A 54,955-nucleotide genomic window follows, 5' to 3' on the forward strand; every position below is an offset into this window, starting at 1 on the left:
GTGGGGGCGGCGTGTGGACGGTCGGCGGGACGAACTCAACCTCGATGGGGGTGTCCGGGTTGGCGGCGACCTCGGGGGCGCCGAGGGGCGCCGTCGGCATGGTAAACGCGGCGATCACAAGGACGAGCGCGAGGATCATCCCGACCTCGGCGTAGAGCGGGCGCCGCCGGCGGAGGTCGGCCTCGGGCGTTTTGTGGACGGGCATGGCGGTAGGGAACGTGTCCTCCAGAGACACGGAGCCCCGTCAGCCGTTGCTCTCGCCGCGCCGGGCGATCCACGCGCCGAGCGGGATCCCGACCATCAGGCCGACCACGTCGGCCGCGGCGTCGAGCGCGTCCGGCATCCGGTCGATGGGGAGCAGCCCCTGCCAGATCTCGATGCCGACGCCGAACGCCACGCCCGCGGCGAATACGGCCCACGCCCGGTGCGGGGCCGCCTGCATCCACAGCACCCCGAACACGAGGAACATCCCCGCGTGGACCCACTTGTCGAACGCGAACGGGAGGTACTCCGGTGGCGTGAGCTCGGCGGCGGGGATCGAACAGGCCGCGAGGACGGCGATCGTCCAGATGATCGCGATGCGGGAGGAGGTCACGAGCGGAGGGCGTGGGCAGCGGCGGGGAGCCGGTCAATGAGGTCGGACGCGACGAGGCCGGTGGCCCCGTGGTCGGCCGTCCAGAGCCGGGCGGCTTCGGCGCCGAGCCAGAGCGCGCAGAGGGCGGCGACGTCGGGATCGAGGCCCTGCGCGAGGAGGCCGACGAGTGTGCCGGCGAGCGTGTCGCCGGTCCCGGCCGTCGCGAGCGCGGGTTCGCCGGGCGGACCGATCAGCACGCGCCCGTCCGGCGTCCCGACGACGGTCGGCACCCCCTTGAACACGAGCGTGGCGTGCCATCGTTGGGCGAGCCCGCGGACGGCCTCGATGCGGTCGATGGGATCGAACGAGTCGTCGTTCAGAAGGCGGCGGAGCTCGCCGAGATGGGGGGTGAGGACGAGCGGACCGGAGCGCTGGCGGAGCACATCGGCGTCGTCGGCGTAGGCGGCGAGCCCGTCGGCGTCGAGGACGAGTGGGGCCTCGACGGCCTCGACGAGGTCGCGGACGAGCGCGAGCGTGTCGTCGTCGCGCCCGAGGCCGCAGCCGACGAGCACGGCGTCGGCCGCCTCGGCACGGTCGAGGACGGCCTCGCGGGCGATCCGGGCGAGCGTCCCGGCCCCGGTCGCCGGTTGGGCGTCGACCATCACCTCGGCGTTCCGCGCGTCCACGATGGGCGCGGCCGGCTCAGGGACGGCGGCCACGACGGCGCCGGCGCCGGACCGGTACGCGGCGGCCGTCGACAGGACCGCCGCGCCGGTGAACGTGCGACTCCCGACGACGGCGAAGACGCGGCCGGCGGAGTACTTGTGGGCGTCGGCCGCGCGCTCGGGGAGGTGTGCGCCGGCCCACGCGCGCGGCGCCTGCCAGGCGGTGGCGTGCGCTCGGAGCTCGGCGTCCGGGATCCCGATCTCGACCGTGACGACCTCGCCCGCGAGGGTCGGGCCGTCTCCCAGGAGGAGGCCGGTCTTGATCCCGCCGAACGCGACCGTCAGGTCGGCGCGGACGCTGTCCTCGGCGGCTCGGCCCGTCGTCGCGTCGAGGCCGGAGGGGACGTCGAGGGCGACGACGGGGGCGCCGGCCCGGTTCAGCCAGGCGCAGAGCGCGCGCGCGGGCTCCCTAAGCTCGCCCGTCACGCCGATGCCGAGAAGCGCGTCGACGACGAGGTCGGCGGGGGCGTTCGCGACCTGGCGGACGTCCTCGAACGGGACGACCTCGACGCCCGTGTCGTGCTCAGCCATCCGGCTCAAGATGTGGAGGTTGGCGGTCCGGTCGGGGGTGCCCTCGCCGGGGAGGACGAGCGCGCGAACCCGGGCGCCGTGTGCCGCCAGCACGCGCACCACCACGAGCCCGTCGCCGCCGTTGTTGCCGGTGCCGACGAGGACGGTCACGTCTCGGCCCGCGACCTCGAATCGGGCGACGATCTCCCGTGCCGCGGCGCGCCCGGCCGACTCCATCAGCACCCGTCCCGGCACGCCCCACGTCTCGATGGTGGCCTGGTCGGCCGCGCGCATGGCTTCGGCGCTGAGGACGGGGTCGAGCGGGGTCATAGCGTGATGGGGTCGATCTCGGTCTCCCAGCGTGCGCGGACCTGCACGGGCTGGGCGAGGAACACGAGCGGTTCGGGCGGCTCGTACGGCCAGAGCCGGCCGCCGCTCCATCTGCCGTCGCCGTCGCGGTCGACCCAGATGCGGAGCGTGTACGGGCCCGGCAGAAGACCATCGGCCACGAACGCCCCGGTCGAGTCGGCCGCGACGACGACGGGGGCGCCCGCCTCGGGGCGGACCTCGACCCGGACCGGCCCGTCGGCCTCGACCCGCCCGACGAGGGCGCCGAGGTCGCGGGCGTCGGGGACGACGAAGCGCTGCGACGCGGTCGAGTCGCCGACCGGCGCTACGACGGTGAAGCGGGCCGGGAGGGTGGCCGACGAGTCGGGGACGAACGTGACGCCGTCGGTGGTGACGAAGGGGACGTCGAGCGTCTCTCCAACTGCGCGGACCTCGACAGCGTCCAGCAACGCGCCGGGGGGCGACGTAAATCGGATGCCAGGACGGACGTCTCGGCCGAGGACGACGGAGTCCGGCGCGCTCGGGACGAAGGCGTCGAATCGGGCCGAGGCGGTGTCGGCACGAACGGGCGGAGTGGCGCTGAGTCGGAACGGTGGGGCGCCGAGGCCGGCCGAGTCGGCGAGGGCGTCGGTGCCCTCGGACGTGACGAGCAGTGGAGTCGAAGGGAAGGGCGGGGCTGCCTCCCCGTAGACCTCGAAGGCCGAAGCCGCCGGCTGGTACCACGACACCGCCCGACGATCTCCCGAGGCGGAGTCGGTCACGGCGACGGCCTCGCCGAACGCGGCGGTGTCGAGGAGGCGGACGGGCTCGTCGAAGCGGAGCGCGACCCGTCGGTCGGAGAGCGGCCGGAGGCGCTGGGCGACGGGCGGGACCGTGTCGAGCGTCGTGACGAAGAACGCAGCGGGCTCGGGCGCGGTCGAGTCGTCCCGGGCGAGGAGGGCGGGGGCCGGCGGGGCGGCGAAGCGCTCGCCGGCGTCGGCGCGGGCGTTCCGGTTCCGGTCCTCGATGGCGAGGACGAAGTAGGGGCCGGGGCGGAGGTACTCCAGCGTGAACGGCCCGTCGGCGCCCGTCTCCGTGCGGTAGTCGGGCGCGGCGACGCCGGGGTCGACGGTGCCGAGCGTGTCGTCGAGGGCGTAGGCCCAGACGGCGACGCCGCCCACGCCGGCGCCCGTCTCGGGGCGCCGGACGGTCCCGGCGATCCGGCCGCGGTCGATGGCGTCGCCCGTCGCGAAGGCGAGCGTGATCGGCGCCCGGAGCGCCACGTTCCGCTGGTCGGCCAGCGCCGTGCCGACGGTCACGACGTACGTCGTCGAGTCGCGGAGCTCGTGGAGCGTGATGCGCAGCTCGCGCGCGCTCACAGAGACGTCCGGTGGCGTCTCCGTCGGGGGCGTCACCGTCACGGCGGTGGCCGCATTCGTCGCCAGTCGCTCGGAGAACGTCAGCCGGAGCGTGCGGTCCGAGACGTTCGTGGAGCCGTCGGCCGGGCTCGACGCGACGAGCGTCGGCGGCGTCGTGTCGGCCGGGCCGCCAGTGGGGGCGACGGGCGTCGCGCAGCCGGCGAGCACCAGGAGGAGCAGGGCGGCGGACGGTCGCATGGGAGCCCGCCTCGGGGAGCGCGTGAGGCGGCCGGCCACTCAGCCGGCGTGCTCCGGGAACAGCTCGCGGAACCGCTCGATCATGGTCCGGGCCTCGTCCGCAAGCCGCTTCGTCTCGTCGGCGTCCTGGGCGTGCTCGGCGGCGAAGGCGGCGGGGTCGCCGCCGTTGCGGGCGAGGTCCCAGTAGTCGTCGGCACGGGCGAGGGCGTCCTCGAAGGCGTCGGGGTCGGTCATGATCTCCGGCGACTCGAGGAGCGGCTGGGCAAAGCGGGCGCGGGCCTCGGTCTCCGAGAGCCCGTCGCTCCCGAACCCGGCGTGCGTCGCGTCGCCCTCCTCCGGGCCGACCCGGAACGCCGGGTGGTGGAGCAGGTCGTCGAACCCGACCACGGCGTGCCCGGTGCTCTGCGCCATCTCGATCTCTTCGGGGAGCATGGCCTGCCAGTGGATCTCGACCGTCTCCAAGAGCCCGTCGAGGCCGACCCAGTCGTCCTCGCTCGGGTCCTCTCCGACGAGTTGGGACGCCAGGGCCTGCCGCTTGTGGGCGCGCTCGGACGGCGGGAGGGAGAAGAAAGCCCACAGCACGCGGGCCGTCTCGAGGAGCGCGACCGTGTCGTCAGCGACGGAGTCGGGCTCGTCGCGGAGGCGGAAGGCGTCGGCCGCGTCGAGCTCGTAGAGCGAGAAGAGCGGCTCCGCGAACAGGGCCAGCGACTCGTACTGGACGCCGGTCTCGCCCTCGACGAGCGTGCGCGTCAGCCGCGCCTTCCGCTTGGCGAAGGCCTCGGCCGCGGCGCCGTCGAAGGCGGCCACGACCTCGGGGTCGAGGTCGCCGATGGAGTCGTCGAAGTCGTCGTCGAACACAGGGGGTGCGGTAGAAGGGAAGGCCTGGAGGGGCTAGACGCGCGACGCGGGCGGGGATGTTCCGAGGCCCGACGCTTCTTCCGCGCGGGTTCCTAAGACCGAGTGTGCGATCCGGTCGAGCGCGGCGGCCGGGTCGTCGGTCACCCCCGTCCGAACGGCCGTCGTTTGGAGCGCCGTGGAGCGGACGGCCGTGAGGAAGTGGAACCGCTCGGACGGCGGCAGCCGCCCCACCGGTCCCGCCTCGGCACCGCCCTGGACGATCTGGCGGACCGATCCGAGCGACCGCCCCAAGAGCGCCGCGTCGAGCCCGAGGCGGGCGGCCGCGTCGGCGCCATCGGCCAGCCGGACATCGAGAAACCGGGCCTGCCGGCACTGGAGCAACACCCCGACCGTCACGGCGTCGCCGGTCGGGACCCAGACCGCGCGGACGAGGGCGTAGTCGAACGCGGGCATGGCCTAGCGACGGTAGGCGAGGGGCGTGTCGTCGGGCCGCTCGGCCTGGGCCCGAGCGGCTTCTTCTACCCAGAGGCGAGGCGGCTCGAGCCGCTCTCGGAAGAAGTCGGCGTAGGCGTCGCGGGCCGCCTGAGCGGTGTCGAAGGCCGGGTCGCGGCCCTCGGGCGCGTCCATCAGGAGGTCGTCCGGGATCGGGTCGAGGACGCCTCGGATCGCGTCGTCGTCGAGACGTGGGGTGAGGCGGGCGTCGGCGTCCGCGATGGGGCCGGCGACCGGGAGGAGCACGTGGTCCTTGATGGGCGGGAACGGCGCGCGCGCACGCTCAGCGTCGACGTGCGACCAGTCGTGGTGGAAGTAGAGCGCCGCGCCGTGGTCGATGAGCCAGAGCTTGGGCCCGTCATCGGCGCGGGCGATGAGGAGGTTCGGGTTCCGGGCCGTCCGGTCGATGTTGGTCGTGAGCGCGTCGAGCCAGACGACGTCGGCCGCCAGGGCCGGGTCGATGAGATCGGCGTGGGCGGCGGGCTCGTAGGCGAAGGCGCCCGGGACGAACCCGAGGCCGACGTTCAGCCCGCGGCTGCCCTTCAGGATGTCCTGGATCTCGGGGTCCGGCTCGGCCCGGCCGAACTCCGGCGCGAGGTCCACGAGCGCGAGGTCGGGGAGGGGGAGTCCCAGCCGCTCCGCGATGCCGCCCACGATGAGCTCGGCGAGGAGGGCCCGCGCGCCCTGTCCGGCCCCGCGGAACTTGACGACGTACATCCCGCCGTCGGTCTCGACGAGGGCAGGGAGCGAGCCGCCCTCGCGGAGCGGCGTGACGTACCGCTGGGCGGCGTGCGTGTCGATCGGCATGGGGGGCTCACCCGCCGCTGGCCGTCGGGGTTTCCGCGAGCGGCACGCGGAGGAGGGTGACGTACTCGGGGCCGTCGGGCGTCTGCCGGCTCTCCACGAGCGAGAACGAGGTCGCGACTCCCTCCGCCTCGGGAGGGTCGAGGCCGCGGAGGGCCTTCCGAATCGCCGCCGGGTCGGGCTGGCGAACGCGCGCCAGGGTGACGTGAGGCAACAACTCGTGGTCGGCAGCCGGCGCGCCGGCACGGCCCAGCGCCTCGCCGAGGCGCGAGACCAGTGCGCCGAGCGGAGCCGTCTCGTTCACCCGGACCGCCAGCGCTCGGGGGCGCCGCGCAGAGGGCAGGCGGATCAGGTCGCCGGTCGCGATGGGGACGGGGCGGCGTCGGATTCGTTCGAGGTGGCCCGTTATTGCATTCGTCATGCCTTCCGACGTCTCCCCGAGGAACCGGAGCGTGAGGTGGAGCCGCTCCGCCGGTACCCACCGCGCGTCCGGCACGTCGGCTCGCCATGCCGCCAGCGGCTCGCGCACGGCGTCAGGAAGGTCGAGGGCGACGAAGAGACGCATGGGGATGAGGGGTGGGGGATGAGGGATTCGATAGGACGGGCCTGATGGGTTCCTACGCGTAGGGCGGCACTCTCTGCCCGTTCAGTTCCCCATTCGCGGCTCGCGGAACGAGCCCCCTACGCCAAGCCCGAGCCGAAGCGGCGGAGGATGGCGAGGAAGAAAGGCACGCCGCAGATCGCCGTGAGCACGCCGACGGGCACCTCCTGGCCGGGAAGGACCGTCCGCGCGGCGAGGTCGGCGAGGAGGAGGAAGAGGGCGCCGCCGGCGAAGGCGAACGGCACCAGCCGGCCGTGCGTCGCGCCGGCCACGAGGCGGACCGCGTGGGGCACGATCAGCCCGACGAACCCGATCACGCCCGCCGACGCGACGAGCACGCCGGTCGCGACGGCGGCGATGGCGATGAGCGTTCGCTTCAGCGCCTCGACCGGGACGCCAAGCCCGGCGGCCGGCTCCTCGCCCGTCGTCAGCAGGTCGAGCGGACGCGCCAGCGCCCACAGCCCACCGAGCGAAAGGAGCGACACGACGAGCGGGGCGAGCACGGTCTCCCACCGCGCCCGCGACAGCGACCCGAGCAACCAGAACAGGACCGCGCGCAGCTTGTCGGGCTCGGGCGAGGCGTAGGTCACGAACGCCGTCACCGACCCGAGCAGGGCCGACATCGCGACGCCCGCGAGGAGGAGGCGCGTCGTCGAGAGCGTCGGGCCGCGGCGCGCGGCGGCGAAGACCGTCGCGACGGCCAGCCACGCACCCGCCGTCGCGGCGACCGGCATCGACACGGTGCGCGACACGATGGCCGGCAGGAAACCGAGGTAGAACAGCGCCGCGCCCGCGCTCGCGCCCGACGACGCGCCGAGGATGTACGGCTCCGCGAGCGGGTTCCGCACGAGCGCCTGCATCGCCACGCCCACGACCGCGAGCCCGCCACCGACGGCGAGCGCCAGGACCACGCGCGGCACGCGGAGCTGCCACACGATGAGCCGGTCCACCTCGGGGCCGCCGCCGAGGAGGGCGGACCACACCCGGCCCGGCCCGAGGTCGGCGCTCCCCCACGTCAGGCTGGCGGCGACGGCGAGCCCGGTGGCGACGGCCAGCCCGATCCCGACGACGACGGGGCGCGCGCCGAGGCGGGACGACTCGCCCCGGGCCATCAGGCGGCCCCCGCTGCGAACGCCTCGGGGTGGAGCAGCCGGGCCAACCGCTCCAGCCCCTCGATCAACCGCGGGCCGGGACGGCTCACGAGGTCCGGGTCGATCCCGTAGACGCGGCTGTTCTGGACGGCCGGGAGCGAGAAGAACGTCGGGTGCTCCTCGAGGAGCTGCGAGGGGTCGTAGTCCTCAATGAGCACGACGATGACCTCGGGCGCCATCTCGAGCACGGCCTCGTCGCTGGGCTGCGACGCCTCGCCTGGGTACACGTCGGTCAGGTTCTGGCCGCCCGCGAGGCGGACGAGCTCGCTGGCGTACGAGTCGCGGCCGAACGCGTACAGCGTCTCGTCGCCGACCAGGAGCAGGACGCGCGGCGCGGTGTACGGCTGGACGGCGTCCTGGACGGCCGAGACCCGGCGTTCGAAGGCGTCGGCAGCGGGGGCGCCGCCGCTCGTGGCGAGGAGCGTGTCGAGCGTCCGCAGCGCGCGCGGCACGTCGGCGACCTCGTCGAAGCGGAAGAGGTACGTCGGGACGCCGAGCGCGGCGAGCCCGTCGGCGGCCTCGGCCGCATTCACGTCCGTCGACCCGATCGCGAGGCCCGGCTGGAGCGAGACGACCGTCTCGGTGTCGAGCGGGAGCGACTGGAACCGCGGGAGGCTCTGGATGCCCGGCGGGAAGCTGTCGCTCATCGAGACCCCCGCCAGCCGGTCGGCCCCGGCCGCCTCGGCGACGAGCTCGGTGATGTTGGGAGCGAGCGGGAGGACGGTCTCGGGTGCGCCGTCGAAGGGCACCGTCCGGCCCAGGTCGTCGCGGACCTCAGAGGGCGCGTCGGGGGCGCAGGCGGCGAGCGCCACGAGACCGGCGAGGAGGGCGAAACGGGAGGTGCGCATGGCGGGGGAGGGGCGACGGCTAAGTTACCCGGCCATGACCGCCCACGTCCTCGTCAACCCCGCCGCTCGCGGTGGCCGGAACCAGGCCCTCCGGCCGGCGCTCGACGGCCACCTCGCGGCGGTCGGGATCGAGGCCGAGGTCTGGGAGACCGCCGCCCCGGGCGACGCCGAGCGGATGGCCCGGTGTCTCGGGGAGGAAGGGGTCCTCGTGATCGTGGCCGGTGGGGACGGGACGGTCCACGAGGTCGTGAACGGGCTCGTCGGGACGGGCGGGACGCTGGCGGTGCTCCCGGTCGGGACGGGCAACGACTACGCCCACGCGCTCGGCATGGCCGACGACCTCGCCGAGGCGGCCCGCCAGGTCGCGACGGCCGGGGTCCGCGCCGCCGACGTGGGCCGCGTGCGGTGGACCGACGCGGACGGCGTGTTCCACGAGCGCCTGTTCGCGAACGGCCTCGGCCTCGGGTTCGACGCACGGGTGGCGGCGCTGGCCTCGGAGACGAAGTGGCTCGGCGGGCAGGCGGCCTACCTCGCCGCCGTGTTCCGCACGCTCTGGGCGTGGCGCCGGCCGACGCTCCGCGCGCGCGTCCGCTCGGTGGTTCCGGCCGGCGGCGCGGACGAGATGCCGGCCCTCGACGTGGACGAGTCCCTGTTCCTGTGCGAGATCGGGAACGGCCACTCGGCCGGCGGCGGGTTCCTGCTCACGCCCGACGCCACGCCGTTCGACGGCCTCCTCGACGTCTGCTACGTCCGCCACGTCGCGACGGCGCGCGCCCTCCGGCTCCTCCCGACGACGTTCTCCGGCGCGCACGTGACCGCGCCCGAGGTCACGATGGCACGCGTCTCCGGGCTGACGCTCGCCGTCGAGCCGTCGGTAGGGGTCCACGCCGATGGGGAGATCTTGACGGCCGGCGCCGTCGCGCTCGACGTGGAGGTGTTGCCGGGCGCGATCGCAGTGGTGGCGCCGGCGCGGACGGCGTAACGTCTGGATTCGAAGGCGAAGCGGCGTTACGATTCGTACCATTCGGCCTCCCCTGGCCCCCTTTATCCCCCCGGACATGAGCCAGAAGCGCATCTACGTCGTCGACGACGATCCCAAGATCGGCGAGCTCTTCGCCAAGGTCCTCGGCCGCGACGGCTACGCCACCCAGGGCTTCACCTCGGCCGAGCCGCTCCTGCAGGCCTGCGACGACGGCCGCCCGCCGGACCTTGTCCTGACCGACCTCATGATGCCCGACGTCTCGGGCATGGAACTCATCGAGGCCCTCCGCGAGCGTGGCCTGACGATCCCCGTCATCGTCATGACGGCCCACTCGTCGGTCCAGACGGCCGTCGAGGCCATGCGGCTCGGGGCGTTCCACTACCTCCAGAAGCCGGTCAACCTGGAGGAGATGCGCGCGCTGCTGGCGAAGGCGCTCGACCTCTACGAGGACAAGAAGGAGCTCCAGGAGATCAAGCAAACGCGCAAGAAGGAGCACTCGGTCGGCAAGATCATCGGGACGAGCGACGAGGTCCAGGAGGTCCGCGACACGATCGAGACCCTGAAGGACATCCCGAACACGACGGTCCTCGTACGGGGCGAGACGGGGACGGGCAAGAACCTCGTGGCGCAGACGCTCCACTACGCGTCGAAGTGGTCGGGCGGCCGGTTCATGGAGATCAACTGCGCCGCGCTCCCCGACAACCTCCTCGAGTCGGAGCTGTTCGGCTACGAGAAGGGGGCCTTCACCGACGCCCGCGCGGCAAAGCCCGGCCTCCTCGAGGTCGCGGATGGAGGCACGCTGTTCCTTGACGAGATCGACTCGATGAGTCTGGGGCTCCAGTCCAAGCTCCTGAGCTTCCTGGAGAGCCGCCAGTTCCGCCGCCTCGGCGGGACCGACGAGATCAAGGTGACCACGCGGATCGTCTGCGCGACGAACGCGAACCTCCAGGAGAAGGTCGCCGAGAAGGAGTTCCGCAAGGATCTCCTGTTTCGGATCAACGTGGTCGCGCTCCAGCTGCCGCCGCTCCGCCGGATGGGCGCGGACGCGCTCCAGATCGCCGAGAAGGTGGCGGCCGGGTTCGCCTCCGAGTTCGGGAAGCCGTTTGACGGGTTCACCGAGGCGGCCCAGGAGAAGCTGTTGTCGCACAACTGGCCCGGCAACGTCCGCGAGCTCCGGAACGTCCTCGAACGGGCCCTCATCTTCGCCAAGACACCGACGCTCGACGCCAGCGACCTCGTCCTCCTCCAGACCGACCTCTTCGACGGGGCGGCCTCGGACGCCGACACGTTCCGGTTCCGCGCGAGCGCGACGCTGGAGGACCTGGAGTACGAGTACATCAAGCACACGCTCGCCAACAACCGGAACTCGTCCTACGCGGACGTCGCCAAGCTCCTCGGCATCTCGAAGAAGACGCTCTGGGAAAAGCGGAAGCGGTACAACCTGGACGAGGAAGTCGAGGAGATGACGGCGTGAACCGGTTCGGGGTTGAGCGGTTCGGAGTTCGGGGTTTCCTTCGGGAGACGCACCCTGACCTCTGAGCCCCGGACTCCGACCCCGTGACCGACGCTGAAAAGACTGCCCTCGCCGACCGGCTCACGGGCCGGGCCACCCTCGCCTCGGCGCTGAGGCCGGGGGACCTGTCGACCGCGCTCGAGCGGATGATCGGGGCCGGGGCCGCCCGCTTCGGCCTCCGCGCGGACAAGACCGGGCCGGCCGACGCCTGCGCCCTCGCCCCGCCGCTGGCCCGGCTCATCGACCACACGGTCCTCAAGCCGGACACCACCGAGGCCCAGATCCGCGAGCTCTGCGCCGAGGCGCGGGAGTACTGCTTCGCGAGTGTCTGCGTCAGCCCCGTCTGGGTGCCCGTGGCCGCCGCCGAACTGGCCGGCCAGACGCCGCTCGTCTGCACGGTCATCGGCTTCCCGCACGGCGCCAACCGGACCGCCGTCAAGGCCTTCGAGACCGAGCAGGCGGTGAGCGACGGGGCCGACGAGATCGACATGGTGATCGCCGTCGCGCTCCTCAAGAGCGAGCGCTACGCCGAGGTCGAGGCCGACATCAAGGCCGTCGTAGACGCCGCGCAGGGGCGGACGGTGAAGGTGATCCTCGAAACCGCGCTGCTGACGGACGAGGAGAAGGTCATCGCGTGCGTCCTCTCCCAGAACGCCGGGGCCGACTTCGTCAAGACGTCGACCGGGTTCGCCTCGGGCGGCGCGAGCCCGCAGGATGTGGCTCTCATGCGCCGCGTCGTGGGCGACTCGATGGGCGTCAAGGCCTCGGGCGGGGTCCGCTCGGCCGAGGACGCCTACGCGATGGTCGAGGCCGGCGCCACGCGGCTCGGCGCGAGTGCCGGCGTCGCTATTTTGAAGGGGCTCACCTCCGACGCTTCGTACTAGAGGGAGCGAGGGATGCGGGAAGGAGGGATCGAACGGTCCCTCACGCCTCATGCCTCTTTCCCCATCCCTCCACCCCATGCGCCTCCCGCTCCTCGTCGCGCTCGCCTCGGTCCTCACGCTGTCGGCATGCTCCGGCCTCGGCCCGGTCACGCCGGACGACGGCCCCCTGGCTCCCGTCGACACGACGGGGCCGAGCTACCCCGCCTACGAGACGTTCGACCCCTCAGGCTACGACGCCGCGCCCGACGTGCCGGACGAAGTCGTCCACGACGTCCCGGCGGGCATCATGGCGGGCCGCGTCGTCGTGCCCGGAGGGGCTGGGGCACCGGCACCGGCGCCGCAGGAGCCGCAGCAACAGCAGGTCGACGGGTACCGCGTCCAGATCTTCTCGAGCGCGAGCCGGGACGCGGCGGAGAGCGTCCGCACGGAGGCCGTGGCGTGGTGGGGACGGGCGCAGTCGACGCCCGGGGCGCCGCGCGAGATGGAGGTCTTGGTGGCGTACCTCCAGCCGTACTACCGCGTCCGGATGGGCGCCTTCGCCACGCGGGCCGAGGCCGAGCAGGCGCTGGCGCTCGTCCGCCAGCAGTACCCGGAGGCGTTCCTCGTGCCCGACCTCGTCACGGTCATGCGGTAGCGCGTTGAGGCCGGCGGGCTGGGCCGGTCGTCGGGTCAGACCTCGATGCGGTCGCCGTCGTGGCCCCAGGCCGTCGCGGCGAACGTCGCGCGGGCCTGCGTGAGGTCGTCGTCGGTGGCCGCGACGGGCGCGTGGACGAGGACGAGCCGCTTGGCGCCCGCGCGGACGGCCACCTCGGCGGCCTCTTCGGGCGAACTGTGGACGCCGGGGAGCGAGCCCGTCCCCTCATGGATCAGCACGTCGGCGCCGGTCGCGAGGTCGACGACGGCGCCCGAGAGGGCCGTGTCGCACGAGTACGCGAGGCACCGGTCTCCGGCCTCGAACCGGAGGCCGATCGTCGGAACGGGATGCTCGACGGGCGACGCGGTGACGACGAGGTCGCCGAGGTCGACGACGGGCGCCTCGGGCCGCATCTCGACCGGGTGGTACATCCGCTCCGGCACGCCCGTCCACTTCAGCGTGTCGAAGATGGCGAACAGGGCGCGGGCTTTTTCCAGCGTCGCGGCCGGCCCGTAGATCGGGAGCGGGTCGCGCCGGCCCATCAGCCACAGCTTCTCGAGGAGCAGCGGGAAGCCCGAGATGTGGTCGGGGTGCTCATGCGTCAGGACGACGGCGTCGAGGGCAAGCGGGTCGAGCCCGCAGGCCTCCATCCGCTGAACCGCATCGCCACCGCAGTCGATGAGGACGAGGTGGCCGCCGTGCTCGACCGCGAGCATCGTGGTGGTCCGGTCCGGGCCGGCATTCGCGGAGCCGGTACCGAGGAGATGAGCCGTCATAACGTGGGGGGATGCCACAACGTAGCGCCCCCCCGGGCACCGGCGCACGATGAATCGGTGCCGGGGCCCGTGAGGGACGCCCTCAGACCCTCCGGTCCACGACGTAGGCGCAGAGGCCGACGAGCGCGTCTCGGGCCTCCGACGGCGGGAACTGGCGGATCGCCTCAGCGGCCTCGTTTGCCAGCGCCTCCATCCGCGTGCGCGCGGCCGCCAGCCCCCCGGAGGCCGTCACGAACTGGACGACCTCCCGGACGTCGTCCCGGCTCTTCTTCCGCTTGCGGACGATCTTGCGGATCCGCTTGCGTGTCCCGTCGTCGGCGCGGTCGAGCGCGAGGATGAGCGGGAGCGTCATCTTGCGGTCCTGGAGGTCCAGCCCGACCGGCTTGCCCGCGGCCGCCTCGGGGTCGTAGTCGAAGAGGTCGTCGCGGATCTGGAACGCCAGCCCGATGGTCTCCCCGATGGACTTCGCCCGGGCGACCGTCTCGTCGTCGGCGCCCGCCGAGGCGGCCCCGGTCGCCATGCACGCGGCGATGAGCGAGCCGGTCTTGTCGCCGATGATCTGGAAGTAGCGATCCTCTGTGATGTCGAGCTTCCGGGCCGTCTCGATCTGCTGGAGCTCGCCCTCCGACATCCGGCGGACCGCGTCGGACGTGATGCGGAGCAGGTCGTAGTCGCCCGCGTCGAGCGAAAGGAGGAGGCCGCGGCTGAGGAGGTAGTCGCCCAGGAGGACACCCACCTTGTTCTTCCAGAGCGCGTTGATCGACGCCACGCCGCGCCGCGTTTCGGCCTCGTCGATCACGTCATCATGGACGAGCGTGGCCGTGTGGAGGAGCTCGACGAGCGCCGCGCCCCGGTAGCTCCGCTCGGTGATCCCGCCGGCCAGGTCGGCCGAGAGGAGGACGAGCGTCGGCCGGATCTGCTTCCCCTTCCGCCGGAGGAGGTACTGGACGACCGTATCGAGGAGACGGACCCGCGACCGCATCGCCTCGCGGAAGTGGCGGCGGAAGGCTTTGAGGTCGCCCGCGACCGGCGCCTGGATGGCCTTCAGCCCCTGGGGCGGGGCGTCGGAGAGCGGAGGGTCGAGCGTGGCGGTCACGGCGAACTTTCAATCGTGGTTGAAAGCTCGTACCGAACGCCTGCCTCAGGGTTGCCGAATCGTCCCGTCCCCGTCGATTTCACACCCAGTCGAGCGCTGGGTAGAGCGCGCGGCCGATGGCACACCGCGCGCAACGGCCCTCCTCGCAGTACGCGCGAACGAGCTGGTGGACGCCCTGGGCCTCGGCGGCCGTGCGAGGCCGGAGGCCGAGCTCCGCGAACCGCCGCGTGATCCGGTCGGGCGAGGCGGGAAGTCGGTCGTAGGCGTCGAGGACGACGGCCTCCCGGGCCGGGTCCTCCCGTTGCTCGGCGTCGAGGAGGAGGACGGGCAGCACGGCGTCGACGAGGACGCGAACCGCCCGGGCGTCCCCCAACCGCGAGGACCCGTCGGGCGTCTCGGCCCGGAGGAGATCGGTGGCCGTCTCGACGCCGTCTGCCAGCGCCTCCGTGAGCGTCTCGACGGGGTCGTGGCGGAGCGGGCCGCCGGGCGCGAGCCACGCCGCGGCCTGCGCGATCCGTCGGCGCGGCGCGTTCGCGGGACGCCCGCCCCGCCGCCACGCCTCCGGCCGCATCGGCGTGAGGTCGGCCACGGCGGTCTCGGTGAACAGCTCGGCTGGCTGGAGCGCCGAGGCGAACAGGAGGGCCGCGTGGAGGCCGGTGGCGGACCGCTGGCGGAGGTCGGCGAGAGGCAGCCGGGTCGCCAGCGTCTCGAAGGCGTCGGCGTTGGCCTCGTAGCCGAGCGCGCGGAACATCCGGCGGACGAGGAGCCGGTCGAGGTCGGGCTGGCGGCCGTACTCCCGGCCGAGGTCGCGGGCGCGTCGGCGGAGCCGCTCCGTCCCGAGGTGGCGGACCCACGACCGCGCGAGGGCGGGGTCGACCTCGTCCCACCGTGCCCCGCACCGCGGCGCAGTCCCGGGCTCGACGTGGAACGCCCGGAGGAGCGCGCGCAGCGACCGGTCGAGGTGGGGGAGGAGGACCAACTCCGGGAGCGCCGAGCCGTCCGCGCGGCGCAGCGTGCCCGTCCGCCGGTCGGCGGCGAGGACGACGTGGAGGACCACCCGGTCGTAGGCCGGATCGCGGTCGTGGCCGTGCGCCTCCCACGCCGCGCTCGTCGTGTGGATCTCGACGTCGCCGGCCCACAGCATCCCGCCGATCACGACGCGGGCGTCTCGGACGTCGGGCCCGGAGTCCCCGTTGAGCGTCCCGAGGTGGACGACCTCGACCCGTTGTCCGTCCGTGGTGCGGAGAGCGCGGGCGTCGAAGAGGCCGCGGACCCAGGCGTCCTGGATCGCGGCCTCGGGCACGCGGGCGATGCGGTCGGGAGGTTCGGCGACGAGAGGCTCCGCCACGAGCGGCTCCGCCACGTGCGGATCGCGGACCTGAGGGGTGGACATGGGGACCGGGGGTGCCAGGCCCCCTTAGACCGCCACGCCCGAGCGATCTAACCGTCAGCCATCGTCTTCGTCGTCCGTGAGCCCCTGCGCCAGCGCGGCGTCGACCAGCCAGATCAGGTCGCCCTCGACGCGGACGTGAGCCACTGGCGGCCCGTCGCCCTCGCCGTCGTAGGCGTCGAGGACGTCTGAGAACGCCTCCCGCTTGTCGGCCCCGGCGGCGGCCACGAGGCACAGGCCGGCCTGCATGAGCGTCGGGAACGTGAGCGTGAGCCGTTCACGGACGTTGGCGGAGGGAGGCGCGAGGCCGGGCGTGACCCGACGATCGGTCACGCCGAGCGCGTCGGTGCCGGGGAAGAGCGAGGCCGTGTGGCCGTCGTCGCCCATGCCGAGGTGGAGGACGTCGAACCAGAGGTCGTCGCCGAAAAACTGCTCGAGGGCTTGTTCGTAGACGGCCGCGCCCTCGTCCTGCGGGCAGACCCCCGGCATCTTGTGGACGTTCGTCTCGGGCACCTCGGCGGGCGCGAGCAGCGTCCGCGCGGCCATCGCGAAGTTGCTCTCCTCGTGGTCGGGTGGGACGCACCGCTCGTCGCCCCAGAACACGTGGACGCGGCCCCAGTCGATGCCCTCGGCTTGGGCCAGTCGCTCGTAGGCGGGGACGGGCGTCGAGCCGCCCGTGAGGCAGAGCGTGACGCGGTTCTTCTGCTCCAGCGCGGCTCGGAGCGCCGTCGCCGTGCGGTCCGCGAGGGCCTCGGCGACCGCCTGTTTGGTGGGGAGGACGACGATCTCGGCGTTCATACCAGTTCGAGGATCAAGGGGGGTGTTCGCGACGGGGGCGTCCGCCTCGGGAGGCCCGTCGGGTGATCGAGGTGGACGAGGTCAGCAGTCCGCGACGGGCTCGCCGGACTCCTCTGGCGGCGGCGCCTCGACGAGCCGGCCGGCCGCATCCGGTCCCCAGCCGCCGGACTCGTAGGGGTGGACCTCGATGTCGGTGTTGTCGAGGACCGCGTGGTAGATCCGCCACGCCTCCTCGGCCTCCTCGGCGTGGACGAACAGGGTCGGGTCGCCCTCGGCGACGTCGCGGAGGAGCGTCTCGTAGGCGTCGGGGAAGGGGCCGAAGGTGTCCTCGTACCGGAACGAGAGCTCGCGCGTCGAGACGCCGAACCCGTCGCCGGGCGTCTTGACGTCGAACGAGAGCGTGAACCCCTCGTTCGGCTGGAGCCGGAGGCGGAGCACGTTCCGCTCGGGGTCGCAGCCGCCCGAGGCCTGGAACAGCGTGATCGGCGGGCGACGGAAGACGACGGCGATCTCGGTGAGCCGCTCGGCCATCCGCTTGCCCGTGCGGAGGACGAAGGGGACGCCCTGCCAGCGCCAGTTGTCGAGGTGGAGCCGGACGGCCGCGAACGTGTCGGTCCGGGAGTCTTCCGGGACACCCTCGTGGTCACGGTAGCCCTCGTCGTGGCCCGCGCCGGGGCCGTACTGGCCGAGGACGGTCTCGTTGGAGCGTGCCGTCCGCGTCGAGCGGAGGACCTTGATCTTCTCGCGGCGGATGCCCTCCGCGTCGAGCCGGGCCGGCGGCTCCATCGCCGTCAGCGAGAACAGCTGCGTGAGGTGGTTCTGGATCATGTCCCGCATCGTCCCGACGCCGTCGAAGTAGCCGGCCCGCCCGGCCGCGTCGTTCGTCTCGGCGACCGTGATCTCGACTCGCTCCACGTCGCGCCGGCTCCAGGCCGACTCGAAGAACGCGTTGGCGAACCGGAAGACGAGCAGGTTCTGGACCGTCTCTTTGCCCAGGAAGTGGTCGATCCGGTAGACCGCGTTCTCGGGGAAGTGCTCGTGGACGATCCGGTTGAGCTCCTGCGCGCTCGCGAGGTCGTGCCCGAACGGCTTCTCGATCACGAGTCGGACCCACGGCGCGTCGTCGGGGACGTGCTCGCCGACCGTGCCACGGTCCTCCTCGTATTCGCCGAGCGCCGTGATGGTGCCGGGGAACGTCGAGGGAGGAAGGGCGAGGTAGTAGACGCGGTTGCCGTCGAGGCCGCGCTCGGCCTCCAACGCCTCGGCCGTCTCGAAGACCGGCCCGAGCTGGTCGTAGGCCTCGACGCGGGCGTAGCGGAGGGCGCTCTCGGCCCACTCGCGCGCCTCGCCCTCGTCCACGTCCGCCTCGGTGAGCGCGTCGACGGCGGCGTCCTGGAGCGTGGTGTCGTCCCAGTCCGACCGGCCGACGCCGATGACGGCGGGCGGCGGGGCACCGTCGCGCTGCGAGACGCGGTAGAGCGCGGGGAACAGCTTGAGCGCCGCCAGGTCGCCGGTGGCGCCGAAGAGGACGAAGACGTGCGGGTCCATCGGGTCGGGGAGAGGGGCCGGGTGAATGACGGAGCCCCACCGCGGGTTCGCCGCGGCGAGGTTCGCCCTCCGTCGAATTCGCCCGGCCCGCCTCGACGCGGCCCCGAGGCCGACCGGGCTGGCGATCGCCGAGTCACAAGACGTCGCTCGTGAGATGCTCCGCGACACGGAGCGCGTTGGCCGCGATCGTGAGCGTGGGGTTCGTCGCGGCCGACGAGGGGAAGACGCTCGCGTCGGCGACGTACAGGTTCGTGACCTCGTGGGCCCGCCCGGAGACGTCGACGACGCTCGCGGCCGGGTCCCTCCCCATCCGGCACGTCCCGCACTGGTGGTTGACGACGCCCAGCGGCATCGCCACCCGCACGAAGCGGTCGAATCCCAGCGGACGGAGCGCGGCCTCGAGCCGGTCCATGAGGTGCTCCTGCGCCCGCCGGTTCGTCTCGGTGTAGCGAACGCGGAGGCCGCCGTCGGGCCCGAGCGTGACCCGGTTGTCCCTCAGCGGGAGGTCCTCCGTCTGCACCCACCAGTCGACGGAGTGGGCGGCGAGGGCGTCGGCCTCGGCGGGCGTCATGGCTCCCTTGCCGAGATCCTGGAGGATCTGCCAGCCCGCGTGCTTCCCCATGAGGTGGATGTGCCCGAGCGGGACGTCTTCCCATTCGGGGTCGCCCGGGACGCCGAAATAGAAGTCGTTGACGGCGAGGGTCTTCTGAAAGCGCGTCGGGTTCGGCGTGTCGCTGGCAGCCGTGTAGAACTTCGACGTCACGTGCCGCATGAAGTGGCGGCCGACGGCGCCGGAGCCGTTCGCCAGCCCATCCGGGTGGGCGTCCGAGGCGGACCGGAGCAGGAGCGCGGCCGAGTTGACGGCCCCCGCGCACAGGGCGAACACGTCGGCCCGAAACGTCGTGGGCTCGCCGTCGACCGTCGCCTCGACGTGCGTGACGGTCCGGCCGGTCGCGTCGGTCCCGATCCGCGTGACGTCGGCGACGACCAGGTCCACGTTGTCGTAGTGGAGGGCGGGCGTGACGGTCGCCGTCTCCGCGTCGGCCTTGAGGTGGAGGAGGTCCGGGTAGCCGTCGAACGCAGCGCGGCCCATGGCCTCGAACGTCTCGCGGAGCACGAACGCCCCGCCGCCGGGGTCCTCGTGGCTGTACTTGACGCCCATCGGGAGCTCGAACGCCTGGACGCCCTGACGGCGCAGCCCCTCGGCCACCTCCTCGATTCGAGGGTCGTGCGGGATCGCGGGGTGGGGGTACGGCCCGCTGGCCGGCGGATCAAACGGGTCGGCTCCGCGGGCGCCATGGACGTCGTAGATCCGCTCGGCCCGGTCATAGAACGGCGCGAGGTCGTCGTACGAGATTGGCCAGGCGGGGGAGAGGCCATCCAGGGTCTGGAGCGGGCCGAAGTCCTTGGGGTGGAGGCGGAGGAGCGCCGATCCGTAGACCTTGGTATTACCACCGAGCCAGTAGTACATCCCTGGCCGAAAGGGGGCGCCGGTGGCGTCGTCGGTCCACCGCTCGTCGGACTTGTAGCGGTCCTCCGTGAAGAGCTTCTTTGGGTCCCAGTTCTCGGACTCCCGCGGGAGCGAGCCAAGACGGTTCAGGAGGAGGATCCGCTTGCCGGTCGGGGCGAGAGCGCGGGCGAGGGCGCCACCCCCGACGCCGGCGCCGATGATGCAGAGGTCGTAGGTGAGCAACGGGACCTGGGAAGTGGGAACGGGCAAAAACGTCGGCGTCCGATTATCGACGACGCGGTACGACGTGGTCAACGGACGCGTGGGGGCACCCCGCAGTCATCTGAACGAGGCCTGCTGTTCCCGCCTCTCGACTCCTCGTTTCCCCACGATCACCCGCTCCACGGCTCTTGGAAGTCGCCGTACAGGGTGAGTCCGCCGTCGGCGAAGAGGGTCTGGCCAGTCACGTAGGCGGCGTCGTCGGAGGCGAGGAACGCGGCGAGACGGGCGATCTCGTCGGGCTCGGCGATCCGCCCCATCGGGATGTGGTCCTCCACGACCCGGGTCGCCTCGGGGTCGCCGAGCCAGCTCTGGATGGGTGTCCGCGTCGCGCCCGGGGCGATGTTGTTGACGCGGATGCCGCGGTCGGCATACTCGAGCGCGAGCGTCTGCGTGAGCCCGTCGAGCCCGAACTTCGAGATGGCGTAGGCGAGGTAGTGCGGCCGCGGGATCCGCTGGTGGACGCTCGACACGTTGACGATGACGCCCTGGTTGGGCCCGTCCGTGCGGCGCGAGAGGAAGCCGCGGATCGCCTCGCGCGAGCACAGGAACGCGCCGCGGAGGTTGACGGCGAGCACCTCGTCGAAGTGGGCCGCCGTCGTCTCGTGGCTGGCCGGCTCCTCGATCTGGATCCCCGCGTTGTTGACGAGGATGTCGACGGTCCCGCAGCTCCCGGCGACCTGTTCGAACATGGCCTCGACCTCGTTCTCGCGGGACACGTCGGCCTTGACGAGGGTGCAGGTGCCGGCGTCGGACGCGGCGAGCGCGACTCCGCCCGCCTCGGCGTCGAGGTGGACGGCCTCGTGGACCGCGGCTTCGACGCGCCGGCGGGTCTCCTCGGCGTTGGCGCGTTCGCGCTCGAAGGGGTAGTTGATGGCGACGGAGGCGCCGCGGCGGGCGAGCTCGACGGCGATCGCGCGGCCGATGCCCGTGGAGGCGCCCGTTATGAGGGCGGTCCGGTTCGTGAGGTCCGGCATGGAAGCGGGGGGAGGAGGCGGGCCAACAGGCTCCGAACTTTCAGTGTTTCCTGAAAGCGCTCCCGTCTGGCGCCGTCCGACGCGGACGGGGAGATTCCTGACCTCAGGGCACCGGCAGCACGACGACGAGCCCGTTCTCGATCCGGAAGTCGACCTCCTCGACGCCCGGCGGCGGCCGGCTGTCGACCCGCAGGTCGGCCCGGACGCGGAGGTGGACGGCGCGCGTCAGCGCGACCTCGACGGCGAGCTGGCTCAGGAGGCGGGCGTCCTCGGGCCGGTCGACGCGCGGCTGGATGTAGGTCACGGTCGAGAGCGACGCGCCGGTCGACACGGCGATCCGCCCGGAGAGGTACGTGCTCAGGCGGCCGACCACGTCCTGCTGGCCGCCGAGCGCCTCGTCGAGCACCTCGTACTCCAGCATCGGCGTGAGCCCGATCGCGAGGCCGATCGAGTCGGTGTTGACGACCTCGAACCGGACCCCGGCCCCGCCGAGGAGCCGGGTCTCCAGACCTTCCTGTCGGTTCTGCTGGACCTGCGTGAACACCTCGCCGACGAGCGCCGGCAGGAGGTAGCGGTTGTAGCGGAGGTGCGCGAACGACTGGTTCACGTACTCCTCCTCGTCGGTCTCGGCGAGGTCGTACCGGCCGACGAGGAACGCGATGTGGGGCCCCCGGCGGACGTCGAACCGGCCTCCGAGGCCGACCTGGAGGTAGTCCGTGTTGCCGGCGGCGAGGGCGGCCGAGGCGTCGAACGAGAGCGCCGCGGCGTCGTCGGCCAGCCGCTTCCGCATCCGTTCGGTGTTGACCTGGGCGACGGCGCTCGACGCGACGGCCGCAGCGCAGAGGATCGGCAGGAGTCGGAACGGCACGGGCACGATCGAGAGAGGTCCGGAGGATAGAACGGCCTGCTCGAACGGGCCGCACGCCTCTACATACCCCGTGGCACGGCTGTGCGTGTCACGAGGGGTCGCGGCGGTCCTCGCCTCGGTCGTCCGCCGGGCGAGGCCGCGGCGGGGCCAGAAGGCGCGTGCCCTCGAACGCCTTGGCCTCGTCGATAAACAGCTGGAGGTGCGGGAACGGGATCTCGATGCCGGCCGCGCGGAGCGCTTCGAACACCTTCTCCTGGTACTCCAGCCGGACCGGCACCTCGATCGACGGGTCCTTGAGGTGGATCCGCAGCGCCATGTTGACCGACGAGTCGCCGAGGTCGGTGACGACGGCGGCCGGCGGGAAGTCCGGGTGGAGCCGCTCGTCGCCCTCGGTGATGGCGAGGACGGCCTCGCGCGCCGCCTGCGGGCTCTCCTTGTACGCGATCCCGAACGGCACCACGATCCGCAGCGCCCGGAGCATCGAGTGGTTGATGATCTTCTCCGTGATGACGTTCGCGTTGGGCAGGATCGCCATCTGGTTGTCGAGCGTCCGGACGCGCGTCGTGCGGAGCGTGATCTCCTCGACCGTCCCGAAGATGTCGTGGAGCTCGATGTTGTCGCCGACCTGGAACGGCCGGTCGAGGATGATGGTCACGCCGGCGATGAGGTTCTGGACCGTGTCCTGCGCCGCGAACCCGATCGCGATGCCGGCGATGCCGAGGCCGGCCACGAACGGCGCGACCGCCACGCCCAACTCGTCGAGCACCACGATCCCGGCGATCGACAGGATCACGACGCGCGCGAACCGGAGGATGAGCTGCTGGACGCCGGTGTCGACGCGGCTCGCCCGGCCGAGCGCCCGGTCGAGGAGCCCCACGACGACCCGAAGCACGACCCAGAAGAGGACCGCGAGGAGGACCGCCGGCAGGAGGTTCTCGATGGCGAACGCCAGCAGGCCGTCGGCGATGCGCTCGAACGCCTCGTCGAACCGTCCCTGGCTGGCGGCCTCGGCGGCCTCGCCGAGGTCGCGCCCGAGGCGGCCGACGCCGCCTGTCGTGTCGACGAGGGCCTGCGACGTGTCGGCCGCGGCGGAGTCGGCCGCGAGCGTGTCGGGGAGGAGGGAGTCGGCCTCCGCGGCGAGCGAGTCGACGGCGGCGGGCTGCATCAGCCGGCGGGCCGGGTCGCGCGGCGGCGCGCGGCCTCGAGCGTGTTGGCGAGGAGCATCGCGATCGTCATCGGCCCGACGCCGCCGGGCACGGGCGTGAGGGCGCCGGCGACCTCGGAGACGGCCTCGAAGTCGACGTCGCCCGTGAGCCGGTAGCCGCGCTCGCGCGTGGCGTCCTCGACGCGGTTGATGCCGACGTCGATGACCGTCGCGCCGGGCTTGACCATGTCGGCCGTGACGAACTCGGCCCGGCCGATGGCGGCCACGAGGATGTCGGCCTGGCGGGTGACCTGGGCGAGGTCGCGCGTCCGGCTGTGGCAGACGGTCACGGTGCAGTCGAGCCCGCGCCGGAGCAGGAGCGACGCCATCGGCTTGCCCACGATGTTGCTCCGCCCGAGGACCACGGCGTGGGCGCCGGAGGTCTCGACGTTCGTCCGCCGGAGCATCTCGACGATCCCGGCCGGCGTGCACGGCTCGAGCGTCTCCTCGCCGAGCACCAGCTTCCCGACGTTCTCGGGGTGGAACCCGTCGACGTCCTTGGCCGGGTCGATGGCGCGGATGACGGCGGCCTCGTCGATGTGGTCCGGGAGGGGGAGCTGGACGAGGATCCCGTCGACGGCCGGGTCGGCGTTGAGCTGGTCGATCAGTGCCAGCAGGTCCGCCTCGGGGAGCGTGTCGGGGTGGAGGAGGGTGTCGGCGTCGATGCCGGCCGCGTCGGCCGCGCGCGCCTTGGCCCGGACGTACGACTGGCTCGCGGCGTTGTCGCCGAGGAGGACCACGCGGAGGCCGGGCCGCCGGCCGTGCGCCGCCTCGAACGCGGCCGCGCCCTCGGCGACCTCGTCGCGGACGGCGGCGGCGACGGCCTTGCCGTCGATGAGATGGGCCATGGAGAGATGACGGTGGGGCGTGTCGAAAGCTACCGAGGGATGGGATCGAGGGGTGGGCCGCGTTCCGTCGCAGTTCCTTCTGCGGGAGTCCCCGCCTCGGCGCCGAGGCGGACAGACCGGGGGCCTCCGCATGATTACTCGTCTCGTCCCTCTGTCGTCCTGAGCGGAGCCGCACAGCGGCGTAGTCGATGATCTCTGCCGCGACGAGGTCTCAAGCTGGCAACGAGAGCAATACCGAGCGTGCTACTTGCCAGAGATCCTTCGACTGCGCGTCAGGCTTTGCCCTTCGCCATGCTCAGGATGACACGGTCGAGGTGGCGGCGGCCTGCGAAGGCGCTGGGTCCCCACCGATTGAAGGCATCCCGGCAGCTTTGGTCCCCTGACCTCCCCCAATCAAACCTTCACGTGAGGGCTCCGGTGGACGGGCCATCTTGCGGATTCCCTTTCGGTTCTCCCATGCTCCGCGCAGCCGTCCTGGGCGCCACCGGCGCCGTCGGACAGACGTTCGTCCGCCTCCTCACCCGGCACCCTCTCTTCGAGATCGTCTCGCTCGTCGCCTCCGAACGATCGGCTGGGAAGCCGTACCGCGAGGCCGCCCGGTGGCTCCAGAGCGAGCCGCTGGACGGGCGGATCGGTGACCTCGTGGTCGAGGGTGTCGACGCCGCGCCCGAGGCCGACGTGGTGTTCTCCGGGCTCGACGCGAGCGTGGCCGGCGACGTCGAGGCCGACTGGGCCCGCCGCGGCTACGCCGTCGTCTCGAACGCCCGCAACTACCGGATGGACCCGACGGTCCCGCTCCTCGTCCCGGAGGTCAACCCGGACCACCTCGCCCTCGTCGACCGGCAGGACTGGGGCTCGGGCGGGTTCATCGTGACGAACCCGAACTGCTCGACGGTCGGCCTCGTGATGGCGCTCGCGCCGCTTCACCAGGCCTACGGCGTCCAGGCCGTCCACGTCGTCACGATGCAGGCGCTCAGCGGGGCCGGCTACCCCGGCGTCGCGTCGCTCGACGCGCTCGGCAACGTCGTCCCGTTCATCGGGGGCGAGGAAGAGAAGATGGCCACGGAGACCAAGAAGCTCCTCGGCACGCTTACCGAGGCCGGCGTGGAGGGCGCCGACGTGACGGTCTCGGCGCAGTGCAACCGCGTGCCGGTCATGGACGGCCACCTCGAGGCCGTCTCCGTCCGCCTCGGCGGTTCGCCGAGTGCCGCCGACGTCGCCGAGACGCTGCGGAGCTGGACGAGCCCCCTCGCGGGCCGCGGCCTCCCGACGGCCCCCGAGGCCCCGCTCCTCGTCACCGACGATCCGACTGCTCCGCAGCCGCGGACGCACGTCCACCTCGGCGGCGGGATGACCGTCACCGTCGGACGGATCCAGGACTGCCCGGTGCTCGGCGTCAAGTTCGTCGTCCTCAGCCACAACACGGTCCGCGGCGCGGCCGGCGGCGCCATCCTCAACGCCGAGCTGCTCCATGCGGAGGGGCGGATCGGAGCCGGCGCCCGGGCCCAGGCCGCGTGAGCGTCGCGATCCGCGAGGCCCGGCCGTCGGACCTCGCCGTGGCGCTCCCGCTGTGGGAGGCGCTCCATCGGGAGCACGAGGCCCGCGACCCGCGCTACCGCCTCTCCGACGACGCGTCGCGTCGGTGGGCCACCGACTTCCGCGACTGGGCCCGCTCCGACGGCAGCCGGATCTGGCTCGTCTTCGACGCCGGGCGCCCCGTCGGCCTCCTCACGGCCCACCTCTACCAGCCGGCGCCGACGTACCGCCCGCGCCTGTTCGTCCACGTCGACGACCTCTACGTGGCACCCGAGGCGCGCGGATCGGGCATCGCCCGTCGGCTGCTCGACGCGGCGCGGGCGTGGGGGCGAGCGGAGGGCGCCGAGCACCTCCAGGCCGGCATCCTCGCCTCGAATCCCGCCGGCCGGGCCTTCTGGAGTCGCGAGGGGGGCGAGGACTTTTCGGTCACCGTGACGCTTCCGATCGGAGACCCGTAAGGGATCGGAGAAGGACGCGCGTGCGATGTGGCACGGGCACCAGACGCTCGTACCCTTCCCCCGTCACACCCCACGCATGATCCATGTGGAGCCGAGTCATCGGCCAGCGCCGGGCCGTCGGCGTGCTCGAACAGGCGCTCGCGCACGACCGCGTCGCCGGCACGTACCTCTTCCACGGGCCGACCGGCTCGGGGCCGCGGGCGGCGGCGCTCGCCTTCGCCCAGGCCCTCCTCTGTGAGCGCCGAGGCCGGCCGGGCGGGCCCGAGAGTGACGCCTGCGGCACGTGCCTCGCGTGCACCAAGGCCGCACGGCTCATCCACCCCGACCTCCACGTCTACCTCCCGTTCCCGAAGGTCTCGAAGCAGGCTGACAAGGACGACCGGCCGGACGACTACGCCGAGCGCCTCGCCCGGCTGGCCGCCGAGCCCTACGCGCCGGTCGACTACCGCCAGCGGGGCGCGCTCGACGGCGACGGGCCGAGCAACAAGCAGGTCGAGCATCGGAAGCGCCCACTCGACACGCTCCTCCGCCACGAGATGACGTTCGTCCCGGTCGAGGGGCGCCACGTCGTCGGCATCCTCACCGACGCGGACCGGGTGCGGACGGAGGCGGCCAACTCGCTGCTCAAGCTCCTCGAGGAGCCCGGGCCGGATGTCGTCCTGATCTTGACGGCCGAGCGGGTCGAGAACGTCCTCCCGACGATCCTCTCGCGCTGCCAGCGCGTCCGGTTCGACCCGCTGCCGCCGGAGACGATCGAGGAGGCGCTCGTGTCGCGGTCGGGTGTGGCGCCGGGCGAGGCCGGCGTGATCGCGCGGATGGCCGACGGCTCCTACACGCGCGCCCTCGAAGTGTGGGGCAGCGAGTCGGTGCAGGAGCAGCGGGCGCTGGCGCTCGAGTTCGTCCGGAAGGCGTACACGGGCCGGGCCGATCAGGTGGCGCCGGTCGTCGAGCGGGCGGCGAAGCTGGGCCGCGAGTCGATCAAGTCGTGGCTCGACCTCGTCGCGCTGTGGGTCCGGGACCTCGTGCTGGCGCGGGCAGCCGGGCGCGAGGCGGCGCTCGTCAACGTGGACCAGGCCGAGGCCGTCCACAAGTTCGTCGCCGCGTTGCCCGACGCCGACCTCGACGCCATGGCCGTGATCGTCGCCGAGGCGACCGACGCCATCGAGGCCAACGGCAACGCCAGCCTCGTCTTGACGACGCTGTCGTTTGCCCTCCGCGACGCGATGCACGGCCGGTCCGCCGGCCGTCTCCTCGCCCCGCTCGACGTCGCCGCGTGACGGCCCAGCTCCGTCCGCCTCGACGCCGAGGCGGACGCACCGGGGCCGTTAGAGTCGCTGGGGCTTGTGGCCGGCCTCGCGGAGAAGCTCGACGAGGCTCCCGCGGCCGACGAGGTGGCCGGCTCCGACCACCACGAGCGAGACGGTGCCCGGGCGGCCCAGCAGCGAGTCGAGCGCCGGCATCCACGACCGGTTGCGGCGGACGAGCAGGGACTCGTAGACCTCGGGGTGGGCGAGTTCGTCGCTGAGGACGCCCGACAGGCGGCCCTCGTCGCCGGAGGCCCAGGCGTCGAGGAGCAGGCTGAACGCAGCCTCCGCGCCCTCCGCGTTGGCGACGAGGCCCATGAGGTACGCCACCTGGCTCTCGTCCGAGAGGTCGTCGAACGCCGAGATCTGGTCGGTCAGCGTTTCGAGCGCGATCACCTCCTTTCCGTCGAGCCACGCACGCTCGTAGAGGTAGGCGTCGACGCCCTGACCGTAGGCCTCGGCGCTGCCGCGGAGCGTGAGCATCCCGAAGCTCATCCCCCCGAACCACGGCTCGACCTCGTCGAACGTCGGGCCGGGGAGGCCGAACGAGCGGACCGAGGTGTGGAGCGCGTGGCGCTGCTCGTCGTCCAGCAGATCGCCGATGAGGGCCTCGTCGGTGGCCGCCCCGATCAACTCGAAGGCCCGCTCCTCGGCCTCGGCGAGGTCGATCTCGAAGGCGACGACCGACGCGGCGGCGTACACGTCTTCGACGTGGGAGGGGAGGGGGAGCGCGTCGACGGGGAGGACGTGGACCGAGCCTAGGACGTACACCTTGGCCCCCTCGTGGCTGACGAGGTAGAGCGGCGGGCGGCGCGGGTCGTCCTGGGCGGACGCGGGCGCGAGGAGGCCGAGGAGGAGCGCGAGGGGGAGGAGGCGCATGGGGGGCGGGGGACGCCGCAATATGCGGCGCCGCGGGCGGGCGGGATTCACGCGCTCCAACCAACGGCCGGAATGGAGACCGCGTGTGCCGTCCTATCTTCCGTTATGGAGCTCCCGCCCCTCACCCCCGCCGGTCTCCGCGCCCAGACGCTCGGCGCCGACGCCGTCGTGCAGACGCCGTTCGGCGAGCGCCCGCTGGTCTACGCCGACTTCACGGCGAGCGGCCGCCAACTGGCGTTCGTCGAAGACTACCTCCGGTCGCTGGCCCCGCTCTACGCCAACAGCCACACCGAGGACAGCCTCACCGGGCGGGCGGCCACGACGCTCCTGCACGAGGCGGAGCGGGCGATCAAGCGCGCCGTGAACGCTGGGCCAACGGGGAAGGTCGTGTGCTGCGGGGCCGGGTCGACGGCCGCCATCCACAAGCTCCAGGAGATCCTCGGGATCGCGATCCCGCCGGCGACGCTCCGCGACCTCGGGATCCGTCTCACCGACGCGCTCGGGGAGGACGCCGCGGGGAGCCTGATGTACGACCTCCGCGAGCGCGGCCCGGTCGTCTTCGTCGGCCCGTACGAGCACCACTCCAACGAGGTCACGTGGCGCGAGGGGCTCTGCACCGTGGTCGAGGTGGGCCTCGACGAGCGCGGCCAGGTCTGCCTCGACGACCTGGAGCGGCAACTCACCGACCCGCAGTGGGAGGGGCGGACGCTCTACGGCTCCTTCTCGGCCGGCTCGAACGTGACGGGGGTGCTCGCTCCCGTCCACGACATCGCCCGCGTGCTCCACCGCTACGGCGCCCTCGCGTTCTTCGACTACGCCGCGGCCGGCCCGTACATCGAGATCGACATGCGGCCGGAGGGCGACCCGGAGGGCCGGCTCGACGCCGTCTTCCTCTCGCCCCACAAGTTCCTCGGCGGCCCCGGCGCCGCGGGCCTCCTCGTGTTCGACGAGGCCCTCTATCCCGACGGCCTCGCGCCGACGGTCGGCGGCGGGGGCACGGTTGTCTACGTCAACTCGATCCACCACGACTACGTCGACGACGTCGAGGCGCGCGAGACGGCCGGGACGCCGGGCCTCTACCAGACGCTCCGCGCGGCGATCGCGCTGGAGGTCCAGCGGGCAGTGGGGGAGGAAGCCATCCGCGAGCGCGAGCACGCCCACCTCGACCGCGTCCTCGACCGTTGGGGCCGCGACGAGCGGATCGAGATCCTCGGGCCGACCGACCTCGACCGGCTCTCGATCGTCTCGTTCAACGTCCGCGACGGGCTAGGCGGCGTGCTCCACCCACGGTTCGTGACGGTCCTCCTCTGCGACCTGTTCGGCATCCAGAGCCGGGCCGGGTGCTCGTGCGCCGGCCCGTACGGCCACCGGCTGCTCGACATCGGGCCGCAGCGGAGCGCGCGCTACCGCCAGTGCCTCGTCGACGGGATCCACGGGCTGAAGCCCGGCTGGGCCCGCGTCGGCTTCCACTACTCCCACGACGACGCCGAGGTGGAGTACCTGCTCCGCGCCGTCGAGCTCGTGGCCGAGTACGGCGCCCGTTTCCTGGCGCTCTACGACTTCGACGTGGCCTCGGGCGACTGGACGATCCGACGCGAGCGGCCGGCCGCGCCGACGCTCGACCTGGGGGAGCTGGTGGCCGGGGCCGCCTCGGGCGTGGGGCGGACCGCCTCGGGCGAAGAGCGGGAGCGCCTGTACACGGCGGCGCTTCGGCAAGCGGAGGCGTTGGCGCAGAGCCTGCCGCCCCTCGACGTGAGCCGCCGCCTCGCCGACGACCTCGTGGACCTCCAGTTTTTCGCTCTGCCCGCGTGAGCCGTCGTCTGATCGTCGGGGGCGTCGTCCTCGCCCTCGTCGCCGTCGCTGCCCTCGTCTGGTGGCTCCGCCAGCCCGAGCCCATGCCCGAGTTCCAGGGCTCGCGCGCCTATGCGCTCGTCGAGGCCCAGACCGACTTCGGTCCGCGCGTGCCGGGCACGCCGGCGCACGACTCGACCCGCGTCTGGCTCGTCGAGCGTCTCCAGGTCTACGCCGATCAGGTCGTCGAGCAGCAACTCCGCATCCCGGACCCGCGCGACACGACGCGGGCGTTCACGGGCTCCAACATCATCGCGTCGTGGCAGCCCGACCTCCGGCGCCGCATCCTCCTCGCGGCCCACTGGGACACGCGGCCCGTCGCCGACAACGACCCGGACTCGACGAAGCGCCTCCAGCCCGTCCTCGGAGCCAACGACGGCGCCTCCGGCGTCGCGGTGCTCCTCGAGGTCGCGCGGCTCCTGGACCTCCACCCGCTCACGCGGGGCGTCGGCGTCGACGTCGTGTTGTTCGACCTCGAAGACCTCGGCACCATCGACCCCTCGGTGCCGGCGCCGCAGCGAGTCCCGTTCGCGATGGGGTCCGAGATGTTCGTCCTCCACAACCCGACGTACCGGCCCGAGTGGGGGATCCTGCTCGACATGGTCGGTGACACCAACCTCCGAATTCCGAAGGAGGGCTACTCCGTCCGCTACGCGCCCGAGGTCGTGGACCGCGTCTGGGCCGCCGCTCGGCGCGTCGGGGCGACGGCGTTCGTGGACGAGGCAGGCGCGGCGATCCAGGACGACCACGTCCCGTTCCTCCGCAACGGCATCCCGGTCGTCGATCTCATCCATACGCCGTTCCCGGACACGTGGCACACGACGTCGGATACCCCGGCGCGCGTAAGCCCCGAGAGCCTCGAGCAGGTGGGGCGCGTCGTCGTGGCGATGGTCTGGGGGCCGGAATCCGAGTAGCAGGCGGTTACAGCGCGGACTGGCCGAGGCGGGGCGTGAGGTCCGTGAACTCGGTCTCGTCGATGTCGAGGAGTGGCGTCGGCTCCGTGAGGATGACGCCGCCGTCGTCGGACACCTTCATGCGCGAGAGCGTGATCTGTCCGCCAGGCGTGTCGAGGGTGACGGGCTCGACCCATTGGAACCGGCCCTCATTGCCGCTCTCCAAGAGAAACGACCACCCCGTCATCGCGCCCGACACTTCGTCGACCTCGATCCAGTAGCGGTCGCCCGGCGTCAGGCCGACGCCGTCGAACGAGAGCGCGAGCCGGTCCGCGCCGTCGCGCGCCTCGACCGCGCGGCGGACCCCGGGGTCGAGCACCTTGAGGGGCGCCAGCAGCCAGTAGCCGTCGTTGACGAACCGTCCGTTCGCTTCGACCAGCCTCTCGGCCACCTCAGGCCCGACGAGGGCGACGCCGTTCAGCGCCACCTCGCCCTCCGGCGCGTCCTCATCAAACCGGGAGGGCTGGAAGACGGCCACGAATACGCTGTCGCCGCCGCCCGGCCACTCCGACCGGACCCGGTCGCCTTGTTTGTCCCAGACGTGGCGAGTCCGAACGACCTCGGAGGAGTCGCGGACCACGGCCCACTCGAAGGCGATGCCGGGAAGCTCGTTCCATGCCGCGAGCCCGCCGGAGGACTCGGTCACGCGAAAGGCGAGGCTGTCGGCGGCCGTCTCGAGGCGGGGACTCGACGGGTCGGTGCACGCGGCGAGCAGGAGTCCGAGGCTAAGAAAGAAGATGCGCATCGAGGGGTGAGGCCGTTGGGCGGGAAAGAGATCGGAGGAGTGGGCTCGGGTGACCATCGGGACGACGGCCCCAAACGGGCAGGGCTCCATGTGGATGAGTGTGGAGATGTGGGCAACTTAACGGTCCGTTCATCTTGACTCCCCCTGATCTCCACGGTACCATGGGTCACTGCCTTCGGGCAGACGGCCGCACACGCGGCCACGTTCCTTGAGCTAGTGCGTCATACGCTGCACGAGGGCTTCCTCGCGGAATGCCCTGCGCGCACCGGCGTCGGCCTTGCCGACGCAGCGGGCTCGTCGCCCTCCGGCCGCCTTCGGGCGGCCTCCCCAAACGGTCAGTTTTATCGCAGACCCGAGGGGCGACTTGGCGAGCCGGCCGTGCCTCAGATGAAGTGCTCCGGATTTCTCGAGACCCCTGTGAAACGGGTGACCGACCCGGAGGTGGCATCTGATCCGCACCGCGCGCCCCGCCGGGCTTCGGCCTGGCGGGACGGCACCGACCGCTTCGGCGGTGGGCTGCCGTGGGTGAGACGTCGCAACGAGGCTTCGGCCCGACCGCGACGCCCCGATTGTTCCGTACAGGAGGTGTCAGCACGAGCGGCGGGAGCCCGGGGATTCGTCCCCGACGTGACCCGTCGCCCCGTGGTGGCCATTCATGTCGTCGCCAGCCGAGCCCGCGGTTCACCGCGGTCCTCGGACGGTCCACGACGGCCGCCATCGGCCGACGCACACGGGACGCCAGACCGGAGCTACGGCTTGCGGAACGGCGAACCACTCAGAGGAGCCCGAACGGGGGCCCATCTCTTGCGGTGGGCCCCCGTTCACTGTTTCGGGCGCCCGGCGGGTCGGCCTCGGTCGCGCCATCGCCGAGGCGGGCGGAACGCGGGGCCCCGCACGCGGCGTTTAGGACGTCGATGCTCCCCGACCCCGTGCCTCCTCCCGACGACCTCACGCTCCGGCCGCTCGCCCCGGCCCACCTGATCAGCCGAGGGGCGCCCTCCGGAATCAGCCGTCGGTACCGTCGGCTGGCGAACGCGGAGGGGGCGTGATGGAGACCCCAACGACGACGAGTGAGAGCTCCAGAGGTGTCGGGCGCCGCCGCCGGCGGGGGCCCGTGCTCCGTGCCCGTCGAGCGTCGGACGGGAGGTCCGGCCAGCGCGCGCGCGCTGCGGTGCCCAACTTCTTCACGCTGATGAACTTGCTGGCCGGGTTCTTCTCGCTGATCCAGACGGCCGCCGGCAACCTCGAGGCCGCCGCGTGGCTCGTCGTGCTGGCGGCGTTCTTCGACCTGCTCGACGGCCTCATGGCCCGTCTCGTGGGCGTGTCGGGCGAGTTCGGGGTCGAGCTCGACTCTCTCAGTGACGTCGTCTCGTTCGGCGTCGCGCCGAGCTTCTTGCTGTACGTCTTCGGGCTCCACCAACTCGGGTCGATGTGGGGCGGCCTGCTCGCCAGCCTGCCGGCTCTGTTCGGGGCCGTCCGCCTCGCGCGGTTCAACTCGCTCGCTGAGGCCGGCGTGAAGACCACTGAGTTCACGGGCCTCCCGATCCCGGCCCAGGCGGGGACCGTCGTGGTTTTCATTCTCACGTTCATCGAGCGGCCGTGGTTCGACGTGCTCGCGCGGCCCCAGCTCTCGGTCCTCATCACGCTCGTAGTCGGCCTCTCGGCGCTCATGGTGTCGCCGATCTCGTTCCCGGCGCTCCCGCAGCCGAACCCCGCCAACCTCCGGGCCTACCGCTACCGGTTCCTCCTCTTCCTGCTGGCGATGCTGCTCGGCGTGGTGTTCCAGGAGGAAGGCCTGCTGGCGGCGGCCATCATCTACCTCGGGTGGGGCCTGGGGCGGGCGCTCATGTGGGCGATCCGCGTCGCGACGGTCGAGGATCCGGACGCGGAGCCCGTGGAGGAACCGTAGCTTTTGGCCCCGCCCTCCCCCCGCCGATGTACACCGCCCACGTTCGCGTCACGCTCCGCCCGTCCATCCTCGACCCCCAGGGGAAGGCGATTCGCGCCGCCGTCCGCGACCTCGGGATGCCGTCGGTTCAGGACGTCCGGACCGGGAAGTTCTTCGAGATGAAGGTGGAGGCCGAGAGCGCCGAGCTGGCCGAGGCGACCGTCCGCCAGGCGTGCGAGAAGCTCCTCGCCAACCCGGTCACGGAGGACTTCACCATCCTCGCCCTCGTCCCGACGGAGACCGAGGCGGCCTAGGCATGTACCCGGCGGACCCGCTGGCGGCCGAGCCGGCGACCCCCGGGGTCGCCCCGGTCGTCGAGGAAGAGACGGACGTCGCGGTCGAGACCCCGTGGCGTGTGATCCTGTACGATGACGACATCCACACCTTCGAGGAGGTCATCCTCCAGCTCATGAAGGCCATCGGTTGCACGGCCGAGCAGGGCGAGCGCCACGCCTGGACCGTCCACACCCGAGGCAAGGACTGCGTCTACCAGGGCGACTTCTTCGACTGCTTCCGCGTCCAGGGCGTCCTCCGCGAGATCCAACTCGTGACAGAGATCGAGGGGTAGGACTCGCGCCGCTCCCGGGAAGTGGAAACGGGCAGAACGGACCTTACCTCGTTCGGCACGCCCCTGTCACCGCATCAACAGGTAGCTCAGCTTGATGAGGACCGTGTCGTCGGGGAAGGCGCCGAAGGTGTCCCGGAACTGACGGGGTGTCGAGACGCCGAACGGGGACGTCCGCCCCCCGTCGTCGTCGACGAGGACGTCCTCGAACGCCGAGTCGCCGCGGGACTGGGCCCAGACGACGTAGAGCGACGAGCCCGGCCGGTACTCCCACCGGAGGACGGCGTTGAGGTTGAAGTCCGAGAACGCGAAGTCGCGGCGGCGCGGGTACGCATCGAACGGCCGGAGGTCGTCGGGGGCGGCGAGGAGGCGGAAGTCGTCGTAGCGGCCCCGGGCTGAAAACAGCTGACCGTAGAGCTGGAGTGAGAGGTCGGCGCTGAAGAGGAGGTTGGCGCGCGTGGTCAGGCTCGCCGAGCGCGTGTCGCGCGCGCCGAAGATGGGCCGGTAGAACCCGATCGGAGCGCCGTCGTCGCCGAGGACCGGCGGGACGCCGTCGAACAGGGCCGCGCCCGCCTCGGGCGACAGGTCGAGGGGGACGAGCGTCGACGGGTCGAGCTGCCCCGGCAGGTCCGCCTTGGGGCCGACCGCGAGGCCGTCGGCGGTCTCGACGAATCCCTCGTTCGTGACCCACGCCCGGACGTCGGCGCCGGTCTCGAGGTAGCCGCCGAGCGACAGCGTGAGCCGGTCGCTCGCGATCCAGTCGACGCCGACCTCCTGCGAGTGGTTGGTCCCGCCGTCCTCGTAGACCGCGGCGCCGAGGCCGGCGTAGGCCCGGAACTGGCGCCGGCTGTCGGTGCCGAAGTCGACGTTGGCGGCGATCCCGGTCACGTGGGCGACGGGGTCGAGCCCGCGCGTCTCCCGGACGTCGTAGCCGCCGAGACCGAACGCCTGGAGCTGCGCCCCGACCTCTTGGAAGCCGAGGAGCTGCCCGCCGGTCCGCACGGTCCCGCTGAAGCCGCGGTTCGTGCCGTCGGTGTAGCGCCACTCCTGCGTGCCGAAGGCGAACGACTCGAGCCGCCGGAACGGGCCCACGGGCTCGCCGCGGTTCCAGAGGAGGCTGGTGCCGCCCCGGAGCGAGACGAGGTCGGCCTGGCGGAAGCGGCCGACGTCGTTGAGGTCGAACCGGTCGGAGTAGACGCGGGCGCCGAAGCCGGGCTTGACGTAGCCCTGGACCTTGTCGAGGCCGAGGTAGACGGCGTAGCCGAGGTCGGCGTTGACGTCGTCGGCGTCGCGGGCCGTCGTGGCGGCCGTGCCCTCGAAGAGCCAGTCGCGCGACTCGAACAGGCGGAAGCCCCAGTCGGCCGCGAGGGCCGCGCTGCGGGGCGCCTGCGACTCGTCCCACGACGAGAAGGCCGTGGCGCCGAGCCCGACGAAGCTCTGCCGCGGGAGCTCCTGCTTGAGCCGCGCGGCGGCGTAGGCCCGCGACGGGTCGAGGTCGAACCCGGTGGCGGCGCCGAGGGCGCCGAACGAGAGGCCGCCGTCGGTCCGCCCCGTCAGCTTGGCCGCGCCGATGATGGGCCCGGAGCCGCCGATCCGCCGGGTGTAGAGGAGCGCGCCGTCGCCGGACGCGTAGTCGAGGTCGAAGATCTGGGTGCCCTCCAGGAAGAACGGCCGTCGCTCCGAAAAGAACTGCTCGAACGTCGTGAGGTTGAGCTGGGCTGGGTCGGCCTCGACCTGCCCGAAGTCCGGGTTGACCGTTACGTCGAGGACGACGTTCGAGGCGAGGCCCACCTTGAGGTCGGCGCCGATCTCGGAGCCGATGTCGACCTGGGCCGTGCCGGGAGCCTCGGCCTCCGACCGGTTCGTCCTCGCCAGGGAGTACGGGAGGGCCTGGAGGATCCGCTTCGGATCGACGTCCGCGACATTCTCGAGCCGGCCGAAGTCCTCCAGGAAGTTGGCCTCGCGCTCGCGGGTCAGCGGCACCCAGAACGTCTGCTCCTCCAGCCGGCGGACCATCCGGACGAAGTTGACCCCCCATGTGGGCTCGGAGCCCGTAAACCGGAGCTGCGAGTAGGGGATCGACAGCTCGGCCGTCCAGCCCTCTGGCGTCACGCGCGTCTCCGAGGCCCAGACGGCGTCCCACGACGCGTCCTCGTTCTGCCCCGTGTTGACGGCGTCGAACTGGACGTTCGAGGCCGTGACGGCGAACTCGTAGGCCGAGCGCCCGTCGCCGTAAGCGTCGATGGCGACGAGGAAGAAGTCGCCCTGGGGGTTGTCGCGGCGGCTGAGCGTCGTCCGGATCCCAGCGGGATTGTCGTCGTGCATCACCGCCCCGACGTAGAGCGCGTCGGGGCCGCGGAGGATCCGGACCTCCGTCCGCTGGGTGGCGGCCGCGCCCTCGTCGGGGCGGAACTGGGTGAACCCGTCGGCGACCTCGGCCGTGGCCCAGGAGGGCTCGTCGAGCACGCCGTCGACGGCGACGGCGTCGGCGGTGCCGGCCCGGAGGGAGGGCGGGGCGAGGGCGAGGAGGGCGGCGAGAACGGTGGCGAGGGCCATAGCTTGGGGGCGAACGCACGACGCGGACGGGGCGCCCGGCCGGCGAGTTGCACTGGCCGAGACCCATGACCGATACGTTCCGAACGCTGGCCGCCGCCGCCCGTGCAGAGCCCCCCAAAACGAAGGGCTCCCGGTTCATCGGCGCGGCGTTCCCGGCGGCCACGGCGGCGGAGGCCCTCGCGCACGTCGAGACCGTCCGCCAGCAGGAGCACGCGGCACGCCACCACGGGTGGGCCTACCGTCTCGGGCCGGACGCCCCGGCGCCCCGCTCCTCCGACGACGGTGAGCCCTCGGGCTCGACCGGCCCGCCGATCCTCCGCGAGATCGAGGGCCGCGGCCTGTTCCACGCGGTCGTCGTGGTCACGCGCTACTACGGCGGGACGAAGCTGGGCGTCGGCGGGCTGGCCCGGGCCTACGCCGAGGCGGCCGGCCTCGCGCTCGACGCCGCCCGCCTCCGGACGGTTACGATCCGCGTCCCCGTCCGCCTCGGGTTCGCCTTCGACGACACCGCGCCGGCCATGCGCCTGCTCGACCGGTTCGACGCCGAGGTGGCCGACCAGACGTACTCACCCGACGGAACCGAGTTGGTCCTCCGCGTTCGCCGTTCGGAGGCGGACGCGCTCAAGGCCGCCTTCGTCGAGGCGACCGCCGGCCGAGGAGAGGTCCGCGACCCCTAGAGGCCGTCGCTCTCGACGACCCGGACGGGCACGATCAGCCGCTGCGGCACGAACCGTGTCGTGCTCACCGTCACCGACCCGTCGCCCAGACCGGTGGGGAAGATCGAGAGGAGCGAGCCGCCGGAGATGGACGCCGACACGGGCCCCGACGTCCCGAGCACGACGTACTCCGTCCCCGAGACCGGCCGGAAGAGGGGGGCCACGTCGAGATCGATGCGCCCGTCGCGGGCGACGACCGCGCGCTCGGGCGACGGGAGCGGCCCGGGGTCCTCGACGTCGAACTGGAAGGTGGCCGCGCCCTCCGCCGAGCCGCCGAGCAGGGCCTGCACAGTGACGGTCCCCAAGCCGACGGCGATCGGGGTGACCACGAGGGCGTCGGGGAACTGGACGTCGGCCGTGACGCTGCCGCCTTCGCTCTCGACGCGGAACGACAACGACGACTCCCTCTCGATGCCGAGCTCGCTGGCGAGGTCGAGCGTCGTCCGCTCGAAGGGCGGGATCGTGTAGACCTGCGTCGGGCTCACGACGTCGAGGCCCCCGAACAGATCGCAGGACGAGAGCCCGAGGGCGAGAACGAGGACGGCGAGCGAGCGGAGACCGGACATGGGGTGATCGATTCGAGGGGCCACAGATTACGGACTGCCAGAACGGGGGAGGGGGCCGAACGGCGTCACCCGGGAGGAGGAGATGGACGCCTCGCACACCGTGCGTACCCTTCCAGCCCCTCCGTCCGAACGCATGGACCGCCGCCGCTTCGTCTCCGCCGCTGCCCTCGGGGCGGGCGCCACCCTCGCCGGGTGCGGCCCCGGTCCTGGGCATGGCCGCCGCGAGACGGGCGCCGCCGCCGGCGGCCCGGCCATCGTCACCCGCCCGCGCGTCCGCTGGCGGCTCGCGTCGAGCTTCCCGCGCTCAACGGAGATCCTGTACCGCGCCGCGGAGCACCTCGCCCAGCGCGTCGCGGCGCTCACCGACGGCCGGTTCGAGATCGAGCCGAACGAAGGCGGCGCGCTCGTTCCGCCGCTCCAGGTGCTCGACGCCGTCCAGGCCGGCTCGGTCCCCATCGGCCACACGGCCGGCTACTACTACCTCGGCAAGACGGCCGCGCTAACGTTCGACACGGCCGTCCCGTTCGGCATGCAGGCCCGCCAGCACGACGCGTGGATGCGGCACGGCGGCGGCCGCGAGCTCACGCAGCGGACGCTCGACGCGTTCGGCGTCGTCGGCCTGCTCGGCGGCAACACGGGCACGCAGATGGGCGGCTGGTTCCGTCGCCCCGTCCGCTCTCTTTCCGACCTCCGCGCGCTCACCATGCGGATCCCCGGCCTCGGCGGGCGGGCCATGGAGCAGCTCGGTGTCATCGCGCAGACGTTGCCGGGCGGCGAGATCTATGGGGCCCTCGAACGGGGTGCCATCGACGCGACAGAGTGGGTCGGGCCCTACGACGACGAGAAGATGGGCTTCTACCGCGTCGTGAAGACGTACCACTACCCGGGCTGGTGGGAGCCGTCGGCCGGGCTCTCGTTCTACGTCAACCGGTCCGAGTGGGACCGGCTGCCGCCGAGCTATCGGGAGGCCCTGCAGACGGCCTCGGGCGAGGTCAACGCGATCATGCTCAGCGAGTACGACGCGCTCAACGCGCCGGCGCTGGCGTCGCTCCTCGACCGCGGCGTGGAGGCCGTCCCGTTTCCGCCCGACGTGATGGCCGCCGCCGCCCAAGCCTCGCGCGCCCTCATGGACAACGCCGCCGACGACGCACACTCCCGCGAGCTGCTGCAGAGCTACCGCGACTTCCAGGCCGCGACCGACCGCTGGTTCAACCTCGCCGAGCGGACGATGGCGCAGGCCTACGGGTCGGGGGGACGCGGGCCGCGCGTTGCCTGAGCCCCCCGCCGCGCGCCCGAGGCGGCCGGCCTCGGGCGCGTCCCGAGCCGAGTCGGCCGTCAGTCTCCCGAGAACGCCAGCACGAGCTCCGGGAATGTGATCACGAGCGCGAGCGCGATGAGCTGGAGCGCGACGAATGGGAGGGCCCCACGGTAGATCTGGCCCGTCGACAGCTCGGGCGGCGCGACGCCGCGGAGGTAGAACAGCGAGAACCCGAACGGCGGCGTGAGGAACGACGTCTGGAGGTTCATCCCGAGGACCACGCCGAACCACACGAGGTCGATGCCGAGCGCCGCCGCGGCCGGCGCGAGCAGCGGGACCACGATGAAGGCGATCTCGAAGAAGTCGATGAAGAACCCCAGCGCGAACACGAGCACGTTCGCGACGACGAGCAGGCCCACGCGCCCGCCCGGCAGCCCGACGAGGGCCTCCTCGATCCAGACGTCGCCGTAGAGCCCGCGGAAGACGAGCGCGAACGCGGTCGACCCGATCAGGAGGACGACGACCATCGTCGTCAGCGAGGCTGTCGACCGGGCGGCGTCCCAGATCATCGGCCGGGAGAGGCGTCGGTTGATCGCGGTGAGCCCGAGCGCGCCGACGGCCCCGAGGGCGCCCGCCTCGGTCGGCGTGGCGACCCCCGCGAAGATGCTCCCGAGGACGACGAGGATCAGGACGAGCGGGGGCAGGAGCGCCGTCGCCACGCGCCGCGCGAGCGCCCAGCCCGGCTCGGACCGCTCCTCGGGTGGCAGGGCGGGCGCCGCCTCGGGGTTCCGCCACGCCACGAACGCCGCGTAGCCGGCGAACAGGACCGCCAGCATCAGCCCGGGGACGAGCGCGCCCGCGAAGAGAGAGCCGACGCTGACGCCGAGCTGGTCGCCGAGCACGATGAGCACGATCGACGGCGGCACGATCTGCCCGAGCGTGCCTGAGGCGGCCACGGTCCCGGCCGCGAATGACGGCCGGTAGCCGTGGCGGAGCATGACCGGAAGCGCGATCGCCCCCATCGCCACGACACTCGCGCCGACCACGCCCGTCGCCGCCGCGAGCAGCGCGCCGACCACCACGACGGCTAGCGCCAGCCCGCCCCGCACGCGGCCGAAGAGGGCGCCGACGGTCGTCAGGAGATCCTCCGCCAGCCGGCTCTTCTCGAGCACGACGCCCATGAAGATGAAGTACGGGACCGCCAGCAGCACCGGGTTCTGCATGATCCCGAAGACCCGATCTGCGAGCGCGAGCAAAAAGGGCGGGTCGAAGTAGCCGGTCGCCAGCCCGAGGAGCGCGAACAGCACCGACGCCCCGCCGATGGCGAACGCGACGGGGTAGCCCGAGAAGACGAGGGCGAGCACGACGCCGACCATGATCGGCCCGAGCCAGTCGGCGAGGTGGCTGAGGAGCGCGTCCACCTAGGCGTCGGGCGGGCGGAGCGCGGCCGCGGCCTTGACGGCCTGCGCGACGCCCTGGAGCGCGAGGAGCCCCACGCCGAGCGGGACGAGCAGCTTGACGGGCCACCGCGGCAGCCCTCCCGCGTCGAGGGCGCCCTCGCGGATCGCGACCGACTCCATGACGCCTGGCCACGACGCCCACAGGAGGAGGCCGCAGAAGGGGAGGAGCAGGCCCAGCGTCCCGATCAAGTCGACGAGCGCGCGGCGTCGCGGCGACAGCCGGGCGTAGAGCACGTCGACGCGGACGTGGGCGTCCTCGGCCAGTGCCCACGCGGCGCCGAGCAAGAACACTGCGCTGAATACCATCCACTGGACGTCGCCGATGGCGTTCAGAGCGGGCGTGATCCCGAGAAGCGGGGCGACGTACCGAAGCAGCGCCCCCAGCGCGCCGGCCGCGACCATGACGACCACGAGGCGGGCCGAGACCCACCCGACGGCGGCGCTCAGTCGATCGGCCCAGAGGAGGAGGCGATTCCGCATCCCCCGAACCTACCGCACGGCGCGGTCTCCTCCGCCTCGGCGCCGAGGCGGAGCGACCCGGCTAGAGGCCCGCCTCGGCCATCATCGTTCGCATCGCGCCGACGGCCAGCCCGTCGACGTGCTCGTTGAGCGGGACGCCCGCGTGGCCCTTCACCTTGACCCACTCGATCGCGTGCCGCTGCTCCTGCGCGATCAGCCGCTCCCAGAGGTCGCGGTTGAGGACAGGCGACTTGTCGGACTTTTTCCAGCCCCGCTTGATCCACCCGTCCATCCAGCGGTCCTTGAACGCGTTGATGAGGTAGGCGCTGTCCGAGTGGAGCCGGACGTGGCACGGTTCGCGGAGCGCCTCGAGGGCCTCGGCGGCGGCCGTCAGCTCCATCCGGTTGTTGGTGGTCTCCGGCTCGGCCCCTTTCAGGTCGCGCGTGACCTCGTCGGGCGGCGTGCCGTAGATCAGCGTCGCGCCCCAACCTCCCGGCCCGGGGTTGCCGGAGCACGCGCCGTCGGTGTAGATGGTGACGGTCTTGAGGGAGGCGGGATCGGACATGCCGGATGGAGGGGCGGAGAGCAGAAGCTAGCGGGGGCCTCACGGTCGCCTCGTGCAAGTCGGGCTAAGCTTCCGCGGCCGGGGACTGCTCCCGGATCCATCCACTCCCTCCATCCCCGATCCCCCGATGAAGTTCGTCGACTACGTCACCATCACCGTGCGGAGCGGGAAGGGCGGGGCGGGGAGCGTCCACTTCCGGCGCGAGAAGTTCGAGCCCAAGGGCGGGCCCGACGGCGGCGACGGCGGCCCGGGCGGGTCGGTGATCGTCCAGGGCGACCCGTCGCTCTACACGCTCCTCGACCTCCGCTACAACCGCCACCACTTTGCCGATAGCGGCGAGCCGGGCGGCGGATCCGGCAAGTCGGGCAAGGCCGGCGACGACATCGTGCTCCGCGTGCCGCTGGGGTCCGTCGTGAAGGACGCCGAGACGGGCGAGGTGCTGGGCGACGTGGTGAACGAGGGCGACCGCGTGGTGCTGGCGCAGGGCGGCCGTGGCGGCCTCGGCAACACGCACTTCAAGAGCTCGACGAACCAGGCGCCCCGTTACGCCCAGCCCGGCGAGCCGGGCGAGGAGCGGGACGTGATCCTCGAGCTCAAGCTGCTCGCCGACGTCGGCCTCGTCGGCTTCCCGAATGCGGGCAAGAGCACGCTCGTCAGCTCCCTCTCGGCGGCGAAGCCCAAGATCGCCGACTACCCGTTCACGACGCTCGAGCCGAACCTCGGGATGGTCTACCTCGGCGACTGGCGCTCGTTCGTTGTGGCCGACATCCCCGGCCTCATCGAGGGCGCCTCGGAGGGTCGCGGGCTCGGCCACCAGTTCCTCAAGCACGTCGAGCGCAACGCCGTCCTCCTGTTCTGCGTCGCCGCCGACTCCGAGGAGCCGGGCGCCCGGTATCAGACGCTCCTCGATGAGCTGGAGGCATTCAGCCCGCACCTCATGGCGAAGCCGCGGCTCGTGGCGCTGACGAAGATGGACATCGTCGGGCCGGACCTCGCGGCGGAGTGGGTCGAGCAGGCGCGTGCCACGTTCCCGGACGGCGTCGAGGTGATCCCGGTCTCGGCCGTCGCGCGCACGGGCCTCGACCGGCTCAAGGAGCGGCTGTGGACGTTCGTCGAGCAGGAGCGCGCCGAGGCCGAGTAGCGCCGCCTCGGCGCCGAGGCGGGGAGGGTCAGCGTGGCTCGGCGACGAGGATCAGCGACAGCGGGTGGCCGGTGTCGGGGTCCGTCGGCTCCACGACCTCGGTGAGCCCGAGTCCCGCCGTGCCGAGTGCTCGGACCCACGAGCCTAGGGTCCGGAAGTACCACGGCATCGGTTCGAAGCCCTCGGCCATCGACGCGAACGACTCCTGCCGCCACCCGTCGGCGTAGGGCGGGTCGACGGCGATGGGATGGACGGTCTGGACGATCACGCGCCCCCCGGCGTCGAGCCGGGACGCGGCGGCGCGAAGGGTCCCGGCGACCGACTCGTCGAGGAGCGCGAAGTTGAACACGGCCGCGTCGTACGGTCCGCCGAGGCGGGCGGGGTCGGCTTCGGCGGCCCCGTAGGAAACCACGTCGAACGAGCCCCCGCCCTCGCGGGCCGACTCGATCAGACCGGCGCTTCCGTCGACTCCATGGACTGTCGCGCCGAGCGCCGCGAGCGCCCGGCTCAGCCAGCCCTCGCCGCAGCCGACGTCGAGGACGCGCCCGCCGGGCGGCAGGCCCTTCAGCGTGGCCTCGACGACGGCCGCGTCGGTCCCGGCCCGGCGGCTCGGGATCGCGCCATCACGGACGACCCGGGTCCAGGCATCCGCGTTGGCGTCCCACGACTGGCAGAGACGGATGTGCAGGGCGTCGCTCATGCCTCGGACGGTGGCGTCGCCCGTCACCATTGGCAGGACAAGGGATCCTGAGCGCTGAGGGTTCGTGCCGCCGAGGCTACTCGAGGTCGACCTTCTCGTTCTCGCCGATGTCACGGGCCGGCTTGCCCGTGATCTTGGACTTGACGAACCCGAGGGCGTAGACGACCGGGCTCGACGGGGAGTCCCAGTACTCGGCCCGCTCGACCTGGACCTTCAGGAGTCGGAGGTGCGGGTCGTCGAGGCCCTTCGGGAACCACGCCTCAAGCGGCTTCGACCACATCTCCTCGGCCTTCGCCTTGTCCTTGACGATGAGCGCGGTGCCGGCCATCGTCACGTAATCCTGGCGACCGGGGTGGGCGAAGGTCACGCCGACCTTCCGGTTCCGCTCGACGTGCTCGACCTTCTCGGAGTCGTCGCGAGTAAAAAACCAGAGGTCGCCGCCGAACGCGACTTCCTGGACGGCCATCGGCCGGGACCACGGCTTCCCGTCGGTGTCGACGGTCGTGAGCATGCAGATCCGGATGTCGTCGATGAGGTCGGCGAGTTTCTCGATGCGCTCTTGGCGCTCTTCGGGGGAGACGGCAGACATGGGAGAGGGGGGAGGTAGAGGGGAGGCGTCAAACGTGCGGGGTCGGCCGGAGTTCGGTCGGGGCGTGGTAGTCTCTGGTTCCATTCTCTGCGTTCCCATGTCTCGTGTTGGCCTGGCCCTCGCTCTCCTCGTCGTCGGCTGTGCCGGGCCGCCGGCTGTGGGGGGCAGGGGGGGCGGCGACGCGCTCATCGACCTGTGGGCGGCGGTCGACGAGGGAGTTCCGACGGTCGGCGGTGGCGTCGACACCTGCCTCGAACGCTTCGGGACGTACAACCCGGACTTCGGCGTCCGCGGCCTGGCGTGCGCCGCGTCGCCCGTTCTCCCGCTCGCCCAGGTCGTCGAGCGGGCCCCGGTGACCCCATTCCGCAGCGGCCCGCACACGGTCACGGCCGACGTCGTCGCGTTCGATTTCGAGTCGACGGCGGAGCCACGGTTCGGTCGCTACGACCCGGCATTCGTCCGGTGGGCCGTCGCCCACGCGGTTCCGGAGGGCGCGTCCCGGACGCTGGCGCAGCCCGTCTACGACCACCACGTCCGGCAGATCGCCCGGATGTACTGGCTGGCGCACCGCGACCTGGTCGAACAGGGCTACCCCGCGTCGCTGCCTGCCGGCCCGCTCGCCGACTACGCGGCGTACCTCCGCGGCGCCCCGCCGTCTGCGGCCGCGTCGGTGCCGGCCTACGGACCGGGGTTCTCCGTGACCGCGTTCAACGACGAGAGCCGGGCGCTTCTGTCCGAGCTCGGCCTCCCACTCGCCAACGAGTACACGGCGATCTACGAGGGCAACGCGGCCTACGCCTTTTGGATGCGCCGCGAAGTCGACGGCACGCGCGGGCTGTGGCACGGCGGCCTCCGCGACCTCCTCGCGGCCTTCGACGCCGACTGGCTCGCCGCGAACGGCTGACCGCCCCCGCCCGCCTCGACGCCGTCGCCGAGGTGGGCGGAGACGGAACCGCCCCGCCGACGACGAGCGCCAGCGGGGCGGAGGAGCCGGTGACCGGAGACCTAGGCGTTGATGGCCTGCCCGTAGGCGTCCTTGAACGCCTCCATGACCGCCTCCGAGAGGGTCGGGTGCGGGTGCATGGCCTCCATGACCTCGTGGGCCGTCGTCTCGAGCGCGCGCGCCGTGACGACCTCGGCGATCATCTCGGTCGCGTCGTGGCCGATGATGTGGGCGCCGAGGACCTCCCCGTACTTCGCGTCGACGACGACCTTGACGAACCCGCGGTTGTCGCCGATCGCTGTGGCCTTGCCGTTGGCTGAGAACGGGAACTTGCCCGTCAGGACCTCGAAGCCGGCCTCTTTCGCCTTCGCCTCGGTGTAGCCGACCGACCCGATCTGCGGGAGGCAGTACGTGCAGCCTGGGACGTTGAGGTAGTCGACGGCGTGCGGGGCCTTGTCGAGTTTGCCCTCCTGGTGTGCGATGTTCTCGACGCAGACGATCCCCTCGTGGCTCGCCACGTGGGCCAGCCACGGCCCGCCGATCACGTCGCCGATGGCGTAGAGGCCCTCGACGTTCGTCCGGTACATCGCGTCCACCTTGATCGCGTTCCGCTCATGCTCGACGCCCACCTCGTCGAGGCCGAAGCCCTCGACGTTGCCGACGACGCCGACGGCCGAGAGGACCTGGTCGACCTCGACCGTCTGGTCGCCCTTGGACGTCTGGATCGTCACGACGCATTTGGCGCCCGACGTGTCGACGTTCGTGACCTGGGCGCCGGTCATGACCGAGATGCCCATCTTCTTGTAGGCCCGCTCGAGCTCCTTCGAGACGTCGGCGTCCTCGACCGGGACGAGGCGGTCCTGGAGCTCGACCACGGTCACCTCGGTGCCCATGTGGTGGTACACGTACGCGAACTCGACGCCGATGGCGCCGGCGCCGACGACGAGGAGCGAGCCGGGCTTCTCCGTCTGGAGCATGGCCTGCCGGTAGTCGATGATCTTCGTGCCGTCGACCGGCAGCGTCGGGATCTCGCGGGCGCGGGCGCCGGTCGCGATCACGATGTGCGTGGCCTCGATCTCCTCGCTCTGGCCGACGGTCTCGCCGTCCATCGTCTCCGACGGCTCGATCCGCACCTTGCCCCCGCCCAGGAGCGTCGCCGTGCCCATGTGGACGTCGATCTTGTTCTTCTTCATGAGGAACTGGACGCCCTTGTTCATTTTGTCGGCCACGCCGCGCGAGCGCTGGACGACCGCCGCGAAGTCGGGTCGCACGGCCGACCCGTCGCCCGTGAAGCCGTAGTCCGAGATGTGGGCCAGCTGCGACGCGATCTCCGCCGACTTGAGGAGGGCCTTGGTCGGGATGCACCCGATGTTGAGGCAGACGCCGCCGAGCTTGTTCTTCTCGACGATCGCCGTCTTGAGCCCGAGCTGGGAGGCCCGGATGGCGGCCTCGTAGCCGCCGGGTCCGGAGCCAATCACGAGGACGTCGTAGGGTGCGTTCGCCATGGTCAGAGGGGAGTAGAGGGGGGAGGGGAGAATACCCTGGCCTGCCGCACGGGGTCTCCCGGAGGCGTTGAAGAGGGGGTGAGTCAGGAGCGGGGGGCCGGGGATGGGTTCCTCCGTTCGGCGGAGGGCCTCCAGCCGCCTCGTCCCACCTCGGCGCCGAGGCGGGCCCCCGGACTCACCCGCCGGCCGGCTCCCCAGCGATGGACCACTCGTCTACGATCGCGACGATGACGACGTTGGCGGGCGTCGGGAGGCCCTCGGTCCGGTCCGCGTCGAGGAGCGTGGCGATGACGGCGCCCTCCTTGGCCACGAGCACGACGTCGTCGAGGCCGGCGTCGAGGCCGGGGTCGAGGGCCACGTCCTCGGTCGCCCCCAGAGGCTCGCCGTCGAGTCCGATCTTGCGGACCACGAGCAGGCGCTTCCCCGTCAGCGGCGACAGCTTCTGGGTTGCGACGACGGTTCCGGTGACTCGGGCGAGGTACATGAGGGCGAAGGGAGCCGGTCGAACTGCGGCTTTTCAGTATTTTATGACGGCGGCGCCCACCACACTTGCGTCGCGCACATACCTACCACCTTTCCCCCCCACCCGGATGTACAGCACCCAGGGCATCGAGGCGATCGCCACGGTCACCGAGCTCCGCTCCAAGACGTCGGCCCTTATCGAGCAGGCCAAAGGCCTGAAGACCGGCATCATGATCCAGAAGAACAACGAGCCTGAGGCCGTCCTCATCTCGTACGACCTCTATCAGAAGATGCATAAGGTGTACAACACCAAGAAGTAGAGCGGGTCACCGGTCGCCCACCAGCCGCTTGAGCTCCCCGACCCGTCGCACGGTCGCCTCGCGGTCGAGCGAGCGGAACCGCTCCGGGAGCATCGAGCGGCTGGTGCATTCCATGACGGCCACGAGGGTCTGAAGCTCCACCTGGAGCGGGTAGGAGGGGGGCACGAAGTCGTCGACGACCGCCTGGAGGGTCTCGCGGTCGATCCGGGCTCCGTCGGAGTGGTCTTCGGCCGCCTCCGGCGGGGCCGGCGCCTCCGTCGCGACGCCGTCCCCGGAGGGGGCGGCCTCGGCCGGCGCGGGCTCCTCGTCGAACGCGTGCGTGGCGGCGCGGAACTTGGCCCGGGTCAGAAGCGCCTCCATGTCCGCGCCCGAGTAGGTCCGCTCGCCATCGAGTAGCGCGTCGGGGACGTCCGACATGTCGACCTCGACGCCCGTCTTCCGCATCATCACGCGGAGGAGCTCCTCGCGGTCCTCCCTGGTTGAGGGGTAGAACAGGCCGAGGTGCTCCTCGGCGCGGCCCTGCCGCTTGAGGTCGACCGGCATGAGGTCGGGCCGGGCGGTCACGAGGAACCAGATGATCTTGCCGCGGAAGCGCGTGTCGGACATGGCCTGCGCGATCTGGCCGAACACGCGGCTGGAGACGCCGCTGTCGCCCTGCGCGTTGCGGTCGCCGAGCGCGGCGTCGGCCTCGTCGATCATGACGGCGACGGGGTTCATGGCCCGGAGAAGGGTCAGGATCTTCTCGAGGTTGCCCTCGGTCACGCCCTGCCACTGCGAGCGGAAGTTCTTGAGCTTGACCATCGGGATGCCGATCTCGCCCGCGAACGTCGTCACGAGGAACGTCTTCCCGGTCCCGACCGGGCCGCTCACGAGGTAGCCCATCGGCATGACGTCGGGGCGGCCGGCCTTGATGGCCTCGGCGGCGCCGCGGAGGTGCTGCTTCGCCTCGGCGTGACCCGCGACCATGTCGAGCGTGTAGTCGGTCTCGACGAACTCGAGGAGCCCGTAGGCCTCGGCCTCGATGAGCTCCTTCTTCTTCTCGCTGAGCGACTCGAAGGTGAGCGGGCGCTCGTTCTCGAGGACGTCGGCGAGGATCGTCCGGAGCTGGACGTACCCCAGCCCGGCCGTGTTCTGGGCGAGCGTGAGGTCCTCGACGGACGACAACTTCTTGAACCGGGCGCGGCCGTCGCGCTGCTGGCCGAGGAACCACGCCACGAACCCCTGGCGCTCGTCCATCTCCGGGAATGTGATCTCGAGCTCGGCGTTGTACGGGCTCTGGATGAACGCCCGCGAGAGGTCGTTGAGGTTCTCCGCGATGAGGGCCAGCGTGAAGTCGGCCCGGAGCAGGAGCGGGTCGTGCGCCCACTTCTGGAGCGTCACGAGCGCGGCCCGGTCCTCCGACGAGTAGCTCGCGGCCTCCGACATCGGGATCACCGTCTCGGCGTAGTCGACGACGCAGGCGATCCGCTTGCCGTCGGCGAGGCGCAGGCGGAAGTAGTTGTCAAGGAGCGCGAAGACGCGCGCCGGGTCCTTCGGGAGCTTCTTGGCATACTCCGTGCCGAAGATGGTGTCGTAGCCCGAGAGCGCCCGGTTGAAGTCCTTCCGGCTCTCCGGGTCCTCGAAGTGGATCCCGTCGGAGCGGTCGTAGAACACGACGACGTCGCGGCCGGCGAAGAGGTCCTCGGCCAGGAACTCGCGGAGCGGGACGTAGGCCCGCTGGCCGCGCTCGTCCAGCGTCGGGACGAGGTCGCGGACGTTCCCGTGCAGGATGAACTGGTTGAGCGTCTTGGTGAAGTAGCGGCGGGCGAGCTCGCGGGCCCACGAGGGGTAGTGGGCGAGCGGGTCGGCGGCGGTCGTGTCGGGCATCGACGGGAGGGGTTCGGCTCAGGCGGGGAAGGTACCGAGGCGGGACGCGCCGACCGCCCCCGAGGTTGCCGGCCTCGACGGGACGTTGGCCGATCCTCGGGGCGCGTCTTTCGCAAGCGGAGCTACACTTCGTGGAACCGGTCGGCGCCCGTCCGCCGTCCTAGCCGCTCCTCACCCGCCCGCACATGTTCGACTGGATCGCCTCGCCCGAAGCATGGGTTGCCCTCGGCACCCTGACCGCGCTGGAGGTCGTTCTCGGGATCGACAACGTCGTCTTCATCTCCATCCTCGCCGGGCGCCTCCCGGAGAGCCAGCAGGCCAAGGCCCGGACCATCGGGCTCGGGCTGGCCATGTTCGGCAGGATCGCGTTGCTCCTCGCCATCGGCTGGGTGATGGGGCTGACGGCGGAGCTGTTCCATCTTCCGTTCGGGGGCGAGGAGATGGCCGAGGTCACCGGACGCGACCTCATCCTCCTCCTTGGCGGGGCGTTCCTGATCTATAAGAGCACCCACGAGATCCACAACAAGCTAGAGGGCGAGGGGGACCACCACGCGTCGGGGGGCAAGGCGGCCACGTTCGGCAGCGTCATCTTCCAGATCCTCATCCTCGACCTCGTCTTCTCGCTCGATTCCGTCATCACGGCCGTCGGCATGGCCGACGAGATCGGGGTCATGATCGTGGCCGTGGTCGTCGCGATCGCGATCATGATGGCCTCGGCTCGGGCCATCTCTGAGTTCATCCAGAAGCATCCCACGGTGAAGATGCTCGCGCTCTCGTTCCTGCTCATGGTCGGGTTCGTCCTCGTGGCCGAGGGCTTCGGGCGCGAGATCCCGAAGGGCTACATCTACGGGGCCATGGCGTTCTCGCTGCTCGTCGAGTTCCTCAACCTCCGGGCGGCCAAGACCAAGCAGACGCCTCCGGTCAAGCTCCGAGGCCCCGGCCCCGGCGTCGGGCCGGGGATCCCGTCGCCCGAGTTCCCGAACGCATGAGCCCCGCCGATCCCAACGAGCCGTCGGCGGTGCCCGCGCGTGACCCCGACCGACCTGGGCGCGGCTGGACGTCTGCACTCACCGTCCCCCCCATGCGCGTCCTCGCGCTCCTGGCCCTCGCCGTCGCCGTCGCGGTGGGGTGCCGCGCCCAGACCCCCGAGCCGTCCCGCGAGGCGGACGCGGTCGCTGTGCCGCGGTCGCTGGCGCCCCAGGACGCCCGCGCGGGCTCGCTCGAGACGGAGGCGGGCCGGCTCGCGATCCGCGGGTTCTCGCAGGACGACGCTGTGGCCTACGAGGACGGGCCGGCGTCGGCCGACGGGACGGGCCGCTACTTCATGGGCCGCGAGATCGCGCGCGTGATGAGCCACCGCGGCGCGGCGTGGCTCGAACGGCCCGACCGCGAGCGCGAGGAGCGCCCGGCCGTCCTCATCCGCGCCCTCGACCTCAAGCCCGACGACGTCGTGGCCGACCTCGGCGCTGGCACGGGCTACTTCACCTTCCGGCTGGCCCCCCTGGTGCCCGATGGCCGCGTCTACGCCGTCGACATCCAGCCCGAGATGCTCCGCATCATCGAGGAGCGCGCGACGACGGAGGGGTTCGACAACGTGGCGCCCGTGCTCGGGTCGGTGACCAGCCCGGGCCTCCGCCCGCAGTCGACCGACCTCACGCTCATCGTCGACGCGTACCACGAGTTCTCGAATCCGAGCGAGATGCTGGCCTCCATCTTCGAGGCCACGCGGCCGGGCGGCCGACTCGTGCTCGTGGAGTACCGGGCCGAGGACCCCGACGTCCCGATCCGCCGGCTCCACAAGATGACTGAGGCGCAGGCGCGGCGCGAGGTCGAGGCCGCCGGGTTCGTGTTCGTCGAGAACCGCGACGACCTCCCTCAGCAGCACCTCCTGGTCTTCCGGCGCCCGGCGGAGTAGCTCAGGCCACGCCGTTGCGGGTGTGCCCCCGGGCGGCCTCCCCCGCCTCAGGGGCGTCGGCGGCGGGGCCCGAGACCTGGCCGCTGGCGACGAGGGCTCGCCATTTCGCGGCGTCGGCGGCGTCGCCGTAGGCCCGTTCGAGCGCCTCGAGCCGGGCGTCGAGGTCGAGCACGTGGCGCGCGTCCAGTTCGTCGGCCTCGGGGAGTCGGGGCATGGGAGCGGGGCGCCGGCCCCGACGGAGCAGCGCGCCGCCGTTGACGATCGTCGTCACGAGCGTGAGGGCCAGCGCCATCCCCATCGGGTCGACGTGCTGGGCCGTCAGGCCGACGACGGCCATCAGCAGCGTGACGAGGTTGAGGGCGAGGAGGCCGACGTCGGACTTCGACATGGGGGCGGGGGGGTACGAAAAGCGGGCGGGGGCCCGCTACGGAGCCCCCGCCCGAAAGGTGCGGGTCCGCCCGCCTCGGCGTCGAGGCGGGACAGGCCAGCGCTAGGCGACCGTCACCGCGTCGTCGAGGTAGACGTCCTGGATCGTGTTGAGCAGCCGGATGCCCTCCGAGCGCTCGCGCTGGAACGCCTTGCGGCCCGAGATCAGGCCCATCCCGCCCGCGCGCTTGTTGACGACCGCCGTGCGGACGGCCTGCGCGAAGTCGTTGGCGCCCGAGCCGCCGCCCGAGTTGATCAGCCCGGCCCGGCCCATGTAGCCGTTGGCCACCTGGTACCGCGTGAGGTCGATCGGGAGGTCCGAGGAGAGGTCGGAGTACATCCGCTCGTCGAGCTTGCCGTACGAGCTGTCGCCCGAGTTGAGGGCCGTGAACCCGCCGTTTGTGGTCGGCTGCTTCTGCTTGAGGATGTCCGCCTCGAGCGTCGCGCCGAGGTGGTTGGCCTGGCCCGTGAGGTCGGCCGACGTCTCGTGGTTCGTCCCCTCGATGGTGAACGCCTCGTTGCGGACGTAGCACCAGAGGATCGTGCCGAGCCCGAGCTCGTGGGCCATCGCGAATGCCTGCGAGACCTCCTGGATCTGCCGGCTCGACTCGTCGCTGCCGAAGTAGATGGTCGCGCCGATGGCCACGCACCCCATGTTCCACGCCTCCTCGACGCGGGCGAACATCACCTGGTCGTAGGTGTTGGGGTAGGTGAGGAGCTCGTTGTGGTTGATCTTGAGGATGAACGGGATCTTGTGGGCGTACTTCCGTGCCACCATCCCGAGCGCCCCGTACGTGGTGGCGACGCCGTTGCACCCGCCCTCGATCGCGAGCTCGATGATGTTCTCGGGGTCGAAGTAGTCCGGGTTCTTGGCGAACGACGCGCCGCCCGAGTGCTCGATGCCCTGGTCGATGGGGAGGATCGAGAGGTAGCCGGTCCCGCCGAGGCGGCCGTGGTCGTAGAGCTGCTGGAGCGAGCGGAGGACGGGGATCGGCCGGTCCGACGGCCCGAACGCGCGGTCGACCCAGTCGGGGCCGGGGAGGTGAAGGCGGTCCTTCGAGATCTTCGGGTCGGAGAAGCCGAGGAGCGAGTCGGCCTCGTCGCCGAGGTACTCTTCGATCGTGGGCTGAGACATGAGTCGAGCGTGTGAGGGGAGGACGTGAAGATAGGCGGGAGGCCCAGGTCGCCGCCCCGCAGCGACAAGTGGAAGCGGTTCCTGTGCGGGATCTACATGCTCGCGAGGGGCCACAGTTCCGCGGGGAGCGGCCGGACGCCGTCGAGCGCGGCCGGGAGCCGCCGGGCGAGGAGGGGCGCCGTCAGCAGGCCCTTGGCGCCGAGCCCGGTGACGACCCAGACGCCGGGGTGGCCCCGCAGCGGCCCCGCGAGCGGGAGGCGCCGGGGGGAGACGGTCGACGGGACGGTCACTCGGACGCCCGCCCGCCGGTCGAGAACGGGGGCGCCATCGAGGGCCGGGAGCAGCGCAGCGCCTTTCGCCACCAGCCCGGCGTCGAGGGCTGGGTCGGGCGCGAGCGCGTCGAAGTCGTGCTCGAACGTGGAGCCCACGACCACGCCCGCCTCGGTGGGCACGGCGTAGCCCGCCCCAGCGACGGCGGGGTGATCTGCCGGGAGGCCCTCCGGCCGACCGAGGCGGACCGTCTGGCCCTTGACGCGGTGGAGGGGGAGCCCGGCCAGCGGCGCGAGGCGCCGGGCGCCGTCGCCCACCGTGAGGAGGAGGTGCGAGGTGCGGATCTCACATTGATCCGTTATTGCAATCGTTCGACTCCCTTCGGAGCTCCAGCCACGGAGCCGAGCGCGGACCACCTCGGCACCGCGGGCTTCCGCAGTCGCGAGCGCGGCTTCGACGAAGGCCGGGATGTCGACCGACGCGCCGCGCCGGACGGCCAGCGTCCCGTGCTCGGCCCTCACGAGCGGCCACCGTTCGGAGCTGGCAGCCGGGGGGAGCCAGGTCAGGTCGGCGTGCGCGTCGGCTCGCTCGCGGAACTGCTCGGCCTGCCGGTCCGACGACGCCGGCCGGAGGACGCCGGTCTGACGGACGAGCCCGTCGCCGGCCTCGGCTGCGAGCTCCGCGAGGGCATCGAGCGCCTCCTCGTGGCGCCACGCCGGTTTCGCGGCGCGGCCCATGAACGGGTTGGCGAGCCCGGCTGCCGCGCCGCTGGCGCCCGAGGCCGGCTCGTCAGCCTCGACCACCACGACGTGCCGGTCCCGGCTCAGCACGAGCGCGGTGCACGCCCCGGCAAGCCCGGCGCCGACGACCACGACGTCCGCGCGGTCGGTCATGCGGAGGGAGCAGAGGGAAGGGGAGTCACGGTGCCGAAGGCGGGTAGCTTTGCGAATCCAAGATCCGCCCATGCCCGAGCCGTTGCCATCGCCCGAAGTCGTCGTCGTCGGAGGCGGTATCGCCGGGCTCGGGGTGGCGTGGGAGCTCGCCGCGCGCGGGAGGCGCGTCGTCGTGCTGGAGCGTGACCGCTTGGGGCGAGGCACATCGTGGGCCGCGGCCGGGATGCTCGCGCCGTCGGCCGAGCTCGGCTTCGAGGAGCTCGACCTCTACGCGCTCGGCCGCGAGAGCCTCGCCCGGTGGCGCGCCTTCGCCCGCCGCCTCGAAGCCGCCAGCGGCGCCGAGGTCGGGTACCGCGAGGAGGGAACCCTCGTCGTCGCTGACGACCGGGACAGTCTCCATGCCCTCCGCCGGCTCTTCCGGTTCCAGGAAGAGCACGGGGCGCCGGTCGAGTGGCTGTCGGGCGAGGAGGCCGTCGACCTCGAACCGCTGCTGTCGCCTCGTCTACCGGGCGCCGTGTTCTCACCCGAGGACCACCAGGTGGACCACCGCGCCGTCGTGGCGGCGCTGGCCGTCGCGGCCCGACGGGCCGGGGCAGAGCTCCGCGAGGGCACGGCGGTCGTCCACATCGGGCCGGACGTCGAGGCGCCCACCGTCCGCCTCGGGGACGGCACCGAGGTGGTCGCACGCGTCGTCGTGCTGGCGGCGGGGGCATGGAGTCCTTCGATCGGCGGGCTGGACCCCGCGCCGCCGGTCCGCGGGGTGAAAGGGCAGGCGCTCGCGCTGCGGCTCGACCCCGAGCGCGGCCTCGACCTCGGGCACGTCGTCCGAGGTCCCGATGCGTACCTCGTCCCGAAGGCCGACGGCCGGCTCATCGTCGGCGCCACGAGCGAGGAGGGCGTGACGGATCGTCGGGTGACGGCCGGCGGCGTGTACCGATTGCTGGAGGGGGCCGTCGAGATCGTCCCGGGCGTCGAGGAGATGGAACTCGTCGAGACGTGGGCCGCGCACCGGCCGGCGTCGCGCGACCACGCGCCCCTCCTCGGGCGGAGCCCGCACCCGGGTGTCGTCTACGCGACCGGCCACTACCGGCACGGCGTGTTGCTGGCGCCCGTCACCGCCGAGGAAGTCGCCGCCGAAGTAGACCGGCTCCTCGACGGCGCGGCCGAAACAGCGCCCGTCCTCGCCCCGTTCTCGCCCCTCCGGTTCCCGGACTGATC

General features: G+C 72.2%; 54 protein-coding genes and 1 pseudogene. 20 read left to right on the forward strand and 35 right to left on the reverse strand.

What is annotated here, in order from left to right; all coding sequences use genetic code 11:
* The 10 genes and pseudogenes from BSZ37_RS22015 to BSZ37_RS11535 form a co-directional block, all read right to left on the reverse strand.
* Positions 1-205: pseudogene (locus BSZ37_RS22015) on the reverse strand (hypothetical protein); the annotation flags it as partial.
* Positions 206-244: 39 nt separating this feature from the next.
* The gene (locus BSZ37_RS11495; RefSeq protein ID WP_095510686.1) at positions 245-595 is read right to left on the reverse strand and encodes a VanZ family protein; all 351 of its coding nucleotides are present in this window, start codon (positions 593-595) and stop codon (positions 245-247) included.
* Positions 592-2,139 (reverse strand): NAD(P)H-hydrate dehydratase, encoded by a 1,548-nt coding sequence (locus tag BSZ37_RS11500; protein ID WP_179299591.1) that lies wholly within the window; start codon positions 2,137-2,139, stop codon positions 592-594. The genes BSZ37_RS11495 and BSZ37_RS11500 overlap by 4 nt, the downstream gene beginning before the upstream one ends.
* A complete protein-coding gene (locus BSZ37_RS11505; RefSeq protein ID WP_095510688.1) occupies positions 2,136-3,752 on the reverse strand; it encodes an Ig-like domain-containing domain in 1,617 nt (538 codons plus the stop codon). Before BSZ37_RS11505 ends, BSZ37_RS11500 begins: the two co-directional genes overlap by 4 nt.
* A gap of 39 nt (positions 3,753-3,791) precedes the next feature.
* Positions 3,792-4,610: a hypothetical protein gene (locus BSZ37_RS22020; protein ID WP_095510689.1), complete on the reverse strand. Its 819-nt coding sequence runs from the start codon at positions 4,608-4,610 to the stop codon at positions 3,792-3,794.
* A 33-nt stretch (positions 4,611-4,643) separates the two neighbouring features.
* A complete protein-coding gene (locus BSZ37_RS11515; protein ID WP_095510690.1) occupies positions 4,644-5,063 on the reverse strand; it encodes a DUF3037 domain-containing protein in 420 nt (139 codons plus the stop codon).
* A 3-nt stretch (positions 5,064-5,066) separates the two neighbouring features.
* Positions 5,067-5,909, reverse strand: a complete 843-nt coding sequence (locus BSZ37_RS11520) for a HipA family kinase (RefSeq protein WP_218830482.1) — start codon at positions 5,907-5,909, stop codon at positions 5,067-5,069.
* Positions 5,910-5,916: 7 nt separating this feature from the next.
* On the reverse strand, positions 5,917-6,471 hold the full coding sequence (thpR, locus tag BSZ37_RS11525; RefSeq protein WP_095510691.1) for an RNA 2',3'-cyclic phosphodiesterase: 555 nt from the start codon (positions 6,469-6,471) through the stop codon (positions 5,917-5,919).
* Positions 6,472-6,587: 116 nt separating this feature from the next.
* Complete coding sequence (locus BSZ37_RS11530; protein ID WP_095510692.1) at positions 6,588-7,619, reverse strand: FecCD family ABC transporter permease; 1,032 nt, start codon at positions 7,617-7,619, stop codon at positions 6,588-6,590.
* Positions 7,619-8,506, reverse strand: a complete 888-nt coding sequence (locus BSZ37_RS11535) for an ABC transporter substrate-binding protein (protein ID WP_095510693.1) — start codon at positions 8,504-8,506, stop codon at positions 7,619-7,621. Before BSZ37_RS11535 ends, BSZ37_RS11530 begins: the two co-directional genes overlap by 1 nt.
* 34 nt (positions 8,507-8,540) lie before the next feature.
* Here BSZ37_RS11535 and BSZ37_RS11540 point away from each other — a divergent pair, with 34 nt between their 5' ends.
* From BSZ37_RS11540 to BSZ37_RS11555, 4 genes are all read left to right on the forward strand, one after another.
* Positions 8,541-9,488 (forward strand): diacylglycerol/lipid kinase family protein, encoded by a 948-nt coding sequence (locus BSZ37_RS11540; RefSeq protein ID WP_179299592.1) that lies wholly within the window; start codon positions 8,541-8,543, stop codon positions 9,486-9,488.
* Between the two features lie 76 nt (positions 9,489-9,564).
* Positions 9,565-10,962: a sigma-54-dependent transcriptional regulator gene (locus BSZ37_RS11545; protein ID WP_095510695.1), complete on the forward strand. Its 1,398-nt coding sequence runs from the start codon at positions 9,565-9,567 to the stop codon at positions 10,960-10,962.
* Positions 10,963-11,228: 266 nt separating this feature from the next.
* Positions 11,229-11,885 (forward strand): deoxyribose-phosphate aldolase, encoded by a 657-nt coding sequence (gene deoC / locus BSZ37_RS11550; protein ID WP_342761217.1) that lies wholly within the window; start codon positions 11,229-11,231, stop codon positions 11,883-11,885.
* A 76-nt stretch (positions 11,886-11,961) separates the two neighbouring features.
* Complete coding sequence (locus tag BSZ37_RS11555; RefSeq protein WP_179299593.1) at positions 11,962-12,519, forward strand: SPOR domain-containing protein; 558 nt, start codon at positions 11,962-11,964, stop codon at positions 12,517-12,519.
* A gap of 35 nt (positions 12,520-12,554) precedes the next feature.
* On the opposite strand, the gene BSZ37_RS11560 is transcribed toward BSZ37_RS11555, so the two are convergent.
* From BSZ37_RS11560 to folD, 10 genes are all read right to left on the reverse strand, one after another.
* Positions 12,555-13,295, reverse strand: a complete 741-nt coding sequence (locus tag BSZ37_RS11560; protein WP_095510697.1) for an MBL fold metallo-hydrolase — start codon at positions 13,293-13,295, stop codon at positions 12,555-12,557.
* Positions 13,296-13,377: 82 nt separating this feature from the next.
* A complete protein-coding gene (locus BSZ37_RS11565) occupies positions 13,378-14,391 on the reverse strand; it encodes a polyprenyl synthetase family protein (RefSeq protein WP_218830483.1) in 1,014 nt (337 codons plus the stop codon).
* Positions 14,392-14,470: 79 nt separating this feature from the next.
* Positions 14,471-15,784 (reverse strand): DUF2851 family protein, encoded by a 1,314-nt coding sequence (locus BSZ37_RS11570; RefSeq protein WP_095510698.1) that lies wholly within the window; start codon positions 15,782-15,784, stop codon positions 14,471-14,473.
* 54 nt (positions 15,785-15,838) lie between these two features.
* Positions 15,839-16,579, reverse strand: a complete 741-nt coding sequence (gene pgl, locus BSZ37_RS11575; RefSeq protein WP_095510699.1) for a 6-phosphogluconolactonase — start codon at positions 16,577-16,579, stop codon at positions 15,839-15,841.
* 81 nt (positions 16,580-16,660) lie between these two features.
* Positions 16,661-18,127 carry a glucose-6-phosphate dehydrogenase gene (zwf, locus tag BSZ37_RS11580; RefSeq protein ID WP_095510700.1) on the reverse strand — a complete coding sequence of 489 codons (1,467 nt, stop codon included), beginning with the start codon at positions 18,125-18,127 and terminating at the stop codon, positions 16,661-16,663.
* 133 nt (positions 18,128-18,260) lie between these two features.
* Entirely contained in the window at positions 18,261-19,847 is a 1,587-nt protein-coding gene (locus BSZ37_RS11585; protein WP_218830484.1) for a GMC oxidoreductase, read from the reverse strand.
* 122 nt (positions 19,848-19,969) lie between these two features.
* Positions 19,970-20,833 (reverse strand): SDR family oxidoreductase, encoded by an 864-nt coding sequence (locus BSZ37_RS11590; protein ID WP_095510702.1) that lies wholly within the window; start codon positions 20,831-20,833, stop codon positions 19,970-19,972.
* 103 nt (positions 20,834-20,936) lie between these two features.
* Entirely contained in the window at positions 20,937-21,701 is a 765-nt protein-coding gene (locus BSZ37_RS11595; RefSeq protein WP_095510703.1) for a DUF481 domain-containing protein, read from the reverse strand.
* 88 nt (positions 21,702-21,789) lie between these two features.
* On the reverse strand, positions 21,790-22,866 hold the full coding sequence (locus tag BSZ37_RS11600) for a mechanosensitive ion channel family protein (RefSeq protein WP_095510704.1): 1,077 nt from the start codon (positions 22,864-22,866) through the stop codon (positions 21,790-21,792).
* Complete coding sequence (gene folD / locus BSZ37_RS11605; RefSeq protein WP_095510705.1) at positions 22,866-23,753, reverse strand: bifunctional methylenetetrahydrofolate dehydrogenase/methenyltetrahydrofolate cyclohydrolase FolD; 888 nt, start codon at positions 23,751-23,753, stop codon at positions 22,866-22,868. The genes BSZ37_RS11600 and folD overlap by 1 nt, the downstream gene beginning before the upstream one ends.
* A 456-nt stretch (positions 23,754-24,209) precedes the next feature.
* Here folD and asd point away from each other — a divergent pair, with 456 nt between their 5' ends.
* The 3 genes from asd (at position 24,210) to BSZ37_RS11620 (ending at position 27,024) form a co-directional block, all read left to right on the forward strand.
* Positions 24,210-25,271 carry an aspartate-semialdehyde dehydrogenase gene (asd, locus tag BSZ37_RS11610; protein ID WP_095510706.1) on the forward strand — a complete coding sequence of 354 codons (1,062 nt, stop codon included), beginning with the start codon at positions 24,210-24,212 and terminating at the stop codon, positions 25,269-25,271.
* On the forward strand, positions 25,268-25,747 hold the full coding sequence (locus tag BSZ37_RS11615; protein ID WP_095510707.1) for a GNAT family N-acetyltransferase: 480 nt from the start codon (positions 25,268-25,270) through the stop codon (positions 25,745-25,747). Before asd ends, BSZ37_RS11615 begins: the two co-directional genes overlap by 4 nt.
* A gap of 83 nt (positions 25,748-25,830) precedes the next feature.
* Complete coding sequence (locus BSZ37_RS11620) at positions 25,831-27,024, forward strand: DNA polymerase III subunit (RefSeq protein ID WP_095510708.1); 1,194 nt, start codon at positions 25,831-25,833, stop codon at positions 27,022-27,024.
* Positions 27,025-27,072: 48 nt separating this feature from the next.
* On the opposite strand, the gene BSZ37_RS11625 is transcribed toward BSZ37_RS11620, so the two are convergent.
* Positions 27,073-27,930: a TraB/GumN family protein gene (locus BSZ37_RS11625; protein WP_095510709.1), complete on the reverse strand. Its 858-nt coding sequence runs from the start codon at positions 27,928-27,930 to the stop codon at positions 27,073-27,075.
* 105 nt (positions 27,931-28,035) lie between these two features.
* Here BSZ37_RS11625 and BSZ37_RS11630 point away from each other — a divergent pair, with 105 nt between their 5' ends.
* Complete coding sequence (locus tag BSZ37_RS11630) at positions 28,036-29,742, forward strand: aminotransferase class V-fold PLP-dependent enzyme (RefSeq protein ID WP_179299594.1); 1,707 nt, start codon at positions 28,036-28,038, stop codon at positions 29,740-29,742.
* The gene (locus tag BSZ37_RS11635) at positions 29,739-30,695 is read left to right on the forward strand and encodes a M28 family peptidase (RefSeq protein ID WP_095510711.1); all 957 of its coding nucleotides are present in this window, start codon (positions 29,739-29,741) and stop codon (positions 30,693-30,695) included. The genes BSZ37_RS11630 and BSZ37_RS11635 overlap by 4 nt, the downstream gene beginning before the upstream one ends.
* Positions 30,696-30,702: 7 nt before the next feature.
* Here BSZ37_RS11635 and BSZ37_RS11640 read toward each other — a convergent pair whose 3' ends face one another.
* Positions 30,703-31,479, reverse strand: coding sequence for a hypothetical protein (locus tag BSZ37_RS11640; protein ID WP_095510712.1), 777 nt, complete (start codon positions 31,477-31,479; stop codon positions 30,703-30,705).
* Positions 31,480-32,650: 1,171 nt separating this feature from the next.
* Between BSZ37_RS11640 and pssA the strand changes: the two genes are divergently transcribed.
* From pssA to BSZ37_RS11655, 3 genes are read left to right on the forward strand one after another with little or no spacing between them, the layout of a single operon-like run.
* Positions 32,651-33,388: a CDP-diacylglycerol--serine O-phosphatidyltransferase gene (gene pssA, locus BSZ37_RS11645; protein WP_218830485.1), complete on the forward strand. Its 738-nt coding sequence runs from the start codon at positions 32,651-32,653 to the stop codon at positions 33,386-33,388.
* A 26-nt stretch (positions 33,389-33,414) separates the two neighbouring features.
* Positions 33,415-33,681: a phosphoribosylformylglycinamidine synthase subunit PurS gene (gene purS / locus BSZ37_RS11650; protein WP_095510714.1), complete on the forward strand. Its 267-nt coding sequence runs from the start codon at positions 33,415-33,417 to the stop codon at positions 33,679-33,681.
* A 2-nt stretch (positions 33,682-33,683) separates the two neighbouring features.
* Positions 33,684-33,995, forward strand: a complete 312-nt coding sequence (locus BSZ37_RS11655; protein ID WP_095510715.1) for an ATP-dependent Clp protease adaptor ClpS — start codon at positions 33,684-33,686, stop codon at positions 33,993-33,995.
* Between the two features lie 66 nt (positions 33,996-34,061).
* On the opposite strand, the gene BSZ37_RS11660 is transcribed toward BSZ37_RS11655, so the two are convergent.
* A complete protein-coding gene (locus BSZ37_RS11660; protein ID WP_095510716.1) occupies positions 34,062-36,548 on the reverse strand; it encodes a DUF5916 domain-containing protein in 2,487 nt (828 codons plus the stop codon).
* A gap of 65 nt (positions 36,549-36,613) precedes the next feature.
* Here BSZ37_RS11660 and BSZ37_RS11665 point away from each other — a divergent pair, with 65 nt between their 5' ends.
* A complete protein-coding gene (locus BSZ37_RS11665) occupies positions 36,614-37,225 on the forward strand; it encodes an IMPACT family protein (protein WP_095510717.1) in 612 nt (203 codons plus the stop codon).
* Here the strand turns inward: BSZ37_RS11665 and BSZ37_RS11670 are convergent.
* Positions 37,222-37,830 carry a hypothetical protein gene (locus BSZ37_RS11670; RefSeq protein ID WP_095510718.1) on the reverse strand — a complete coding sequence of 203 codons (609 nt, stop codon included), beginning with the start codon at positions 37,828-37,830 and terminating at the stop codon, positions 37,222-37,224. The two genes, BSZ37_RS11665 and BSZ37_RS11670, sit on opposite strands and share 4 nt — an antisense overlap.
* A gap of 133 nt (positions 37,831-37,963) precedes the next feature.
* Between BSZ37_RS11670 and BSZ37_RS11675 the strand changes: the two genes are divergently transcribed.
* Positions 37,964-39,106, forward strand: coding sequence for a TRAP transporter substrate-binding protein (locus BSZ37_RS11675; RefSeq protein WP_095510719.1), 1,143 nt, complete (start codon positions 37,964-37,966; stop codon positions 39,104-39,106).
* Between the two features lie 59 nt (positions 39,107-39,165).
* Here BSZ37_RS11675 and BSZ37_RS11680 read toward each other — a convergent pair whose 3' ends face one another.
* The 3 genes from BSZ37_RS11680 to rnhA form a co-directional block, all read right to left on the reverse strand.
* A complete protein-coding gene (locus tag BSZ37_RS11680) occupies positions 39,166-40,464 on the reverse strand; it encodes a TRAP transporter large permease (RefSeq protein ID WP_095512378.1) in 1,299 nt (432 codons plus the stop codon).
* 45 nt (positions 40,465-40,509) lie between these two features.
* Complete coding sequence (locus BSZ37_RS11685; protein ID WP_095510720.1) at positions 40,510-41,028, reverse strand: TRAP transporter small permease subunit; 519 nt, start codon at positions 41,026-41,028, stop codon at positions 40,510-40,512.
* A gap of 61 nt (positions 41,029-41,089) precedes the next feature.
* Positions 41,090-41,572 (reverse strand): ribonuclease HI, encoded by a 483-nt coding sequence (gene rnhA / locus BSZ37_RS11690; RefSeq protein WP_095510721.1) that lies wholly within the window; start codon positions 41,570-41,572, stop codon positions 41,090-41,092.
* Positions 41,573-41,699: 127 nt separating this feature from the next.
* Here rnhA and obgE point away from each other — a divergent pair, with 127 nt between their 5' ends.
* Entirely contained in the window at positions 41,700-42,713 is a 1,014-nt protein-coding gene (gene obgE / locus BSZ37_RS11695) for a GTPase ObgE (RefSeq protein ID WP_095510722.1), read from the forward strand.
* A gap of 28 nt (positions 42,714-42,741) precedes the next feature.
* Here the strand turns inward: obgE and BSZ37_RS11700 are convergent, their stop codons facing one another.
* Entirely contained in the window at positions 42,742-43,413 is a 672-nt protein-coding gene (locus BSZ37_RS11700; protein ID WP_095512379.1) for a class I SAM-dependent methyltransferase, read from the reverse strand.
* A gap of 76 nt (positions 43,414-43,489) precedes the next feature.
* Positions 43,490-44,002 carry a pyridoxamine 5'-phosphate oxidase family protein gene (locus BSZ37_RS11705; RefSeq protein ID WP_095510723.1) on the reverse strand — a complete coding sequence of 171 codons (513 nt, stop codon included), beginning with the start codon at positions 44,000-44,002 and terminating at the stop codon, positions 43,490-43,492.
* Positions 44,003-44,099: 97 nt separating this feature from the next.
* On the opposite strand from BSZ37_RS11705, the gene BSZ37_RS11710 reads away from it, so the two are divergent.
* Complete coding sequence (locus tag BSZ37_RS11710; RefSeq protein ID WP_143537638.1) at positions 44,100-44,906, forward strand: hypothetical protein; 807 nt, start codon at positions 44,100-44,102, stop codon at positions 44,904-44,906.
* Positions 44,907-45,007: 101 nt separating this feature from the next.
* Here the strand turns inward: BSZ37_RS11710 and lpdA are convergent, their stop codons facing one another.
* Both lpdA and BSZ37_RS11720 read right to left on the reverse strand, forming a co-directional pair.
* Complete coding sequence (lpdA, locus tag BSZ37_RS11715; protein ID WP_095510725.1) at positions 45,008-46,450, reverse strand: dihydrolipoyl dehydrogenase; 1,443 nt, start codon at positions 46,448-46,450, stop codon at positions 45,008-45,010.
* A gap of 175 nt (positions 46,451-46,625) precedes the next feature.
* On the reverse strand, positions 46,626-46,934 hold the full coding sequence (locus BSZ37_RS11720) for a EutN/CcmL family microcompartment protein (RefSeq protein WP_095510726.1): 309 nt from the start codon (positions 46,932-46,934) through the stop codon (positions 46,626-46,628).
* A 106-nt stretch (positions 46,935-47,040) separates the two neighbouring features.
* Here BSZ37_RS11720 and BSZ37_RS11725 point away from each other — a divergent pair, with 106 nt between their 5' ends.
* Complete coding sequence (locus tag BSZ37_RS11725; RefSeq protein WP_095510727.1) at positions 47,041-47,232, forward strand: type II toxin-antitoxin system Phd/YefM family antitoxin; 192 nt, start codon at positions 47,041-47,043, stop codon at positions 47,230-47,232.
* A 6-nt stretch (positions 47,233-47,238) separates the two neighbouring features.
* Here the strand turns inward: BSZ37_RS11725 and BSZ37_RS11730 are convergent, their stop codons facing one another.
* On the reverse strand, positions 47,239-49,098 hold the full coding sequence (locus BSZ37_RS11730) for an ATP-binding protein (protein ID WP_095510728.1): 1,860 nt from the start codon (positions 49,096-49,098) through the stop codon (positions 47,239-47,241).
* 185 nt (positions 49,099-49,283) lie between these two features.
* On the opposite strand from BSZ37_RS11730, the gene BSZ37_RS11735 reads away from it, so the two are divergent.
* Positions 49,284-50,087 carry a TerC family protein gene (locus tag BSZ37_RS11735; protein ID WP_095510729.1) on the forward strand — a complete coding sequence of 268 codons (804 nt, stop codon included), beginning with the start codon at positions 49,284-49,286 and terminating at the stop codon, positions 50,085-50,087.
* Positions 50,084-51,013: a class I SAM-dependent methyltransferase gene (locus BSZ37_RS11740; protein ID WP_218830487.1), complete on the forward strand. Its 930-nt coding sequence runs from the start codon at positions 50,084-50,086 to the stop codon at positions 51,011-51,013. Before BSZ37_RS11735 ends, BSZ37_RS11740 begins: the two co-directional genes overlap by 4 nt.
* Before the next feature lies 1 nt (position 51,014).
* Here the strand turns inward: BSZ37_RS11740 and BSZ37_RS11745 are convergent, their stop codons facing one another.
* The 3 genes from BSZ37_RS11745 to BSZ37_RS11755 form a co-directional block, all read right to left on the reverse strand.
* Positions 51,015-51,401, reverse strand: coding sequence for a hypothetical protein (locus BSZ37_RS11745; protein WP_095510730.1), 387 nt, complete (start codon positions 51,399-51,401; stop codon positions 51,015-51,017).
* A 102-nt stretch (positions 51,402-51,503) separates the two neighbouring features.
* Positions 51,504-52,574, reverse strand: coding sequence for a class I fructose-bisphosphate aldolase (locus BSZ37_RS11750; protein WP_095510731.1), 1,071 nt, complete (start codon positions 52,572-52,574; stop codon positions 51,504-51,506).
* Positions 52,575-52,666: 92 nt separating this feature from the next.
* Positions 52,667-53,737, reverse strand: coding sequence for an NAD(P)/FAD-dependent oxidoreductase (locus BSZ37_RS11755; RefSeq protein WP_179299595.1), 1,071 nt, complete (start codon positions 53,735-53,737; stop codon positions 52,667-52,669).
* A 70-nt stretch (positions 53,738-53,807) separates the two neighbouring features.
* On the opposite strand from BSZ37_RS11755, the gene thiO reads away from it, so the two are divergent.
* Positions 53,808-54,953 (forward strand): glycine oxidase ThiO, encoded by a 1,146-nt coding sequence (thiO, locus tag BSZ37_RS11760; RefSeq protein ID WP_179299596.1) that lies wholly within the window; start codon positions 53,808-53,810, stop codon positions 54,951-54,953.
* Positions 54,954-54,955: the final 2 nt, after the last annotated feature.

It is taken from the genome of Rubrivirga marina, from assembly GCF_002283365.1.
Classification (GTDB): domain Bacteria; phylum Bacteroidota; class Rhodothermia; order Rhodothermales; family Rubricoccaceae; genus Rubrivirga; species Rubrivirga marina.

Coding starts and splice junctions, on each gene's coding strand:
- zwf (WP_095510700.1), bottom strand. CDS start 18,127: ATGGACCCGCACGTCTTCGTCCTCTTCGGCGCCACCGGCGACCTGGCG.
- BSZ37_RS11530 (WP_095510692.1), bottom strand. CDS start 7,619: ATGGCCCGGGGCGAGTCGTCCCGCCTCGGCGCGCGCCCCGTCGTCGTC.
- BSZ37_RS11670 (WP_095510718.1), bottom strand. CDS start 37,830: ATGTCCGGTCTCCGCTCGCTCGCCGTCCTCGTTCTCGCCCTCGGGCTC.
- purS (WP_095510714.1), top strand. CDS start 33,415: ATGTACACCGCCCACGTTCGCGTCACGCTCCGCCCGTCCATCCTCGAC.
- BSZ37_RS11500 (WP_179299591.1), bottom strand. CDS start 2,139: ATGACCCCGCTCGACCCCGTCCTCAGCGCCGAAGCCATGCGCGCGGCC.
- asd (WP_095510706.1), top strand. CDS start 24,210: ATGCTCCGCGCAGCCGTCCTGGGCGCCACCGGCGCCGTCGGACAGACG.
- BSZ37_RS11665 (WP_095510717.1), top strand. CDS start 36,614: ATGACCGATACGTTCCGAACGCTGGCCGCCGCCGCCCGTGCAGAGCCC.
- BSZ37_RS11520 (WP_218830482.1), bottom strand. CDS start 5,909: ATGCCGATCGACACGCACGCCGCCCAGCGGTACGTCACGCCGCTCCGC.
- BSZ37_RS11660 (WP_095510716.1), bottom strand. CDS start 36,548: ATGGCCCTCGCCACCGTTCTCGCCGCCCTCCTCGCCCTCGCCCCGCCC.
- BSZ37_RS11570 (WP_095510698.1), bottom strand. CDS start 15,784: ATGTCCACCCCTCAGGTCCGCGATCCGCACGTGGCGGAGCCGCTCGTG.
- BSZ37_RS11705 (WP_095510723.1), bottom strand. CDS start 44,002: ATGTCTGCCGTCTCCCCCGAAGAGCGCCAAGAGCGCATCGAGAAACTC.
- obgE (WP_095510722.1), top strand. CDS start 41,700: ATGAAGTTCGTCGACTACGTCACCATCACCGTGCGGAGCGGGAAGGGC.
- BSZ37_RS11755 (WP_179299595.1), bottom strand. CDS start 53,737: ATGACCGACCGCGCGGACGTCGTGGTCGTCGGCGCCGGGCTTGCCGGG.
- BSZ37_RS11630 (WP_179299594.1), top strand. CDS start 28,036: ATGGAGCTCCCGCCCCTCACCCCCGCCGGTCTCCGCGCCCAGACGCTC.
- BSZ37_RS11750 (WP_095510731.1), bottom strand. CDS start 52,574: ATGTCTCAGCCCACGATCGAAGAGTACCTCGGCGACGAGGCCGACTCG.
- BSZ37_RS11535 (WP_095510693.1), bottom strand. CDS start 8,506: ATGCGCACCTCCCGTTTCGCCCTCCTCGCCGGTCTCGTGGCGCTCGCC.
- BSZ37_RS11685 (WP_095510720.1), bottom strand. CDS start 41,028: ATGCGGAATCGCCTCCTCCTCTGGGCCGATCGACTGAGCGCCGCCGTC.
- BSZ37_RS11720 (WP_095510726.1), bottom strand. CDS start 46,934: ATGTACCTCGCCCGAGTCACCGGAACCGTCGTCGCAACCCAGAAGCTG.
- BSZ37_RS11560 (WP_095510697.1), bottom strand. CDS start 13,295: ATGACGGCTCATCTCCTCGGTACCGGCTCCGCGAATGCCGGCCCGGAC.
- pgl (WP_095510699.1), bottom strand. CDS start 16,579: ATGAACGCCGAGATCGTCGTCCTCCCCACCAAACAGGCGGTCGCCGAG.
- BSZ37_RS11540 (WP_179299592.1), top strand. CDS start 8,541: ATGACCGCCCACGTCCTCGTCAACCCCGCCGCTCGCGGTGGCCGGAAC.
- BSZ37_RS11675 (WP_095510719.1), top strand. CDS start 37,964: ATGGACCGCCGCCGCTTCGTCTCCGCCGCTGCCCTCGGGGCGGGCGCC.
- BSZ37_RS11590 (WP_095510702.1), bottom strand. CDS start 20,833: ATGCCGGACCTCACGAACCGGACCGCCCTCATAACGGGCGCCTCCACG.
- BSZ37_RS11625 (WP_095510709.1), bottom strand. CDS start 27,930: ATGCGCCTCCTCCCCCTCGCGCTCCTCCTCGGCCTCCTCGCGCCCGCG.
- BSZ37_RS11745 (WP_095510730.1), bottom strand. CDS start 51,401: ATGTCGAAGTCCGACGTCGGCCTCCTCGCCCTCAACCTCGTCACGCTG.
- BSZ37_RS11725 (WP_095510727.1), top strand. CDS start 47,041: ATGTACAGCACCCAGGGCATCGAGGCGATCGCCACGGTCACCGAGCTC.
- BSZ37_RS11740 (WP_218830487.1), top strand. CDS start 50,084: ATGAGCCCCGCCGATCCCAACGAGCCGTCGGCGGTGCCCGCGCGTGAC.
- thiO (WP_179299596.1), top strand. CDS start 53,808: ATGCCCGAGCCGTTGCCATCGCCCGAAGTCGTCGTCGTCGGAGGCGGT.
- BSZ37_RS11600 (WP_095510704.1), bottom strand. CDS start 22,866: ATGCAGCCCGCCGCCGTCGACTCGCTCGCCGCGGAGGCCGACTCCCTC.
- BSZ37_RS11620 (WP_095510708.1), top strand. CDS start 25,831: ATGTGGAGCCGAGTCATCGGCCAGCGCCGGGCCGTCGGCGTGCTCGAA.
- BSZ37_RS11640 (WP_095510712.1), bottom strand. CDS start 31,479: ATGCGCATCTTCTTTCTTAGCCTCGGACTCCTGCTCGCCGCGTGCACC.
- lpdA (WP_095510725.1), bottom strand. CDS start 46,450: ATGGCGAACGCACCCTACGACGTCCTCGTGATTGGCTCCGGACCCGGC.
- folD (WP_095510705.1), bottom strand. CDS start 23,753: ATGGCCCATCTCATCGACGGCAAGGCCGTCGCCGCCGCCGTCCGCGAC.
- BSZ37_RS11700 (WP_095512379.1), bottom strand. CDS start 43,413: ATGAGCGACGCCCTGCACATCCGTCTCTGCCAGTCGTGGGACGCCAAC.
- BSZ37_RS11505 (WP_095510688.1), bottom strand. CDS start 3,752: ATGCGACCGTCCGCCGCCCTGCTCCTCCTGGTGCTCGCCGGCTGCGCG.
- rnhA (WP_095510721.1), bottom strand. CDS start 41,572: ATGTCCGATCCCGCCTCCCTCAAGACCGTCACCATCTACACCGACGGC.
- BSZ37_RS11545 (WP_095510695.1), top strand. CDS start 9,565: ATGAGCCAGAAGCGCATCTACGTCGTCGACGACGATCCCAAGATCGGC.
- BSZ37_RS11735 (WP_095510729.1), top strand. CDS start 49,284: ATGTTCGACTGGATCGCCTCGCCCGAAGCATGGGTTGCCCTCGGCACC.
- BSZ37_RS11730 (WP_095510728.1), bottom strand. CDS start 49,098: ATGCCCGACACGACCGCCGCCGACCCGCTCGCCCACTACCCCTCGTGG.
- thpR (WP_095510691.1), bottom strand. CDS start 6,471: ATGCGTCTCTTCGTCGCCCTCGACCTTCCTGACGCCGTGCGCGAGCCG.
- BSZ37_RS11710 (WP_143537638.1), top strand. CDS start 44,100: ATGTCTCGTGTTGGCCTGGCCCTCGCTCTCCTCGTCGTCGGCTGTGCC.
- BSZ37_RS11680 (WP_095512378.1), bottom strand. CDS start 40,464: ATGGTCGGCGTCGTGCTCGCCCTCGTCTTCTCGGGCTACCCCGTCGCG.
- BSZ37_RS11555 (WP_179299593.1), top strand. CDS start 11,962: ATGCGCCTCCCGCTCCTCGTCGCGCTCGCCTCGGTCCTCACGCTGTCG.
- BSZ37_RS11515 (WP_095510690.1), bottom strand. CDS start 5,063: ATGCCCGCGTTCGACTACGCCCTCGTCCGCGCGGTCTGGGTCCCGACC.
- BSZ37_RS11655 (WP_095510715.1), top strand. CDS start 33,684: ATGTACCCGGCGGACCCGCTGGCGGCCGAGCCGGCGACCCCCGGGGTC.